50 protein-coding genes and 1 other RNA gene (2 of these 51 only partly in view) are annotated in these 55,585 nt (G+C 72.8%); 28 read left to right on the forward strand and 23 right to left on the reverse strand.

Annotation, left to right across the window (positions count from 1 at the left end; all coding sequences use genetic code 11):
- A protein-coding gene (locus tag ACF1G2_RS09100) for a hypothetical protein (RefSeq protein WP_391797655.1) crosses the window boundary here: on the forward strand, nucleotides 1-225 show its 3' portion. It extends 1,356 nt beyond the left edge of the window; 225 of the gene's 1,581 nt are visible here — the last part of the coding sequence; its start codon lies beyond the left edge, outside the window; it ends in the stop codon at nucleotides 223-225.
- Between the two features lie 28 nt (nucleotides 226-253).
- On the opposite strand, the gene ACF1G2_RS09105 is transcribed toward ACF1G2_RS09100, so the two are convergent.
- Entirely contained in the window at nucleotides 254-877 is a 624-nt protein-coding gene (locus tag ACF1G2_RS09105; RefSeq protein ID WP_391797656.1) for a class I SAM-dependent methyltransferase, read from the reverse strand.
- Between the two features lie 282 nt (nucleotides 878-1,159).
- Between ACF1G2_RS09105 and ACF1G2_RS09110 the strand changes: the two genes are divergently transcribed.
- The 4 genes from ACF1G2_RS09110 (at nucleotide 1,160) to ACF1G2_RS09125 (ending at nucleotide 10,146) form a co-directional block, all read left to right on the forward strand.
- Nucleotides 1,160-3,325: an acyl-CoA dehydrogenase gene (locus ACF1G2_RS09110; protein WP_391797657.1), complete on the forward strand. Its 2,166-nt coding sequence runs from the start codon at nucleotides 1,160-1,162 to the stop codon at nucleotides 3,323-3,325.
- A 12-nt stretch (nucleotides 3,326-3,337) separates the two neighbouring features.
- On the forward strand, nucleotides 3,338-4,555 hold the full coding sequence (locus ACF1G2_RS09115; RefSeq protein WP_391797658.1) for a lipid-transfer protein: 1,218 nt from the start codon (nucleotides 3,338-3,340) through the stop codon (nucleotides 4,553-4,555).
- A gap of 49 nt (nucleotides 4,556-4,604) precedes the next feature.
- Entirely contained in the window at nucleotides 4,605-6,050 is a 1,446-nt protein-coding gene (locus tag ACF1G2_RS09120) for a DHA2 family efflux MFS transporter permease subunit (RefSeq protein WP_391797659.1), read from the forward strand.
- Nucleotides 6,051-6,480: 430 nt separating this feature from the next.
- Nucleotides 6,481-10,146: a LamG-like jellyroll fold domain-containing protein gene (locus ACF1G2_RS09125; RefSeq protein ID WP_391798119.1), complete on the forward strand. Its 3,666-nt coding sequence runs from the start codon at nucleotides 6,481-6,483 to the stop codon at nucleotides 10,144-10,146.
- A gap of 87 nt (nucleotides 10,147-10,233) precedes the next feature.
- Here ACF1G2_RS09125 and ACF1G2_RS09130 read toward each other — a convergent pair whose 3' ends face one another.
- Both ACF1G2_RS09130 and ACF1G2_RS09135 read right to left on the reverse strand, forming a co-directional pair.
- A complete protein-coding gene (locus tag ACF1G2_RS09130) occupies nucleotides 10,234-10,866 on the reverse strand; it encodes a response regulator (protein WP_391798120.1) in 633 nt (210 codons plus the stop codon).
- Nucleotides 10,867-10,948: 82 nt separating this feature from the next.
- Entirely contained in the window at nucleotides 10,949-12,097 is a 1,149-nt protein-coding gene (locus ACF1G2_RS09135) for a histidine kinase (protein WP_391798121.1), read from the reverse strand.
- 453 nt (nucleotides 12,098-12,550) lie between these two features.
- On the opposite strand from ACF1G2_RS09135, the gene ACF1G2_RS09140 reads away from it, so the two are divergent.
- Genes ACF1G2_RS09140 through ACF1G2_RS09150 form a run of 3 tightly spaced genes read left to right on the forward strand, consistent with a single transcriptional unit; the run spans nucleotide 12,551 to nucleotide 15,452 of the window.
- Nucleotides 12,551-13,405, forward strand: a complete 855-nt coding sequence (locus tag ACF1G2_RS09140; protein WP_391797660.1) for a MaoC/PaaZ C-terminal domain-containing protein — start codon at nucleotides 12,551-12,553, stop codon at nucleotides 13,403-13,405.
- Between the two features lie 14 nt (nucleotides 13,406-13,419).
- A complete protein-coding gene (locus ACF1G2_RS09145) occupies nucleotides 13,420-14,496 on the forward strand; it encodes a Zn-dependent alcohol dehydrogenase (RefSeq protein ID WP_391797661.1) in 1,077 nt (358 codons plus the stop codon).
- A gap of 14 nt (nucleotides 14,497-14,510) precedes the next feature.
- Nucleotides 14,511-15,452 carry a 3-oxoacyl-ACP reductase gene (locus ACF1G2_RS09150; protein WP_391797662.1) on the forward strand — a complete coding sequence of 314 codons (942 nt, stop codon included), beginning with the start codon at nucleotides 14,511-14,513 and terminating at the stop codon, nucleotides 15,450-15,452.
- A gap of 220 nt (nucleotides 15,453-15,672) precedes the next feature.
- Here the strand turns inward: ACF1G2_RS09150 and ACF1G2_RS09155 are convergent, their stop codons facing one another.
- Nucleotides 15,673-15,810 carry a hypothetical protein gene (locus ACF1G2_RS09155; protein WP_391797663.1) on the reverse strand — a complete coding sequence of 46 codons (138 nt, stop codon included), beginning with the start codon at nucleotides 15,808-15,810 and terminating at the stop codon, nucleotides 15,673-15,675.
- 35 nt (nucleotides 15,811-15,845) lie between these two features.
- On the reverse strand, nucleotides 15,846-16,961 hold the full coding sequence (locus ACF1G2_RS09160) for a hypothetical protein (protein ID WP_391797664.1): 1,116 nt from the start codon (nucleotides 16,959-16,961) through the stop codon (nucleotides 15,846-15,848).
- A gap of 337 nt (nucleotides 16,962-17,298) precedes the next feature.
- Here ACF1G2_RS09160 and ACF1G2_RS09165 point away from each other — a divergent pair, with 337 nt between their 5' ends.
- From ACF1G2_RS09165 to ACF1G2_RS09185, 5 genes are all read left to right on the forward strand, one after another.
- Nucleotides 17,299-18,339 carry an ABC transporter substrate-binding protein gene (locus ACF1G2_RS09165; protein ID WP_391797665.1) on the forward strand — a complete coding sequence of 347 codons (1,041 nt, stop codon included), beginning with the start codon at nucleotides 17,299-17,301 and terminating at the stop codon, nucleotides 18,337-18,339.
- 246 nt (nucleotides 18,340-18,585) lie between these two features.
- The gene (locus tag ACF1G2_RS09170; protein ID WP_391797666.1) at nucleotides 18,586-19,404 is read left to right on the forward strand and encodes a Nif3-like dinuclear metal center hexameric protein; all 819 of its coding nucleotides are present in this window, start codon (nucleotides 18,586-18,588) and stop codon (nucleotides 19,402-19,404) included.
- Nucleotides 19,401-20,144 (forward strand): zinc ribbon domain-containing protein, encoded by a 744-nt coding sequence (locus ACF1G2_RS09175; protein ID WP_391798122.1) that lies wholly within the window; start codon nucleotides 19,401-19,403, stop codon nucleotides 20,142-20,144. The genes ACF1G2_RS09170 and ACF1G2_RS09175 overlap by 4 nt, the downstream gene beginning before the upstream one ends.
- Nucleotides 20,144-21,700, forward strand: coding sequence for a bifunctional RNase H/acid phosphatase (locus ACF1G2_RS09180; protein ID WP_391797667.1), 1,557 nt, complete (start codon nucleotides 20,144-20,146; stop codon nucleotides 21,698-21,700). Before ACF1G2_RS09175 ends, ACF1G2_RS09180 begins: the two co-directional genes overlap by 1 nt.
- A 74-nt stretch (nucleotides 21,701-21,774) precedes the next feature.
- Complete coding sequence (locus ACF1G2_RS09185) at nucleotides 21,775-22,611, forward strand: GNAT family N-acetyltransferase (protein ID WP_391797668.1); 837 nt, start codon at nucleotides 21,775-21,777, stop codon at nucleotides 22,609-22,611.
- Between the two features lie 21 nt (nucleotides 22,612-22,632).
- Here the strand turns inward: ACF1G2_RS09185 and eda are convergent, their stop codons facing one another.
- Together eda and yaaA are read right to left on the reverse strand one after the other, a co-directional pair.
- Nucleotides 22,633-23,265: a bifunctional 4-hydroxy-2-oxoglutarate aldolase/2-dehydro-3-deoxy-phosphogluconate aldolase gene (eda, locus tag ACF1G2_RS09190; protein WP_391797669.1), complete on the reverse strand. Its 633-nt coding sequence runs from the start codon at nucleotides 23,263-23,265 to the stop codon at nucleotides 22,633-22,635.
- A gap of 202 nt (nucleotides 23,266-23,467) precedes the next feature.
- Entirely contained in the window at nucleotides 23,468-24,241 is a 774-nt protein-coding gene (yaaA, locus tag ACF1G2_RS09195) for a peroxide stress protein YaaA (RefSeq protein WP_391797670.1), read from the reverse strand.
- 97 nt (nucleotides 24,242-24,338) lie between these two features.
- On the opposite strand from yaaA, the gene ACF1G2_RS09200 reads away from it, so the two are divergent.
- Nucleotides 24,339-25,781 carry an RNB domain-containing ribonuclease gene (locus ACF1G2_RS09200; RefSeq protein WP_391797671.1) on the forward strand — a complete coding sequence of 481 codons (1,443 nt, stop codon included), beginning with the start codon at nucleotides 24,339-24,341 and terminating at the stop codon, nucleotides 25,779-25,781.
- On the opposite strand, the gene ACF1G2_RS09205 is transcribed toward ACF1G2_RS09200, so the two are convergent.
- Complete coding sequence (locus ACF1G2_RS09205; RefSeq protein ID WP_391797672.1) at nucleotides 25,732-26,661, reverse strand: hypothetical protein; 930 nt, start codon at nucleotides 26,659-26,661, stop codon at nucleotides 25,732-25,734. The genes ACF1G2_RS09200 and ACF1G2_RS09205 overlap by 50 nt on opposite strands.
- Nucleotides 26,658-27,425, reverse strand: coding sequence for a MerR family transcriptional regulator (locus ACF1G2_RS09210; RefSeq protein WP_391797673.1), 768 nt, complete (start codon nucleotides 27,423-27,425; stop codon nucleotides 26,658-26,660). The genes ACF1G2_RS09205 and ACF1G2_RS09210 overlap by 4 nt, the downstream gene beginning before the upstream one ends.
- 77 nt (nucleotides 27,426-27,502) lie before the next feature.
- On the opposite strand from ACF1G2_RS09210, the gene rnpB reads away from it, so the two are divergent.
- Nucleotides 27,503-27,903: RNase P RNA component class A (gene rnpB, locus ACF1G2_RS09215), an RNA gene on the forward strand.
- 35 nt (nucleotides 27,904-27,938) lie between these two features.
- Here rnpB and ACF1G2_RS09220 read toward each other — a convergent pair.
- Nucleotides 27,939-28,253 carry a MazG-like family protein gene (locus tag ACF1G2_RS09220; protein WP_391797674.1) on the reverse strand — a complete coding sequence of 105 codons (315 nt, stop codon included), beginning with the start codon at nucleotides 28,251-28,253 and terminating at the stop codon, nucleotides 27,939-27,941.
- 187 nt (nucleotides 28,254-28,440) lie between these two features.
- Between ACF1G2_RS09220 and ACF1G2_RS09225 the strand changes: the two genes are divergently transcribed.
- Nucleotides 28,441-28,764, forward strand: coding sequence for a nuclear transport factor 2 family protein (locus tag ACF1G2_RS09225; RefSeq protein WP_391797675.1), 324 nt, complete (start codon nucleotides 28,441-28,443; stop codon nucleotides 28,762-28,764).
- Between the two features lie 32 nt (nucleotides 28,765-28,796).
- Here ACF1G2_RS09225 and ACF1G2_RS09230 read toward each other — a convergent pair whose 3' ends face one another.
- A complete protein-coding gene (locus ACF1G2_RS09230; RefSeq protein ID WP_391797676.1) occupies nucleotides 28,797-29,576 on the reverse strand; it encodes an SDR family oxidoreductase in 780 nt (259 codons plus the stop codon).
- A gap of 135 nt (nucleotides 29,577-29,711) precedes the next feature.
- Here ACF1G2_RS09230 and ACF1G2_RS09235 point away from each other — a divergent pair, with 135 nt between their 5' ends.
- Nucleotides 29,712-31,355 (forward strand): alkaline phosphatase D family protein, encoded by a 1,644-nt coding sequence (locus ACF1G2_RS09235; protein WP_391797677.1) that lies wholly within the window; start codon nucleotides 29,712-29,714, stop codon nucleotides 31,353-31,355.
- On the opposite strand, the gene ACF1G2_RS09240 is transcribed toward ACF1G2_RS09235, so the two are convergent.
- Nucleotides 31,342-32,343, reverse strand: coding sequence for a Gfo/Idh/MocA family protein (locus ACF1G2_RS09240; RefSeq protein WP_391797678.1), 1,002 nt, complete (start codon nucleotides 32,341-32,343; stop codon nucleotides 31,342-31,344). The genes ACF1G2_RS09235 and ACF1G2_RS09240 overlap by 14 nt on opposite strands.
- 77 nt (nucleotides 32,344-32,420) lie before the next feature.
- Here ACF1G2_RS09240 and ACF1G2_RS09245 point away from each other — a divergent pair, with 77 nt between their 5' ends.
- Nucleotides 32,421-33,695, forward strand: a complete 1,275-nt coding sequence (locus tag ACF1G2_RS09245; RefSeq protein ID WP_391797679.1) for a Bcr/CflA family multidrug efflux MFS transporter — start codon at nucleotides 32,421-32,423, stop codon at nucleotides 33,693-33,695.
- 9 nt (nucleotides 33,696-33,704) lie between these two features.
- Nucleotides 33,705-34,706, forward strand: a complete 1,002-nt coding sequence (locus tag ACF1G2_RS09250; protein WP_391797680.1) for a small ribosomal subunit Rsm22 family protein — start codon at nucleotides 33,705-33,707, stop codon at nucleotides 34,704-34,706.
- A 96-nt stretch (nucleotides 34,707-34,802) separates the two neighbouring features.
- On the opposite strand, the gene ddaH is transcribed toward ACF1G2_RS09250, so the two are convergent.
- On the reverse strand, nucleotides 34,803-35,636 hold the full coding sequence (ddaH, locus tag ACF1G2_RS09255; RefSeq protein WP_391797681.1) for a dimethylargininase: 834 nt from the start codon (nucleotides 35,634-35,636) through the stop codon (nucleotides 34,803-34,805).
- 164 nt (nucleotides 35,637-35,800) lie between these two features.
- On the opposite strand from ddaH, the gene ACF1G2_RS09260 reads away from it, so the two are divergent.
- Nucleotides 35,801-36,436 (forward strand): TetR/AcrR family transcriptional regulator, encoded by a 636-nt coding sequence (locus tag ACF1G2_RS09260; protein WP_391797682.1) that lies wholly within the window; start codon nucleotides 35,801-35,803, stop codon nucleotides 36,434-36,436.
- Nucleotides 36,437-36,536: 100 nt separating this feature from the next.
- Nucleotides 36,537-37,307 carry a bifunctional DNA primase/polymerase gene (locus tag ACF1G2_RS09265; RefSeq protein WP_391797683.1) on the forward strand — a complete coding sequence of 257 codons (771 nt, stop codon included), beginning with the start codon at nucleotides 36,537-36,539 and terminating at the stop codon, nucleotides 37,305-37,307.
- Nucleotides 37,308-37,440: 133 nt separating this feature from the next.
- Here ACF1G2_RS09265 and ACF1G2_RS09270 read toward each other — a convergent pair whose 3' ends face one another.
- Genes ACF1G2_RS09270 through efeO form a run of 4 tightly spaced genes read right to left on the reverse strand, consistent with a single transcriptional unit; the run spans nucleotide 37,441 to nucleotide 41,758 of the window.
- Nucleotides 37,441-38,379 carry a hypothetical protein gene (locus tag ACF1G2_RS09270; RefSeq protein ID WP_391797684.1) on the reverse strand — a complete coding sequence of 313 codons (939 nt, stop codon included), beginning with the start codon at nucleotides 38,377-38,379 and terminating at the stop codon, nucleotides 37,441-37,443.
- A gap of 49 nt (nucleotides 38,380-38,428) precedes the next feature.
- Entirely contained in the window at nucleotides 38,429-39,304 is an 876-nt protein-coding gene (gene efeU, locus ACF1G2_RS09275) for an iron uptake transporter permease EfeU (protein ID WP_391797685.1), read from the reverse strand.
- 16 nt (nucleotides 39,305-39,320) lie between these two features.
- The gene (efeB, locus tag ACF1G2_RS09280) at nucleotides 39,321-40,592 is read right to left on the reverse strand and encodes an iron uptake transporter deferrochelatase/peroxidase subunit (protein ID WP_391797686.1); all 1,272 of its coding nucleotides are present in this window, start codon (nucleotides 40,590-40,592) and stop codon (nucleotides 39,321-39,323) included.
- A gap of 11 nt (nucleotides 40,593-40,603) precedes the next feature.
- A complete protein-coding gene (efeO, locus tag ACF1G2_RS09285) occupies nucleotides 40,604-41,758 on the reverse strand; it encodes an iron uptake system protein EfeO (protein ID WP_391797687.1) in 1,155 nt (384 codons plus the stop codon).
- A gap of 180 nt (nucleotides 41,759-41,938) precedes the next feature.
- Between efeO and ACF1G2_RS09290 the strand changes: the two genes are divergently transcribed.
- The 3 genes from ACF1G2_RS09290 to ACF1G2_RS09300 all read left to right on the forward strand — a co-directional run bounded on the left by ACF1G2_RS09290 (nucleotide 41,939) and on the right by ACF1G2_RS09300 (nucleotide 43,779).
- Nucleotides 41,939-42,172: a hypothetical protein gene (locus tag ACF1G2_RS09290; RefSeq protein ID WP_391797688.1), complete on the forward strand. Its 234-nt coding sequence runs from the start codon at nucleotides 41,939-41,941 to the stop codon at nucleotides 42,170-42,172.
- Between the two features lie 85 nt (nucleotides 42,173-42,257).
- The gene (locus ACF1G2_RS09295) at nucleotides 42,258-43,121 is read left to right on the forward strand and encodes a hypothetical protein (RefSeq protein ID WP_391797689.1); all 864 of its coding nucleotides are present in this window, start codon (nucleotides 42,258-42,260) and stop codon (nucleotides 43,119-43,121) included.
- Nucleotides 43,099-43,779: a PhzF family phenazine biosynthesis protein gene (locus ACF1G2_RS09300; protein ID WP_391797690.1), complete on the forward strand. Its 681-nt coding sequence runs from the start codon at nucleotides 43,099-43,101 to the stop codon at nucleotides 43,777-43,779. Before ACF1G2_RS09295 ends, ACF1G2_RS09300 begins: the two co-directional genes overlap by 23 nt.
- A 19-nt stretch (nucleotides 43,780-43,798) precedes the next feature.
- Here the strand turns inward: ACF1G2_RS09300 and ACF1G2_RS09305 are convergent, their stop codons facing one another.
- Both ACF1G2_RS09305 and map read right to left on the reverse strand, forming a co-directional pair.
- Nucleotides 43,799-44,449, reverse strand: a complete 651-nt coding sequence (locus ACF1G2_RS09305; protein WP_391797691.1) for a heme oxygenase (biliverdin-producing) — start codon at nucleotides 44,447-44,449, stop codon at nucleotides 43,799-43,801.
- Nucleotides 44,450-44,562: 113 nt separating this feature from the next.
- Nucleotides 44,563-45,420: a type I methionyl aminopeptidase gene (gene map, locus ACF1G2_RS09310; protein ID WP_391797692.1), complete on the reverse strand. Its 858-nt coding sequence runs from the start codon at nucleotides 45,418-45,420 to the stop codon at nucleotides 44,563-44,565.
- Between the two features lie 58 nt (nucleotides 45,421-45,478).
- On the opposite strand from map, the gene ACF1G2_RS09315 reads away from it, so the two are divergent.
- Nucleotides 45,479-45,709, forward strand: coding sequence for a hypothetical protein (locus tag ACF1G2_RS09315; RefSeq protein WP_391797693.1), 231 nt, complete (start codon nucleotides 45,479-45,481; stop codon nucleotides 45,707-45,709).
- A 76-nt stretch (nucleotides 45,710-45,785) separates the two neighbouring features.
- Here the strand turns inward: ACF1G2_RS09315 and ACF1G2_RS09320 are convergent, their stop codons facing one another.
- Nucleotides 45,786-47,147 (reverse strand): MFS transporter, encoded by a 1,362-nt coding sequence (locus ACF1G2_RS09320; protein ID WP_391797694.1) that lies wholly within the window; start codon nucleotides 47,145-47,147, stop codon nucleotides 45,786-45,788.
- Between the two features lie 122 nt (nucleotides 47,148-47,269).
- A complete protein-coding gene (locus tag ACF1G2_RS09325; RefSeq protein ID WP_391797695.1) occupies nucleotides 47,270-47,872 on the reverse strand; it encodes a hypothetical protein in 603 nt (200 codons plus the stop codon).
- A 119-nt stretch (nucleotides 47,873-47,991) separates the two neighbouring features.
- Between ACF1G2_RS09325 and npdG the strand changes: the two genes are divergently transcribed.
- Both npdG and ACF1G2_RS09335 read left to right on the forward strand, forming a co-directional pair.
- Complete coding sequence (gene npdG / locus ACF1G2_RS09330; protein ID WP_391797696.1) at nucleotides 47,992-48,690, forward strand: NADPH-dependent F420 reductase; 699 nt, start codon at nucleotides 47,992-47,994, stop codon at nucleotides 48,688-48,690.
- Nucleotides 48,691-48,714: 24 nt separating this feature from the next.
- Nucleotides 48,715-48,957, forward strand: coding sequence for a hypothetical protein (locus tag ACF1G2_RS09335; protein ID WP_352188285.1), 243 nt, complete (start codon nucleotides 48,715-48,717; stop codon nucleotides 48,955-48,957).
- Nucleotides 48,958-48,991: 34 nt separating this feature from the next.
- On the opposite strand, the gene ACF1G2_RS09340 is transcribed toward ACF1G2_RS09335, so the two are convergent.
- The gene (locus tag ACF1G2_RS09340; protein WP_391797697.1) at nucleotides 48,992-51,739 is read right to left on the reverse strand and encodes a patatin-like protein; all 2,748 of its coding nucleotides are present in this window, start codon (nucleotides 51,737-51,739) and stop codon (nucleotides 48,992-48,994) included.
- 94 nt (nucleotides 51,740-51,833) lie between these two features.
- Complete coding sequence (locus tag ACF1G2_RS09345) at nucleotides 51,834-52,628, reverse strand: site-2 protease family protein (protein WP_391797698.1); 795 nt, start codon at nucleotides 52,626-52,628, stop codon at nucleotides 51,834-51,836.
- Nucleotides 52,629-52,728: 100 nt separating this feature from the next.
- Here ACF1G2_RS09345 and ACF1G2_RS09350 point away from each other — a divergent pair, with 100 nt between their 5' ends.
- Nucleotides 52,729-55,585, forward strand: partial view of a BTAD domain-containing putative transcriptional regulator gene (locus ACF1G2_RS09350; RefSeq protein WP_391797699.1) — the 5' portion only. Its footprint extends 758 nt past the window's final position; the window shows 2,857 of its 3,615 coding nt (coding positions 1-2,857); the start codon lies at nucleotides 52,729-52,731; the stop codon falls past the right edge of the window.

Below are 55,585 nucleotides of genomic sequence, written 5' to 3' on the forward strand. Positions count from 1 at the left end.
AGCAGCCTGCGTCTTGGCGCGCCTAAGCCCAAGGTGTGCAGCGGTCCGTCCTCGAAGTACCCGAAGGCGACGCTCGCGCTGCCCGCGGGCTCGTACCACTTCCTGCAGAAGAGGTCGGGGACGGCGGGCTCGCTCTCGGCGGCGGACAAGTCGAGCACGGCGAAGATCGAGCCGGGGTACAGCTACACGAACTGCCTGTACGTCACTTCGGGGTTCGGGTTCTGACGGCCGGCCCCGCGGGCCCAGGCCGGCCCTAGCGGCGCCGCAGTACGCGCATCGAGTCGGTGACCGAGATCTCCTCGAAGTCGCCGGACTCCAGGGCTCGGAGGTAGATGCGGTACGGGGCCTGGCCGCCGTCCTGCGGGTTCGGGAAGACGTCGTGGATGACGAGCAGACCACCGGCGGCGACCTTGGGCGCCCAGCCCTCGTAGTCGTTGGTGGCGTGCTCGTCCGTGTGTCCGCCGTCGATGAAGACGAGTGCCAGCTCCCCCGCCCAGACCTTCGCGACCAGCGGCGATCGGCCGACCACGGCGATCACGTGGTCCTCCAGGCCCGCCTTGCGCAGGGTCCGGCGGAAGGTGGGCAGAGTGTCCATCAGGCCCACCTCGGGGTCCACGACCGTCGGGTCGTGGTACTCCCACCCCGGCTGCTGTTCCTCGCTGCCCCGGTGGTGGTCCACGGTCACCGCGACGGTCCCGGCCTCCCGGGCCACGTCGGCCAGCAGGATCGTGGAGCGCCCGCAGTAGGTCCCGACCTCCAGGAGCGGCAGCCCGAGCTTGGCGGCCTCGGTGGCGGCGGCGTGCAGCGCGAGCCCCTCGTCGACGGGCATGAAGCCCTTGGCGGCCTCGAAGGCGGCGAGGATCTCGGGCGCGGGCATGGGTCCTCCTACTGGCGGGTACGCAGGTGCGAGCGCCCATCGTGCCCTACGCGCCGCACACGGACCACACCGTCCCGGCTCCGGGCACCTCACCCGCCCCCTCCTCGCGGGGCCGCCGCCCGCCCCCTCCTCGCAGAGCCGCCGCCGCGCGGCCTGTCGATGACATCCGATGCCGCCGGCATGGTCATCCGGCTCGCGGGGCGGCTCGATGTCTCCGGTGCACTCCGGATCCGGTCTCTTTCTGACCTTCCGTCAGATTGGAACGTGTTCTAGTCTGCGCGCATGGGCATCGGAATCACGCAGGAACAGCGGGAGTTGGCCCGGGCCGTGCGCGGGTGGTTCGGTCGGGCCGTGCCGTCCGAGGACGTGCGGAAGCTTCTCGACGCGCCCGCCGGGAGTGCCGTCGGGCGGCCCGTCTACTGGGACGCGCTCGCCGAGCAGGGGCTCCTCGGGATTCATCTGGGTGAGGCTTACGGGGGTGGGGGCGGCGGGCTCGTCGATCTGGCCGTCGTGCTGGAGGAGGCCGCGCGGGCGCTGCTGCCGGGGCCGTACCTTCCCACCGTGCTCGCCGGTGAGGTCCTGCGCCGCGCGGGCGCGACCGGGCTCGTCGCCGGGCTCGCGAGCGGCGCCCGGGTCGGCGCCGTCGCCCTCGGGGCCGGTGGGCTGACGGCCGTCGAGACCGAGGGCGGGCTGCTCCTCGACGGCGCAGCCCCGCCCGTCCTGGGCGGCGCCCAGGCCGACCTGCTGATCCTGGCCGCGAGCACCGCGCGCGGTGTCGTCTGGACCGCCGTGGACGCCGGCACCCTCTCCGTCCGCCCGCACGAGAGCGCCGACCCCACCCGGCCGACCGCCCGGGTCACGGCCGACGGGACGCACGTGCCCGCCCACCGGATCCTCGACCTCGACCCCACCCTCGTACCGGACCTCGCCGCCGTGCTGTACGCCGCCGACGCCTGCGGGAACGCCGCCCGGGCGCTGGAGGCGGCGAGCGAGTACGCGAAGACGCGCGAGCAGTTCGGGCGTCCCATCGGACAGTTCCAAGGGGTCAAGCACCTCTGCGCAGACATGCTCGTACGGGTCGAGCAGGCCCGCGCGCTCACCTGGGACGCGGCCCGGTCCACCGAGGACGAGGCGCGCTCCCTGACCGCCGCGCTCGCCGCCGCCACGGCCCTCGACGCCTCCTACAGCTGCGCCAAGGACTCCATTCAGATCCTCGGCGGCATCGGCTTCACCTGGGAGCACGACGCGCACCTCTCGCTGCGCCGCGCCCTCGTCGCCCGACAGCTCCTCGGCGCGGGCGACACCCATCGCGCGCACGCCCTGCGGCTCGCGGCGGACGGCGTGCGGCGCGAGCTGAGGCTCGAACTGCCGCCGGAGGCCGACGCGTACCGCGCCGCCGCGCGCGAGGCGATCGCACCCGCCACCGGGCTCGACCCGGGGGCCGCCCGCCGCGCCCTCGCCGCCACCGGATACGCCGCCCCGCACCTTCCCGCACCGTACGGTCTCGGGGCCGGACCGCTCCAACAGCTCGCGGTGCAGCGCGAGCTGGACGCGACCGGAATCGTACTCGGCGGGCTCGGGATCGCCACCTGGGTCGTCCCCTCCCTCCTCGCGTACGGGACGGCCGAGCAGCAGGAGCGCCACCTCGGCGCCACCCTCCGCGGCGAACTGCTCTGGTGCCAGCTCTTCTCCGAGCCCGGCGCCGGATCCGACCTCGCGTCCCTGCGCACCCGGGCGGAACGCACCGAGGACGGCCGCTGGCGGATCAACGGACAGAAGGTGTGGACGAGCGCGGCCCAGTGGGCCGACCACGGCATCCTGCTCGCCCGTACCGACCCCGACGCCCCCAAGCACAAGGGGCTCACGTACTTCCTCGTCGACATGAAGAACACGCCCGGGATCGACATCCGCCCGCTCAAGGAGATCACCGGCGACTCGCTCTTCAACGAGGTGTTCTTCGACGACGTGCTCCTGCCGGCCGACTCCGTCGTCGGCGAGGTGAACGACGGCTGGCGGGTCGCGCGCAACACCCTCGGCAACGAACGCGTCCACATGGCCGACCAGGTCGCCTTCGACTCGGGGCTCGAAGCGCTGATCGAGCGGGCAGCCGGCGCCGACAGCTCGGTACGCGTACGGATCGGGGCCCTGGCGGCCGAGGCGCACGCGCTCGCCTGCATCGGCCTGCGGACCACGATGCTCCAGGTCTCCGGCCTGGAACCGGGCGCCGGGGCGGCCAGCGTCCGCAAGCTCGTCCAGACCGTCCACCAGCAGAAGCTCGCCGAGCTGACGCTCGAACTGCTCGGCCCCGAGGGCGCGGTACGGGAAGGGCCGGGGGAGCGGGCGGTCCACGGGCTGCTGATGTCCCGCTGCCTCACCATCGCGGGCGGCACCACACAGGTCCAGCTCAATGTCGTCGCCGAGCGCCTGCTCGGCCTGCCGAGAGACTGAGGGGCAACGAAGATGGGGAAGGCGTACATCGTCGGCGTCGGGATGACGAAGTTCGAGAAGCCCGAGACGCGCGACTGGCAGTACTGGGACATGGCGCGCGAGGCGGGGACGGCGGCGCTCGCCGACGCCGGAGTCTCCTACGACCAGGTCGAGCAGGTCCCCGTCGGCTACTGCTTCCAGGCCTCGACGGCCGGGCAGCGCGCCGCGTACGAACTCGGCCTGACCGGCGTGCCCGTCTACAACGTCAACAACAACTGCGCGACGGCCTCGACGGCCCTGATGATGGCCCGGCAGTTCGTCGCGGGCGGGGCGAGCGACTGCGTCCTCGCGCTCGGCTTCGAGAAGATGGCGCGCGGGGCGCTCGGGGGAGGCTCCGACGGAGGGGCCCGCGGCGGAGCCGCTGATGTCGGGGGCAAGACGTCGCCGGTGGCGCGGCACTACGGGATCATGGCCGCCGGCCACGGCTTCGAGATGAGCCCGCCGACCGCGCAGATCTTCGGCAACGCTGCCCGCGAGCACATGGAGCGCTACGGGACGACTGAGGCCCAGCTCGCGGCCGTCGGCGCCAAGAACCACCGGCACTCTGCGAACAACCCCAACGCCCAGTTCCAGGACGTCTACTCGGTCGACGAGATCCTCGCCGCCAAGACGATCCACCGGCCCCTCACCAAGCTGCAGTGTTCGCCCACCTCCGACGGTTCGGCGGCGGCGGTCGTGGTCTCGGAGCGGTTCGTCGTCGAGCACGGGCTGCACGACAAGGCCGTCGAGATCGTGGCCCAGTCGATGACCACGGACACGGAGGAGTCCTTCGCCTCCGGCTCCTGCATCGACGCGGTCGGCCGGCCGATGTCGCGCGCCGCGGCGCGGCAGGTCTACGAGACGTCGGGCCTCGGCATCGAGGACGTCGACGTGGTCGAACTGCACGACTGCTTCTCCGTCAACGAGCTGCTCACCTACGAGGCGCTCGGCATGTGCGAGGAGGGCGCCTCGGGCAAGCTCGTCGAGTCGGGCGCGACGACGTATGGCGGGCGATGGGTCGTGAACCCGTCCGGCGGACTCATCTCGAAGGGGCATCCGCTGGGTGCCACCGGCCTCGCCCAGGCCGCCGAACTGGTCTGGCAGCTCCGCGGCGAGGCGGGCCCGCGCCAGGTCGAGGGGGCCCGCGTCGGCCTCGCCCACAACATCGGGCTCGGCGGCGCGGCGGTCGTCACCCTGCTCCGGAGGTCGTAGGACTCATTCCCCATGTACGGGGTGCAGAGCGTCTGCGACCATCACACGCATGGTCCACACCGAGTCAGCCACGTCCGGCGGCACAGAGTCCACCCCGATACGCCCCACCCCGCGCGCCTGGCTCGTCGTGCTCGCCGCGTGCGCGGGGCAGTTCCTCGTGGTCCTCGACGTGTCGGTGGTGAACGTCGCGCTGCCCTCGATGCGGACCGATCTCGGCCTCTCGGCCACCGGCCTGCAGTGGGTGCTCAACGCCTACTCCATCGCGTTCGCCGGGTTCATGCTGCTCGGCGGGCGGGCGGCCGATCTCTTCGGCCGTAAGCGGATGTTCCTGCTCGGGCTCGGCCTCTTCACCGCGGCCTCCGTCGCGGGCGGGCTCGCCCAGGAGGGCTGGCAGCTGGTGGCCGCGCGCGCCGTGCAGGGCCTCGGAGCCGCCGTCCTCGCGCCTGCGACGCTCACCATCGTGACCGCTGCCGTCCCCGCCGGTCCCGCCCGGACCCGGGCGATCGGCACCTGGACGGCGGTCGGCGCCGCAGGAGGCGCGGCGGGCGGCTTCGTCGGCGGAGTGCTCGTGGACCTCCTCTCCTGGCGCTGGGTGCTCCTCATCAACGTCCCCGTCGGGGTCCTCGTCCTGATCGGCGCCGCGCTGTGGCTGAGCGAGAGCCGCACCGGAGCCCGCCGGCGGCTCGATCTGCCGGGCGCCGTCCTCGTCACCGGCGGCCTCGCCTCCGTGGCGTACGGCATCGTGCAGACGGAGGAGGTGGGCTGGGGCGCCCCGGCCACCCTCGTCCCGCTGTTCGGGGGCCTCGCACTCCTCGCGGTCTTCGTCGCCGTCGAGGCGCGGACGGCGGCCCCGCTGATGCCGCTGAAGCTCTTCCGCTCGAGGGCGGTCTCGGCCGCCAACGTGTCCATGATGCTCGCGGGTTCTACCTCCTTCGCCATGTGGTTCTTCATGACGGTGTACGCCCAGAACGTCCTCGGCTACACCCCGCTCCAGGCCGGTCTGGCCCTGATCCCCAGCTCGGTCAGCGTCATCGTGGGCTCCAAGCTGGCGCCCCGCCTGATGCCCACGACGGGTGCCCGCAACCTCGCGGTCATCGGCGCCCTGGTCGCCGCGGCCGGCTTCGGCTGGCAGTCGACGATGACCGCCGACGGCACCTTCCTGACGACCATCCTGGGCCCCGGCATCCTGATGATGGCCGGCATCGGCCTGCTCACCACCCCGCTCGCCACCCTCGCCACCTCCGGCGCCGCGCCCGCCGACGCCGGACTCGTCTCCGGCCTGGTCAACACCTCCCGCACGATGGGTGGCGCCCTGGGCCTGGCCGTCCTCTCCACGGTGGCCACCGCCCGGACGGCAGGTGCCACGAGCCCCGCCGCCCTGACGGAGGGTTACGCCCTGGCGTTCCGCACGGCGACGGGCGTCCTGCTCGCGGCGGCGGTCCTGATGCTGCTCTGGCTGCCGAGCAGCGGGAGGACACGCCCCGCGGAGGGGTGATCTTGCCCACAAGGCGATCCGGCCGGTCGGCGGTCACGCTTGGTGCCCCATTCGGATTGCCAGGATCCACTTGAGGATGTGCTCCGGGGTGCGGTGCGGTGAACGTGGGACTCACGACTGGCATATTCGGGAAGTCTGTCGGAGACGAGAGTCCTCCGCCTCCGAGGGCGTCGGACCGTCGACCCTCACGCTCCGTGACATCGGGGCCGTCCGCCGAGCGTCGCAGCCCTTCGGCATGTGCGTGTTTCGCTGCTCATGGGGGTTCTGGGTCGATCACCGTGCCGACCAGCACTCTTGACTGCGCGAAGCGCGATGCCGTTGGGTGACCCACCTGCTGAGTTCTTTTGCGTAACTAGGGGTGGGGATGGTGAAGAGGCAGTGGGCGCGTCAGCGTGCCCGCAGCTCGACGATTGCCTTGTCGGCACTCGTCATGGCGCTGGGTCTTCCAGCGCCGGCAGTACAGGCGAACGGGTCGTCGGCACAGGCGCCGACGGCCCGGAACACCAAGCTCGACGAAGGCCACCGCGCACTCGCGGAAGCCAAGGAGTCGGGCAAGCGCGTGGAGGTCCAGGGAGAACGCACCGAGCGGGGCACGGTGTTCGCGAACCCCGACGGCTCCACCTTCACGCTCGAACAGTCCACGGTCCCGGTCCGGGTCGCCAAGCCCGGTGGAGGCTGGCAGACGCCGGACCCGACGCTCGTCCGCCGCTCCGACGGCTCGATCGGTCCCAAGGCAGCCTCGGCCGTCATGACCTTCTCGGGCGGGGGCTCCGTGCGCCCGCTCGTCACCATCGAGGAGCAGGGGCGCTCGCTCGAGCTCGGCTGGCAGCAGGGGAAGCTGCCCGCACCCGTCATCGACGGAAGCACCGCCCTCTACCGTGAGGTGCTTCCGGACGTCGACCTGAAGGTCACCGCCACCGTCGAGAGCTTCCAGCACGTCCTGGTGGTCAAGACGCCGAAGGCGGCAGCCAACCCCAAGCTGAAGGAACTCACCTTCGGCCTCAAGGCCAAGGGCCTGGACGTCCGCAAGGGCGCCGCCGGCAACCTCAGCGCCGTCGACGGGACCGGGAAGACGATCTTCCGGGCACCGCCGGCGCAGATGTGGAACTCGGCGGGTTCGTCCGTCGAGACACCGGCGACGCCGAAGCGTTCCGCCGGGACCGCGGCGAAGCGGGGGCCCGAGTCGCCCGTGTCGCCGTCCTCGGCCGACGCCACGCAGCCGGGCACACCGGCCGACCCGTCCGAGACGGGGCCGTCCGGCAAGGGCCTGGCCCCCGGTCAGGGCGACAAGGTCAAGCGGATGCAGGTCAAGCTGGCCAAGGGCACCCTGTCCGTCGTACCGGACGCCGCCATGCTCGCCACGACCGACACCTCGGCGTACCCCCTCTTCATCGACCCGACGGTGACGTGGGGCGAGTCGGAGCGGACACTGCTGCGCAACGACGGCTACGAGTCGTACGGCTGGAGCAACGGCGACAAGGACCAGGGCCAGGGTGTCGGCAAGTGCGGCAGCTGGAACGGCTACTACTGCGGCCCCGGCTATGTGCAGCGCCTCTACTTCGAGTTCGCGCCCGACCAGCTCAAGGGCAAGCGCGTCCTCGACGCGACCTTCGCGGTGACCGAGCCGTGGGCGTTCCAGTGCGAGGACCGGCTGGTCGACGTCGTCCGCACCGACAACATCTCCTCCGCCACGACCTGGGCCTCCCGGCCCAAGGAGCTGGACTGGATGGTCGACCGGTGGGTCTCGGCCGGCCGCGGCTCGCTCTGCGACCCCGACTCCCCCGACGCGCCCATCGAGTTCAACGACAACCCGGAAGAGCCCAACGAGAACCTCACGCCGACCGTACGCGACTTCGCGGCGGGCAAGTTCTCGCGGCTCACGCTGGAAGTGCGCGCGAACGACGAGTCGGACACCTCGGCCTGGAAGCGGTTCAAGAACGACGCCGTGCTCCGGGTCGACTACGTCGCCCTTCCGGCGTCACCGACCGGCGTCGGAATCGTCGGCGGATCCGGCACGGTCTGCAGCGCCAACGCCGCCGACCCGACGATCGTCTCCGACCCGACCCCGACGCTGACCTCGACGCCCCAGACCGCCGCCGGCGGTGAGTCGGGCGCCAAGCTGAAGGCGTGGTTCCGTGTCGAGAAGCAGGCCGCGGACGGCACCTGGACACAGTCCGGAGTCCCCATTCCCAGCGGCGCCAACTTCGTCGGTGACAACGTCAAGGTCACGCACTCCTGGGGCACCACTCTCACCGAAGGCCCGCTCCACCGGTACACCACGCTGACCCAGGTGTTCTACGACAGCGGTTCCCACGCGGGTTCCTCGGCCTACATGCCGTACTGCTACTTCAAGGTCGACGCGACCGCTCCCAAGGCCCCCACGGTGGCCTTCAACGGTCCGTACCTCGAGTGCCTGCCCAACAACTGCACGGCCGCCGGGGCTCCCGGCGTGGCCGGTGACTTCACCTTCGGCCCCGCCGCCGGCGACACCAACAAGCAGTACGAGTACCGGCTGGCCCCCACCACCACGTGGACGACACTCGCCGCCGGGGTCCTGAAGGCGACCGTCAAGCCGCCGTCCTCGGGGACGTACGTCCTGGAGGTGCGGGCCAAGGACAGCCTGGGCCGCGCCGGCTCCACCAAGGCGGTCTCGTTCAAGGTCGCGACCGGCGCAGACCCCGTCGGCCGCTGGAACTTCGCCGAGAGCTCCGGCGCGGCCGTGGACAGCGCCCCGACGGGCGGAGTCTCCAATGCCACGCTGACCGGCGGGGTGACCAGGGACGACCGCGGCCGCCGCGGCCTGATCACCCACGACGACCAGGGCGTGCCCCTGGCGACCCCGGTGACGGACAAGGGACTCGGCTTCGACGGCACCAACGGTTACGCCGCCACCGGCGGCCCCGTCGTCGGCACCGGGTCGTCGTACACCGTCTCCACCTGGGTCCGTCTGGAGGACGGCACTCGCACCAACACGGCCCTGAGCCAGGACGGAAGCATGACGCCCGCCTGGTACAGCGCCTTCTACCTCGGCTACCGGTCGGACTCGAAGAAGTGGGAGCTGCGCACCTCGCCGAAGGACGCGACGGACGGCGACATCAGCAACCAGATCGTTCAGTCCAAGCGCCCGGCGGTGCTAGGCGTCTGGACGCATCTGGCCGCCGTCTACGACAACGACGCCAAGGTGATCAAGCTCTACGTCAACGGTGAGCTCCAGGGCACGGACACCGTCGCCCAGTCGTGGGTGTCGACCGGCCGGCTCCAGGTCGGGCGCGTCTGGTGGCGCGGCGCGTACTACGACTACTGGAAGGGCTCGATCGACGAGGTCGCCGCATGGCAGCGCACCCTCAACGACTCCGAGATCGCCGAGGAGGCCCGGCTCACACTGCCCGGCGGCATGACGGGCGTGGAGCTGGTCGCCGACTGGTCCGCCACCGGCGCCTCCGGTACCTCCGTCGCCGACTCCACGTCGGGCTACGGCCGTGCGCTGACCCTGGCGGGCGGCGCGGCCGTCTCCGGCGAGGAGATCGTCCTCGACGGCGTGGACGACGCGGCGACCGCCGCGGGCCCGGTCGTCGACGACATGGGGTCGTTCACGGTGTCGACGCAGGTGGCGGTCGACCGCGACAAGGCGCTGGGGAAGGCCGACGGCTACGTCGGCCAGGTGGTCGGCCAGCGCACGGCGGACGGCTCCTCCTGGGGGCTCTGGTTCAAGAAGACCGGCAGCAAGACGGTCCTGAACGAGGACACCATGGAGGAGGAGACCGTCCCGGTCGGCTACTGGTTCTTCGGCCGGCTGAACACCGACGGCACCTTCTCGGCGGTGCAGTCGGACTCCGAGGCGGTCCTCGGGGCCACCGTCCGTCTGACGGGGATCTTCGACGCCCAGAGCGGTGAGATCGCGCTCCGAGTCGGCAGCTCGCAGAACGGCGACTGGAAGGCGTACACCGCCCAGGCCGGCACCGGCGAACTCGCCGTCGGCAAGGGCATGACCGGCGCGGCGTGGAAGCACTTCCTGCCGGCCAAGGTCGCCGACGTACGGATCTGGGTCGGCGCGATGAACAACGAGAACCAGATCGAGGCTCAGATCGGCTCCTGACCGGAACCGGCCTCGTCGGGCCGGGCACCCTCGCTTGCGCGGTGGTGCCCGGCCCGACCCATGTCATGGATCGTGCGCCTTCGGGTCCTACAGCCACCCCTGGCGGCGCGCCGCCCGGACCGCCTCCATACGGTTGCGGGTGCCCGTCTTGCCGATCGCCGAGGAGAGGTAGTTGCGGACGGTCGACTCCGAGAGGTGGAGTGCCGTCGCGATGTCCGCGATCGTCGCGCCGTCCACCGAGGCCGCCAAGGCGTCCCGTTCGCGTGCTGTCAGAGGGTTCGGGCCCGCGCTGAGGGCGGCCGCGGCGAGGGCCGGGTCGATGACCGTCTCGCCGCGGAGGACCTGGCGGATGGCGTTCGCCAGTTCCTCGACGGGACCGTCCTTCACCAGGAAGCCCGCCGCGCCCGCCTCCATCGCGCGACGGAGGTAGCCGGGGCGGCCGAAGGTCGTGAGGATGAGGACCCGGCAGTCGGGGACCTCGTCGCGCAGGTCCGCGGCGGCGTCGAGGCCCGAGCGCCCGGGCAGCTCGATGTCCAGGAGCGCGACCTCCGGCCGGCTCGTCAGCGCCGCGTCCACGATCTCGTCGCCCCGGCCCACCTGGGCGACGACCTCGAGGTCGGGCTCCATACCGAGCAGCAGCGCGAGCGCGCCCCGCATCATGCCCTGGTCCTCGGCGAGGAGGACTCTCACGGACTTCGCCGGGCGGTGGTCCTGCGGCATCTCGGTCACGGGGAACAGCGTAGATCGGGCGCCCCGTGGGGGCGCGTTCGGCGGGCGGCGGGCCGGTAGCCCGCATCGCACGTCAGCACGGCTGCACCGCTTCCCGCGACGTCTCCGACCCCACGGGGAGTTCGGCGCTGACGCGGAACCCACCGCGGGGGGCCGGTCCCGAGTCGAGGGTGCCGCCGGCGGTCGCAAGGCGCTCGCGCAGACCTCTCAGGCCGCTGCCCGTGGTGCCGGGTGAGGCGCCGTGGCCGTTGTCCGTGACGGTCAGACGGACCCGGTCGGGGGTGCCGCCGACGTCGATCGTGCAGCGGGTCGCGCCGCTGTGCCGCAGCGTGTTGGTGACCGACTCCCGTACGACCCAGCTCAGCAGCGCCTCCGTCGCGCTCTCCAGGGGCGGGCCCGACTGTCGGACCACGGGCTCTATGCCGGCCGACGACAGGGCGTCGCGGGCCCGGTCCAGCTCGGTGGCGAGGCTGCCCTCGCGATAGCCCGTGACGGCCTCCCGGATCTCCGTGAGGGCCTGGCGTCCCACGGACTCGATGTCGGCGACCTGCGCGAGCGCGGCGTCGATATCGCGCGGGGCGAGCCTGCGGGCCGCCTCCGACTTCACCACGATCACGGAGAGCGTGTGGCCGAGCAGGTCGTGCAGGTCCCGGGAGAACCGCAGCCGCTCCTTCTCGACGGCCGTCCTCGCCAGTTCCTGCCGTGTCGCGCGCAGTTCCCGGACCGTCTCCGACAGGGCGAGGATGGCGGCCGTCACCATCGCCGAGATGAACGTGCCGTAGGCCACGTTGATCGCGCCCCAGCCGTCCCGTATCCCCGCGACCACGGCCGCCGTCACGCAGAGCGGGAAGACCACCTGCGGCAGCCGTCGGCCGCGGGTGACCGATCCGGTGGCGAGGCCGAGCAGCGGGAAGTAAAGGAGGTACGGACCGCCGTAGGCGATGCCCAGCCCGAGGGTGACGGCCGCCATCGCGGCCAGCAGCCACCATGTGAGGGCGGATTCGCGCTTCCTGCGGTCGAAGGCCCGGAAGACGACCGAGATGTAGAGGAGGTTGAAGGCCAGCAGCCCCAGGCCGGTGATCAACGGGTTGGACGACTTGCCCTGGATCAGGTGGGACACCGCTCCCATGCCCATGAGCAGCCAGGGCACCATCGACAGTCTGTTGGGCGGACCCATCCCCTCGGGTCCCCACTCCCTCTTCCCCTTCCCCTTCCTGCACATGGTCCCCCTCCTCACGCCGTCCCGTCCGAGCGACGGTACGAGACCGCCGGTCAGGTCGATGCAGTCCACGGCGCGCACGTCGCCGTACGTCTTGGTCGTGGCCTCGAAGACCACCACGGGCTCCTTCGTCATGCCATCGAAACTACGGACCGCCACCCCTCCCGCGGCAGGAGTGAATGTACGGACCTCGCAGGGACAAATGTCCTGCCCCCGCCGAGGCGCGGCAGCGCGGAAGAACCACAACTGACATACCGTCAGGCATGCCCCTCCCAGGGGCTTCTCAACTCACCCCCGCTCGGCTATACATGAGGATCACCGACCTAGAACGCGTTCTAGAACGGGCGTGTACGGGACGGTCCCGCACGGCCTCGGTGCGGCCGACGGTGCGGACGGCCGCACCGAGGTCTTCCACTCGTCGAGGATTCTCACGGATCTCCAAGGAGCAGCATCCCCATGCCCATTGATGCCGCCAAGGCCGTCGCCGCCGAGCCCCGCAGCGCCGAGATCACCTGGGGCCACAAGGACGTCCAGCTCTACCACCTGGGACTGGGCGCCGGCACCCCGGCGACCGACCCCGACGAGCTCCGCTACACCCTCGAATCCAGGCTCCACGTCCTGCCCAGCTTCGCCACCGTCGCCGGCGCCGGCATGGGGGTCGTCGGCGGGCTCTCCGCGCCCGGCGTCGAGGTGGACCTCGCCGCCGTCCTCCACGGCGGGCAGGCGATCACCCTCCACCGGCCGCTCCCCGCACAGGGCAGGGCCGTCACCACCTCCCGGGTCGCCGCCGTCCATGACAAGGGCAAGGCGGCCGTCCTCGTACTGCGCTCCGAGGTCGCCGACGACGACGGACCGCTGTGGACCAGCGACGCACAGATCTTCGTACGGGGAGAGGGTGGCTGGGGCGGCGACCGCGGACCCTCCGAGCGCCTCGAACTCCCCGACCGCGACCCCGACAAGACCGTCGAGCGGCCCGTACGCGAGGACCAGGCGCTGCTCTACCGGCTCTCCGGCGACTGGAACCCCCTCCACGCCGACCCCGAGTTCGCCGAGCTCGCCGGCTTCGACCGGCCGATCCTCCACGGACTCTGCACGTACGGCATGACCCTCAAGGCGGTGGTGGACACGGTGCTCGGCGGCGATGTCGCCCGCGTCCGCTCGTACCGCACCCGATTCGCCGGGATCGTCTTCCCGGGCGAGACCCTGCGTATCCGGATGTGGACCGGGGACGGCCGCGTCCAGGTGTCGGTCACCGCCCTGGAGCGCGAGGACGCTCCCGTGCTCGCCGACACCCTCGTCGAACATTCGTGATTGGAGCCCGCACCATGCGCGCAGCCGTACTGCACGAGATCGGCCAGGACAAACTGGAGGTCCTCGACGACGTCGAGGCGGTGGGCTTCGGCCCCGGCAAGGTGAAGATACGGGTCAGGGCGACCGGACTGTGTCACTCCGACGTCTCCGCCATGAGCGGCGTGCTCCCGCAGCCCGCCCCCTTCATCCCCGGCCACGAGGGCGCGGGCGAGATCGTCGACGTCGGCGACGGCGTCACCGGGCTGAGCGAAGGGCAGCGGGTACTGCTCTGCTGGCTGCCCGCCTGTGGGGTGTGTCCCGCCTGCAAGCGCGGCCAGACCCAGCTCTGCCTGGCCGGGTTCATGAACGCCGGCACCCCCAACTTCCGAAGGCCCGGAGGGGAGGTCTTCGGCTTCGCGGGGACCGGCACGTTCACCGAGGAGGTCGTCGTCGACGCCGGCTGCGCCGTCCCGATCCCCGACGACGTGCCCTTCGACATCGCCGCCCTCATCGGCTGCGGCGTCACCACCGGGCTCGGCGCGGCCATCAACACGGCGAAGGTGGAGGCCGGTTCCTCGGTCGCGGTCATCGGCTGCGGCGGCGTCGGCATCTCCGCGATCCAGGGCGCCAAGCTCCAGGGAGCCGCCCAGATCGTCGCCGTCGACCCGGTCGAGTCCCGGCGCGAGGCCGCCCTGCGCTTCGGTGCCACGGAGGCGGTCGCCCCCGACGCGCTTGCCGACGCCAAGCAGCGCGTCACCGCGGGAGAGGGATTCGACTACGTCTTCGAGGTCGTCGGCAGGTCCGCGACCGCCCGGACCGCGTACGAGTCGACCCGGCGCGGCGGCACGCTCTGCGTCGTCGGCGCGGGCGCGCTCGACGACTTCCTGCAGCTCAACATGTTCGAGCTGTTCTTCGACGAGAAGCGCATCCTGCCGTCGATGTACGGGGGCGGTGACGTGCTGCGCTCGTACGAGCGGGCCATCGCGCTCTGGCGGGCCGGCCGGATCGACCTGGAGTCCCTGATCACCCACCGGGTGCCGCTCTCCGGGATCAACGAGGCGCTGGAGCAGATGCGCACGGGTGTCGCGCTGCGCACCTGCATCGAGATCTGAGAGGACGCGAACCGATGTCACTCCCTCTTGAGGGGCTGTCCGCGATCGTCACCGGCGCCGGCCGGGGCCTGGGCCGGGCCGAGGCGCTGGAGCTCGCCCGGCTGGGCGCTGCCGTCGTCGTCAACGACTACGGGAAGCCGGGGCGCGACGGCTCCGGCGAGGCGTCCGCCACCCCCGCCGAGGAGGTCGCGGCGGAGATTCGCGCGGCGGGCGGCCGGGCGGTCGCGCACCTGGGCGACGTCGCCGACTTCGAAGCGGCGCGGGGCCTGGTGGACCTGGCGGTGGGCGAGTTCGGGAAGCTGGACATCCTGGTCAACAACGCGGGCATCCTGCGGGACCGGATGGTCTTCTCGATGAGCGAGGACGAATGGGACTCGGTGATCCGGGTCCATCTGAAGGGCCACTTCAACACCACGCACTTCGCGGCGGTGCATTGGAGGGGGCGGGCGAAGGCGGGGGAGTCCGGTGTGTACGGCCGGATCGTCAACACCTCGTCGGAGGCGTTCCTCGCGGGCTCCGCCGGCCAGCCGAACTACGCGGCGGCCAAGGGCGGGATCGTGGGGCTCACCACCTCGACGGCGCTCGCGCTCGCGAAGTACGGCGTGACGGCGAACGCGATCTGCCCGCGGGCGCGGACCCGGATGACGGAGGACGTCTTCGCGGGCTTCGCGGAGCCGACGGAGGGCGAGCTGGACGCGCTGGCGCCGGAGCACGTCGCACCGGTCGTGGGCTATCTGGCATCCCCGGCCGCGGCGGCCGTCAACGGTCAACTGCTCGTCGTGCACGGCGGTATGGTCGCGATCGTGGAGCGCCCGAGGGTGGCGGCGAAGTTCGACACCGCGAAGGACGCGTTCACGTACGAGGAGCTGGACGGGCTGCTGTCCCCGCACTACGCGTCGCGCCCGGCGGGCGAGACGTTCGCGGCGGCGGAGGTGCTGGGACTGAAGCGGGGCTGAGGCGCGGGAGACGCGAACAGCCCCGGGGATTCCCCGGGGCTGTTCGGCGTGGTCGCGATGACCGCCCCGCGTGTACCGCCCGGCGATGACCGCCCCGCGTGTACCGCCCGGCCTGTACCGCTCCGTGACCACTGAGCCGAGTCGACCCTGCGGCGAACCTGCGCCGAGCCGACCTTGCGCCGAGCCGAACCTGCGCCGAGTCGACCCTGCGCAGCCTCGACTACTGCTCCGCGTCGCGGCGGTGGCGGCCGTGCGGGGAGGACGTCGAGTCCTCCGACGGCGACGCCTCGCCCCGGTGCTTTCCGGAGCCCTGCGGCTCCGTGCCGTCCGTACGCGCTTCCGACATGGTGGAACTCACCCCGTAATGATCGCTGTTGTCGTGCGGCCGAGAGTCTAACCAGCGGCCTTACGGTCTGCGAGGGGCGCCTGCTGGAGCGGGACCGGGCGGCATACGCGCGGCTCGACGCCGACCGTGACCTCGGCCGGCTCGGGGTCCGGCGGGACGTCGAGACCGACAAGACCGCAGGGCGTCTCCGAGGTCGTGTACGGAAGTCTCAGCACGCCCTGCGCGGTCCACACCCCCGACCCTGCCAGCCAGCCCACCGGAGCCGCAAGCTGGTGCATCCGGCGCCCCGCGGGGCGCCACATCCCGACCCAGCTCCCGGCCGCCGCGTCGATCCGCAGCGCGACCGCGCAGCTCTCCGGCAGCAGTACCTGCCCCGGCTGCACGGCGAACGGCGTCACCGCCGCGTCGTCGAGCCGCAGGCACTCGGGGAACCGGACCGGCAGCAGACTGCCGAGCACGCCCCAGCCGAGCCGCTCGTGACCGGGGGAGGGGGCATCGGAGCGGATGAGGAGCAGTCCGCTGTCCGGATCGGCCGTCAGCAGCCGGTCGTTGCTCTCCTCGGTGATCTGGAGCAGCGGCGTCACCTCGCCCCCGCGCTCCAGGTCGACCGCCACCGCCTTCACCGGTCCGTCGTCGAGGCTGCGGTCGAGGGCGAGCATCCGCCCCGTGCGGTCCAGCCAGACGCCGCCCGTACAGCGGCCCTTGACCTCAGCGACCTGCTCCGGCCCGAACGCCCCGCCCGCCACCAGCCAGATCGTGGTGGTGCCCGCGCCGACGCACATCGCGTACGCGCAGATGCCGTCCGGGGAAGGCGGCAGAAGGACCAGCTCGTCGGACTCGACCGCACCCAGGGGGAGTTGGCCCGTCCCGGGGCCCGTCGGGTACAGCAGGGAGAACGTGTGCCGGCGGCCGTCCACCCGGCGGCCGATCAACACCCGTCCGTCCGCGAGCGGAAGCAGCTGGGTGTGGGACTCCTCGGGCTGGTCGAGCGGCAGCGGTACGGCGTACGGCTCCGGCCCGTCCAGCGTCCAGCGCTCCGCGTACAGGGCGTCCCCCGTGCCGGCGAGCCGCGCCGCGTACGCCCCGTTCGCCGTGATCGTGAACCGCGCCGGCCGCACCGCGCCGTCGTCGTTCGTCGTCTCCTCGATGGCACAGGCTGTCATCGACTCGTCACCTCCGGCCACCGAAGCTAGTTTTCGCACTTCCTGCCGAACAACACGAGCCCGGTCACTTCACACATAAGGGTGGCCGTGAATCGATTCTGCTGAGGGCAGGGGGCCGGTTGTGCTGGAGAGGTGAGTGGTGCATAAGGTAAGGCGATCCTAAGTGGAGCCTGTGACTCCGGGTATGGGGCCTGCGTTACGCCGCTCCCGGACCGGGCGCGTGGGGGTCCCTGGCCCGGCCTGCGAGCCGGCCGCGGGACCGCTTCACGCGTCGCCCGCGCGCCGGTTCCATCGGGGGTCCGAGCCGCCGTCCCCGTACCCGTACAGGAGAAGCCCCATGTCCCTCCGCCGTCGCGGCACCGCCGCCGCCGTCGCACTCGCCGCCGCTCTCTCCCTCGCGGCCTGCGGAAACAGTGACGACACGTCGGGCGCCGCCTCCGGGAAGAAGGAGGGCGCCTCCAAGAAGGACGTCGCCACGGGCGGCAAGGACTTCGGCGACGCGGCCGCCAAGACCGCGGCCATGGGTACGGACGCCAAGGCCGGCCAGTTCCCGCGCACCCTCACCCACGCGCTCGGTACGACCGAGATCGCCGCGGCCCCGAAGAGGGTCGTCGTCCTCGACGTCGGCGAGCTCGACAACGTCGTCTCGCTCGGCATCAAGCCCGTCGGATACGCCCCTTCCGAGGGGGACGATGGCATCCCCACGTATCTGCAGAAGGACGCCGGAGCCCCCAAGTCCGTCGGCACCATCAACAACCTCAACCTCGAGGCGATCGCCAACCTGGAGCCCGACCTGATCCTCGGCAGCCAGCTGCGCGCCGCGGACAAGTACGACGAGCTGTCGAAGATCGCCCCCACCGTCTTCTCCATCCGCCCCGGCTTCACCTGGAAGGAGAACTACCTCCTGAACGCCGCGGCCCTGGACAGGACCGCCGACGCGAAGGCGAAGCTCGCCGCGTACGAGACGAAGGCGAAGCAGCTGGGCACGGACATCGGCCCGGACAAGCCGTCCGTCTCGATGGTCCGCTACCTCCCGGGCAAGATCCGCCTCTACGCCAAGGCGTCCTTCATCGGCACCGTCCTCGAGGACGCGGGCCTGCCCCGGCCCGCGAACCAGCGGATCGACGACCTCGCCGCCGAGATCAGCCCGGAGAAGATCGACCAGGCCGACGCCGACTGGATCTTCACCGGTGTCTACGGCGACCCGAAGGCCACCAAGCGCGACACCGCCCAGGCCAACCCGCTGTGGAAGAACCTCACCGCCGTCAAGGCGGGCCGCGCCAAGGACGTCCCGGACGAGACCTGGTACCTGGGCCTCGGCGTGACGGCGGCGAACAGCGTCCTCGACGACCTGCGCGCCGACCTCGTCACGAAGTAGCGACGCGCACTCGCGCATGAGCGAACGCTCGAACGCGCGACGACGCGCATGAGCGATCACGCGATCACGCGATCACGCGATCACGCGACGATGCGAACGCGCGACGATGCGAACGCGCGACGATGCGAACGCGCGGCGATGCGAACGCGCGACGACGGCCGAAGGCGCGACGGCGGGGCGCGGTGGCCCGTCGGGGTTGTCCACAGGCAGGACGGCGCGGCACGCAGGCCAGGTAGCCTTGCCTCCGTGCCCCGTCTGTCTGAAGTCATCGCCGCGCTCGACGCTCTCTGGCCGCCCGAGCGGGCGGAGCAGTGGGACGCCGTCGGCACGGTCTGCGGCGACCCCGACGCCGAGGTCACCCGCGTCCTCTTCGCGGTCGACCCCGTCCAGGAGATCGCCGACGAGGCGATCGCGCTCGGCGCCGACCTGATCGTCACCCACCACCCCCTCTATCTGCGGGGTACGACGACGGTCGCGGCCTCGCACTTCAAGGGCCGCGTCGTGCACACGCTGATCAAGCACGACATCGCCCTGCACGTGGCGCACACCAACGCCGACACCGCCGACCCCGGAGTCTCGGACGCCCTCGCCGGCGCCCTCGACCTTCGGATCACCGGCCCCCTGGTCCCCGAGAACAACCTCGGCCGGATCTGCGAGCTGGACCACCCCGAGACGCTGGCCGAGTTCGCGGCCCGCGCCGCCAAGCGGCTGCCCGCCACCGCGCAGGGCATCCGGGTCGCCGGAGACCCGGGGATGACCGTCCGCCGGGTCGCGGTCAGCGGCGGTTCGGGCGACAGCCTCTTCGACGCCGTACGGGCTGCGGGCGTGGATGCCTTCCTCACCGCCGACCTGCGCCACCACCCGGTGTCCGAGGCCACCCAGCACGCGCCGATCGGCCTGGTCGACGCCGCCCACTGGGCTACCGAATGGCCCTGGTGCGAGCAGGCCGCCGCGCAGCTCGACGAGATTTCCGACCGCCACGGCTGGGACCTGCGTGTCCACGTCTCGAAGACGGTCACCGACCCCTGGTCCTCCCATCACACCTCCCCTGGAGCCCCCAACTGAACGCCGCGCCCGCCGACCAGATCCGACTCCTCGACGTCCAGGCCCTGGACGTCCGTCTCCAGCAGCTCGCCCACAAGCGCCGGTCGCTGCCCGAGCACGCCGAGATCGAGTCGCTGAACAAGGACCTGACGCAGCTGCGCGACCTGCTCGTCGCCGCGCAGACCGAGGAGAGCGACTGCGCCCGCGAGCAGACCAAGGCCGAGCAGGACGTCGACCAGGTCCGCCAGCGCGCCGCGCGGGACCAGCAGCGCCTGGACTCCGGAGCCGTCTCCTCCCCGAAGGACCTGGAGAACCTCCAGCGAGAGATCACCTCGCTCGCCAAGCGCCAGGGCGACCTGGAGGACATCGTCCTCGAGGTCATGGAGCGCCGTGAGTCGGCGGCCGAGCGGGTCGCCGAGCTGACCGAGCGCGCCTCCGCGGTCCAGGCCAAGGCCGACGACGCGACCGCGCGCCGCGACGCCGCGCAGGGCGAGCTGGACGGCGAGGCGGCGTCGGTCGGCAAGGAGCGCGAGCTCGTGGCCGGTTCCGTCCCGGCCGACCTGCTGAAGCTCTACGAGAAGCTGCGCGAGCAGCAGGGCGGTGTCGGCGCGGCGCGGCTGTACCAGCGCAAGTGCGAGGGCTGCCACATCGAGCTGAACATCACCGAGCTGAACGAGGTCCGGGCGGCCGCCGCGGACACGGTCGTCCGGTGCGAGAACTGCCGTCGGATCCTGGTTCGCACCTCGGAGTCCGGCCTGTAATGACGGCCGTCAGGGAAGTCGTCGTCGAGGCCGACGGGGGCTCCCGGGGGAACCCGGGGCCCGCCGGATACGGCGCGGTCGTCCTGGACCCGGCGACCGGCGAGACGCTCGCGGAGCGCGCCGAGTACATCGGGGTCGCCACGAACAACGTCGCCGAATACAAGGGCCTGGTGGCCGGGCTGAAGGCGGCGCGTGAGCTGTTCCCCGACGCCGCGGTGCACGTCCGGATGGACTCCAAGCTGGTCGTCGAGCAGATGTCCGGCCGCTGGAAGATCAAGCACCCGGACATGAAGCCGCTCGCGGCGGAGGCGTCCCGGGTCTTCCCCGCGCACCAGGTCCGTTACGAGTGGATCCCGCGCGAGAAGAACAAGCACGCGGACCGGCTCGCGAACGAGGCGATGGACGCGGGCAAGCGCGGCCGGCAGTGGGAGCCTTCGGCGTCCTCGGCGGCCCTGGACGCCTCCGCCGCGCGCAGCGCGTCGGAGGCGCCCGCGGGTCCTCCCGGCGACGCGGCGGCGGGCGCGGCCCGCGCGAGGGCGGCACTGGCAGGCACAGGCACGTCCCACGGCGCGGGCGCCCCGTCCGGCGCGCGTGCGGGTTCCGGCTCTGGTGCGGGCGCGTCGTCCGGCGGCCGTACGGGTTCCGCGTCCGGCGCGGGCGGGCCGTCCGGCGCGCGCTCGGGTTCCGGCTCCGGTACGGGTACGTCCTCCGGCGCTCGTACGGGCTCCGCCGGTGCGGGTGCCCCGGCCGGTGACGGTCTGTTCGCCGCCGACGAGGCGGTCGCGGCGCAGGCCCGCGCCTCCCTCGCGGCTGCCGCCACGGCCGAGCGCGAGTCCGCGGCGAGCGGCGACTTCGAGGCCGAGGCCGGCGTCCGCGGCCACGAGCCCGCACCGGCCGCACCCGCCGCGCCCGGGTGGGGGGCTCCCGACATGGGAGCGCCGGCCACGTTCGTCCTGCTCCGGCACGGCGAGACCGCGCTCACGCCCGAGAAGCGGTTCTCCGGGAGCGGGGGGTCCGACCCCGAGCTGTCCGCCGCCGGGCTGCGTCAGGCCGACGCCGTCGCCGCCGCGCTCGCCGCGCGCGGCACGATCCAGGACATCGTCAGCTCGCCGCTCAGGCGCTGCCGGCAGACCGCCGAGGCCGTGGCCGCCCGCCTCGGACTCGACGTACGGATCGAGGACGGGCTGCGCGAGACCGACTTCGGTGCCTGGGAGGGACTGACCTTCGCCGAGGTGCGGGAGCGGTACGCCGACGACCTGGACGCCTGGCTCGCCTCGCCCAAGGCCGCCCCGACCGGCGGCGGTGAGAGCTTCGCGACCGTCGCGCGCCGCGTCTCGGCGACCCGGGACCGGCTGACCGCCGCGTACGCGGGACGGACCGTCCTCCTCGTCACGCACGTCACGCCCGTGAAGACGCTGGTGCGCCTCGCCCTCGGCGCCCCGCCGGAGTCGCTGTTCCGGATGGAGCTCTCGGCGGCCTCGCTGTCCGCCGTGGCGTACTACGCGGACGGCAACGCCTCCGTACGGCTCCTGAACGACACCTCGCACCTGAGGTGACCTGAACGGACCTGAGGGTGCGGGGCCACGGAATTCCGTGCCCCCGCACCCGCGTCCGTAGCAGCATCGTCGCCATGACATGGCACATCACCGAGGACGCCGCCGCCTTCCGGTCCGAGGCCGCCGGCTACTTCGCCGCCGACCCCGCGCGCTCCACCATGCTGCTGACCATCAGCGAGGGCGCTCTCAGGCGGCCCCTCGCGTTCACGCGGTACGGCTGGTGGACCGAGCCGGAAGGCAGCCGGGTCACGGGTGCCTTCCTCCTCACGCGGCGCGACGAGCCGGCGCTCGGCCCGATGCCGGAGACGGCCGCCCGGGCTCTGGCGCACGTCCTCCCGGACGTGACCGAGGTGAGGGCCGTGCGCGGCGAGGAGGAGACGGCCGAGGCGTTCGCCGGGGAGCTGTGCCGGGGGTCCGGCCGGTCCTGGACGACCACGCGCCGGATGAGGCTCCACCGGCTCGGCGGGCTCACGCCGCCGGATCCCGCGCCGCCGGGCCGGGCGCGGAGGGCGGGCGTCGCGGACATCCCGCTCGCCGCGGAGTGGATGAGGCACTACGCCCGTGACATCGGCGAGGACGGCGACGTCGACTACACCCCGAACATCGAGGCCCGGGTCGCCGAGGGCAGGCTCCACCTCTGGGAGACCGAGGACGCCGGGCCGGTGTCGATGGCGGGCGTCACGCCGGTCGTCGCGGGCCAGGCCCGGATCTCATCCGTGTTCACGCTCGCCGAGCGGCGTGGTCGGGGATACGCCGCCGCCGTCACCACCGCGGTCAGCCGGACGGCACTGGACGAGGGCGCCGAGCAGGTGCTGCTCTTCACCGACGTCGCCAACCCCACGAGCAACGCGCTGTACCGACGGCTCGGGTACCGCCCCGTGATCGACCACGTGGGTCTGACGCTCTCCTGACGCCGCGCTCCTGGCGCCCCGTCAGCGAGCGCGCAGCCCCGCCGCCTCGCGCGCCAGGGACTCCACGCGCGCCCAGTCGCGGGCCGCGAGGGCGTCGGCCGGCAGCATCCACGTACCGCCGACACACCCCACGTTGGGAAGCGACAGGTACGACGCGGCCGAGCTCAGGGAGATGCCGCCGGTCGGGCAGAACCGGGCCTGGGGGAGCGGCCCGGAGAGCGACTTCAGATACGGGACGCCGCCCGCGGCCTCCGCAGGGAAGAACTTCATCTCGCGCACCCCGCGCTCGAGGAGCGCCACGACCTCCGAGGTGGTGGACACCCCCGGCAGGAACGGCACACCCGAGGCCCGCATGGCGTCCAGCAGGCTCTCGGTCCAGCCGGGGCTCACCAGGAAGCGGGCCCCGGCGCCGACCGCGTCCGCGACGCCCGCGGGGGAGATGACGGTGCCCGCGCCGACGACGGCGTCCGGCACCTCGGCGGCGATCGCGCGCACGGCGTCGAGGGCCGCGCGGGTCCGCAGGGTCACCTCGATCGCGGGCAGACCCCCCGCGACCAGGGCGCGGGCCAGGGGTACGGCGTCGGCGGCGTCCTCGATCACCACCACCGGGACGACGGGGGCGAGGCCGAGGACGGAGGGCAGCGCGGAGGTCATGAGCGTCATCCTGCCCGCGAGCGCCAATCTGCGCAACGAGCGTTGCGCACTGCGCAACGCGCGCGAGGTCAGACCCATCCGCCGTGCCCGGCCCGCCTGCCGGGCGCCCGCCTGCCCGGCCCGTGTGCCCGGCGCCCGCCTGCCCGGCCCGCCTGCCCGGCCCGTGTGCCCGGCCCGTGTGCCCGGCCCTCGGCACCGACCCCTAGTGGATCTCGTCCACCAGCACGTCCAGCACGCCCGCCTGCTTCCCCTCCCCCTCCTCCACCACGTACGCCAGATCCCGCAGCGCCTCCACCAGCTCCACCGGGTCCTTCGGGGCCGCGCCGGCCTCCAGCAGGCTGCGCACGATCCGCCCCTTGGTCGCCTTGTTGAAGTGGCTGACCACCTTCCGCGTCGGCGCGTGCAGCACCCGCACCGTCGCCGTCCGCGCCGCCACCTCGCCCTTGGGCCGCCACGCCGACGTGTACGCCGAGGACCGCAGGTCCAGGACGAGGCCGTCCCCCGCCGCCTCCGGCATCACGGTCGCCATCGCGCCCCGCCAGTGCGTGCCCAGCGCTCCGAGCCCCGGCAGCTTCACACCCATCGAGCAGCGGTACGACGGAATCCGGTCGTCCACCCGCACCGCACCCCACAGCCCCGAGAACACCAGGAGCGACGCCCGAGCGCGCTTCCGGGCCGCCGCGTCCAGGGTGGCCAGGCCCAGGGCGTCGTACAGCACCCCCGTGTAGATCTCGCCGGCCGGCCGGGCGCCCGCCGTCCGCAGCTCGACGTTCTTGGCGATCTCGCCGCGCAGCCCCTCGCTCAGCCCGAGCACCTCGCGCGCCTTCTCCTCGTCGGCGGCGCACAGCTCGACCAGTTCGTCGAGGACCGCCGCCCGTGCCCCGGCCAGGCCCGGCAGCGACAGGGACTCCGGCTTGAGCGGCGCCCCGCGCCCCGACGCGGCCTTACCCTCCGACGGCGGCAACAGCACGAGCACGGTGGTTCTCCTTCGTACGTTCAGGGGCTGGGGGTGCGGCCCCAGAGCGTTCAGCCTACAAAGTGCCGGGCCCCGCCCCCCGCCATACGCTCGGTCCATGCCCCGCCGCCACATCCACGTGACCTGCGCCGCCGAGGCTCCGCTGCGGGCCGCGCTGCGCGCACTGCGTACCGAGCCGGCGATCCCCGACGCCTTCCCGCCGGACGTCCTCGCCGAGGCGGAGGCGGTGGCCAAGGCGCCCCGTCTCCCCGGCCACGACGCCACCGACATCCCCTTCTTCACGATCGACCCGCCGACCTCCACCGACCTCGACCAGGCCATGCACCTGGCCCGGCGCGCCGACGGCGGTTACCGCGTGCACTACGCGATCGCCGACGTGGCCGCGTTCGTCGCCCCCGGTTCCGCGCTCGACGCCGAGGCCCACCGCCGGGTCCTCACCCTCTACTTCCCCGACGGCAAGATCCCCCTCCACCCTGCCGTCCTCTCCGAGGGCGCCGCGAGCCTGCTGCCCGGCGAGCCCCGCCCCGCGCTGCTGTGGCGGATCGACCTCGACGCCGAGGGCCGCCGGGTCGCCACCGACGTGCGCCGCGCCCTCGTCCGCAGCCACGCCAAGCTCGACTACGCCGCCGTGCAGGCGCAGATCGACGCGGGCACGGCCGAGGAACCGCTCGCCCTGCTCAAGGACGTCGGCTCTCTCCGCGAGGCCCTCGAAGCGGAACGCGGCGGGATCTCCCTCAACGTGCCGGAGCAGGAGGTCGTGGAGCGGGACCACACGTACACCCTGGCCTACCGCGCCCCGCTGCCCGCCGAGCGCTGGAACGCCCAGGTCTCGCTGCTGACCGGCATGGCCGCCGCCGACCTGATGACCGCCGCCGGCACCGGGATCCTGCGGACGCTCCCCACAGCGCCCGTCGGCGAGGTCGCCCGGCTGCGCCGCTCCGCGCACGCCCTGGGCGTCGACTGGCCGCACCACGTCTCGTACGCGGACGTCGTCCGTCACACCGACCCCGCCGACCCCCGCCAGGCAGCCTTCCTGCAGGAGTGCACGACCCTCCTCCGCGGCGCGGGCTACAGCGTCTTCACCGACGGCTCCGTCCCGACGCCCGCCGTCCACGCCGCCGTGGCCGACGAGTACACCCACTGCACCGCGCCGCTGCGCCGGGTGGTCGACCGGTACGCGGGCGAGCTGTGCCTCGCGGCTGTTGCGGGCGAGGAGCCGCCGGAATGGGTACGGGCCGCGCTCCCCTCGCTCCCCGACGAGATGGCGACCGGCTCACGTCGGGCCAACACCATCGAGCGCGAGGCCGTCGACATCGTCGAGGCGGCGCTGCTCGCCGGGCGGATCGGCGAGATCTTCGACGCGTACGTGATCGATGTGAAGGAGCGCGAACCCGCCGTCGGGACCGTCCACCTCGACGACCCCGCCGTCGTCGCCCGGATCGAGGGCGGCGCCGCGCGGCTGCCGCTCGGGGAGTGGCTGCGGGTCCGGCTCACGCAGGCGGACCCGCTGTCGGCGATGGTGCGGTTCGCCCCGGCGTGAGCGTCTGCGCGGTGACCGCCGGTCGGGCGACCGGCTGCGCGGCGACCGGAGCTGTCGCGCCGGCCTGCGCCGTGCCGGCCTGCGCCGGGACGGCCTGGGTGAGGGCCCGGTAGAAGGCGCGGGCGTCGTCCGCGTGGCAGCGCACGATCCGCACGGCCCGGGGGCCGCCGAGGAACCGGGGCGCGTCGACCGGCTCGGTCAGCTCGATGGTGACGGAGGTCTGCGAGGCGACGGTGAGGTTCAGCTCCCCTTCCGTCTTCTCGTGGGTGAACCGCAGCTCGTGCCGGACGGCGGCGATCAGGCCGAGCGGGATGTGAAGGTCGATGTGGGCGGCCTGCCGGAGGCGGAGCGCGTCGGAGGTGAGGACGTGCGGCCGGGCCACGGAGGCCGCGTGGATCCCGAGGACGAACAGGATCCCCGAGTACACGTCCAGGACCAGCACGATCGCGTGGGCGACGGGCCAGTCGGCGAGCAGGTAGGACATCCCCACGGTCTCGACGAGACAGACGAACGCGAAGCCGTACATCAGGGCGGCCTGGTCGCGGGCGTGCGGGAACACCTGGTCCCCGGGGCGGACCCCGTCGCGGCGCCGGGCCACCCACAGGCCGAGGCTCGCCAGCAGCCGCAGTTCGTGCCCGATGAGCCGGAGCACGGGTACGGGTACCAGTTCGCGGAAGGACTGCCGCGTGGAGAGCCCCCGACGCCGGAGGCCCAGGTACGCGACGAGGCCGGCGAGGGCGAGCAGAACGGTGAGGGCCTCGGCGGCGGCGAGGACGGGCACCGGTATCCGTACTCCGGCGACGAGACAGACCGCGAGGACGAGCTCGGCGGGCAGCGCGGTGTACGCGACGCCGCGCAGGAGCCGGACCAGGGCGGTCACGGGGCCCGCTCCGCGACCAGCCGGAGGGCGTGGAGGACGGCGGCGGACTGGGCCGGCGAGAAGTCGCCGAAGAAGGTCTCGGCGAGCTGCCCCGGCGGTACGTCGCCCTGCGCGCCGAGCTGAGCGGCGATGGAGTCCGGCAGCAGGTCGGCGAGGGCCCGTCCCGTCTCGGCCACGCGCGGGTCGTCCCGGTCCGCGTCCGCGAGGGCGTCGAGGCGGGCGTACACGTCGTGGGCGCGGGCGACGGCTTCCGGGTCCGTGGTCATGGCGCGCATCGTGGCGAGGAGCCGCGTCCGCTCCTCGGCAGGTGCGACGGTGTCGAGGAGGGCGAGGATCTCACGGTCCATGACGGCCATGGGGGACTCCGGGACCTCGCCCAGGCCCGCGAACAGCTCGGCCAGTTCGGGCGAGACGGGGCCCTCGGCGGTCAGCCGTCCGGCCCGAGCCTCCCCGAGCAGTTCGGCCAGGCGTTCGCGCCGCTGCCGGATCACGGTCTCCTGCCGCGCGAGGTCGGCGTCCAGCTCGCCGAGCACCTCCACGAGCTCCCGCCCCTCGTCGTCGGCGAGCACGTCCCGCACCTCGTCGAGCCCGAGGCCGAGCTCGGTCAGGCGCCGGATCCGGGCGAGCAGAACGGCGTCCCGGATGCCGTACTCGCGGTAGCCGTTGGCCAGCCGTACGGGCTCGGGCAGCAGCCCGAGGTGGTGGTAGTGCCGCACCGCCCGCGGGGTGACCCCGACGAGCGCGGCGATCTCGCCGATTCGCATGGGGCCAGTAGAAACCCTGACGCTGCGACAAGGTCAAGCGGGCGCCGGGCGACGGGTAGCATGGTCGGCACGGCAGACGAGCCGGGCGGGCGGCCGCGTGGGGATCCTCGGATCCTCCCGAGGAACGTCCGGGCTCCACAGGGCAGGGTGGTGGCTAACGGCCACCCGGGGTGACCCGCGGGACAGTGCCACAGAAAACAGACCGCCGGGGACCTCGGTCCTCGGTAAGGGTGAAACGGTGGTGTAAGAGACCACCAGCGCCTGAGGTGACTCAGGCGGCTAGGTAAACCCCACCCGGAGCAAGGTCAAGAGGGGTCGTCCCCGGACGACTCTGCGCGAACGATCGAGGGCTGCCCGCCCGAGTTCGCGGGTAGACCGCACGAGGCCGGCGGCAACGCCGGCCCTAGATGGATGGCCGTCACCCCGACGACCGCGAGGTCCCGGGGTACAGAACCCGGCGTACAGCCCAGCTCGTCTGCCCCTCAGGGCTCGAACCCTGACCGGGCCGCGCCGTCACTCCGTCAGGGAGCGCTCCGCCACCCGCCTCAGGTGGCCCGCGAAGACCTCGGCGGCGTCGGGGGTCAGCGTCCGCAGCGCCACCATCGCCGTGATGATCACGTCGCACAGCTCGGACTCGACGTCCTGCCAGGTGTGCGAGGCGCCCTTGCGCGGGTTCTGCCCCGTGGCGCCGATGACGGCCTCCGCGACCTCCCCGACCTCCTCCGAGAGCTTCAGGACGCGCAGCAGCACGTCCTGCTCCGGAGGGAGCGTGTGGTGTGCGGAGATCCAGGAGGTGAGGCGGTCGACGGTGTTCCACGGCTCGGTCATGGTCCGGAAGCCTGCCACGGCGCCGCGGTCGCCACGCCGACGGTCCGGGCGCGGGACGGTCCGGGCTCGCCCCACGACCGAGTCCGCGGCCCTGCTCGGCCAGGTGGCCGAGTCCGTCCGCTGAGCCGCGCCACACACGCGGCCCGGGTCCGTGGGGATCGGGGTGGGGCGGTGTACGGGTAGGGCCATGACGATTCCCGTGGACAGACTCACCGATCCCGCCGTGCGCGCCTTCGTCGCGGCCCTCAACGCCAACGACCGTGACGCGTTCTTCGCGGTCCTCACACCCGGCGCCACCATGTCCGACGACGGCTCCGACCGGGACGTCGAGGAGTGGACCGACAAGGAGATCTTCTCCTCGCGCGGCCACATGGAGATCGAGTCCGAGAAGGACGGCGGGCACGCCCTCGTCGCCCGCTACCGCAACGACACCTGGGGCGAGATGCGGACCGCCTGGAGGTTCCAGGTGCAGGACGGAAAGGTCACCCGCTTCGAGACCGGCCAGGCGTAGCCCCCTAGGGGGCGGGGGCCCTCCGAGGCCCCCTACCCCCGGCCGATGTACGGCATGGCCGTCGCCATCACCGTCGCGAACTGCACGTTCGCCTCCAGCGGCAGGGCCGCCATGTGCACCACCGTGGCCGCCACGTCCGCCGCGGCCATCACCGGCTCCGCCGCCAGCTCGCCGTTCGCCTGCAGGATCCCCGACTGCATCCGCGCCGTCATCTCCGTCGCCGCGTTGCCGATGTCGATCTGACCGCACGCGATCCGGTACGGGCGGCCGTCCAGCGAGAGCGACTTCGTCAGGCCCGTCATCGCGTGCTTGGTCGCCGTGTACGCGATCGAGTGCGGGCGCGGGACGTGCGCCGAGATCGAGCCGTTGTTGATGATGCGGCCGCCCTGCGGGGACTGCTCCTTCATCACCCGGAACGCCGCCTGGGCGCACAGGAACGAACCGGTCAGGTTCACGTCCACGACCGAGCGCCAGGTCTCGTAGGACAGGTCCTCGACCGGGGTCCCGCCGCCGGCGAACGTCCCCGCGTTGTTGAAGAGCAGGTCGACCCGGCCGAACCGGTCCCGTACCGACTCGAAGAGCCGCGTCACCTCCTCCGGTGACGTCACGTCCGTCGGGACGACGTACGCCGCGCCGGCCGCCGCCAGGGCGCCCGGCGTCTCCGCCGAAGCGCCCGCCGTCTCCTCCAGGGGTTCGCGCCGGCGGCCCGCGAGCGCCACCGACCAGCCCGCCCCGGCCAGGGCCAGGGCCACACCCCGGCCGATGCCCGATCCCGCTCCCGTCACCACAGCGATGCGCGACTCAGTGCTCATGGGCGCGCAGCGTACGTGAGATCGGTGCACAGGGAACTCATCTGTCCGACACGCGGATGTTCTGTACCCGACAACCCAGGGACGTCCCGCGCCACTCCAATGCCTGACGGACAACATCCTTCAGGGGAGGGGCGTATGACGTACGCACAGACACCCGAGCCGAACCACTCCGACGAACTCCGCTCCGCCGCCCGGCACTTCGGGCGCCGGGGCTTCCTCACCACCGCGGGCGCCGCCGCGGCGCTCGCCTTCGCGGTCCAGCTGCCCGCCGCCGGCACGGCGAGCGCCGCCGAGCTGAATCCGCGCCGCATCACCGAGGACCCGTTCACCCTGGGGGTGGCGTCCGGCGACCCGATGCCGGGCTCGGTCGTCCTCTGGACCCGGCTCGCGCCCCGCCCCTTCGACCCCGACAGCGGGTTGCCCCGGGAGCGCGTGACGGTCCACTGGGAGCTCGCCCACGACGAGCGCTTCGGCCGGACCGTCCGGCGCGGCCAGATCACCGCCCACCCCGAGTTCCAGCACAGCGTCCACGTCGAGATCGACCACCTCGACCCGGACCGGGTGTACTTCTACCGGTTCCGCGCCGGCGCCTGGACCAGCCCCGTCGGCCGTACCCGGACCGCGCCCGCCCCCGGCGCGCGCATAGCGGACCTCAAGCTCGCCGCCGTCTCCTGCCAGGCGTACCACGACGGCTACTTCACCGCCTACGGCCATCTCGCCCAGGAGGACCTCGACGTCGTCTTCCACCTCGGCGACTACCTCTACGAGTACGCCGTCAACGCCACCGGCGGCGCCCGCGCCTACACCGACCGGCGGCTGCCCGCCGTCTTCAACCGGGAGACCCTCACCCTGGAGGACTACCGGCTGCGGTACGCCCTCTACAAGTCCGACCCCGACCTGCGGGCGGCCCATGCCGCGCACCCCTTCGTGGTCACCTGGGACGACCACGAGACCGAGAACAACTACGCGGGCGACACCCCCGAGAACGACGTGCCGCCCGAGGAGTTCCTGCTCCGCAGGGCCGCCGCCTACCGCGCCTACTGGGAGAACCAGCCGCTCCGCAGGGTTCAGCGGCCCGAAGGCCCGGACATGCGGCTCTACCGCCGCCTCCGCTTCGGCCGGCTCGCCCAGTTCGACATCCTCGACACCCGCCAGTACCGTTCCGACCAGGCGTACGGCGACGGCTGGCGGGTCCCCGGGCCCGAGTCCGAGGACCCGAGCCGCACCATGACCGGCGCCACGCAGGAGCGCTGGCTGCTCGACGGCTGGCGCGATTCGCGCGCGCTGTGGAACGTCGTCCCGCAGCAGGTCGTCTTCGCCGAGCGGCGCGACGTGCCGACCGACGCCTTCAAGCTCTCCATGGACTCCTGGGACGGCTACCCGGCCTCCCGGCAGCGGATCCTGGACGGCGCGGCGGCGGCCGGCATCGAGAACCTGATGGTGCTCACCGGCGACGTCCACGTCGGCTACGGCCTCGACATCAAGGCCGACCACCGCGACCCGTCCTCGCGCACCCTCGGCACCGAGATCGTCGCCACCTCCATCGCCAGCGGCAAGGACGGCGCCGACCGCCCCGCCAACTACGGCAACCTCACCGCCGCCAACCCGCACCTGAAGTTCTACAACGGGCGGCGCGGCTATGTGACGGTCGCGCTCGGCCGGGAGAGCGCCCGCGCCGACTTCCGTACGGTCCCGGCCGTGACGACCCCCGGCGCCCCGGTCGGCACGGCCGGGTCCTTCGTCACCGAGGCGGGCAACCCCGGGCTCACACCGGCGTGACCGACAGCTCCCCGGGATAGCGGACGCCGATGCGGTCACGTACCGCGTCGAGCGTCCGCATCACGGCGAGGGAACCGTCCAGCGGTACGAGCGGGGACTCCGTCAGGCCCGCCCGCAGACAGCGCGCGACCTCGGCCGCCTCCGGCAGCAGCGACTCCCGGTCGCCGTCGAGGACGAACTCCTCCGGCTCCCGGCCGTGGCGCCGCAGCGTGAAGCGGTCGGGGAAGAAGAAGCCGGCCGGGACGTCGATCCGGCCCGCCGATCCGGTCACCGACGCGGCCATCGGGGTGTCCGCCACGAGCGAGCAGGACAACAGGGCCGAGGCTCCCGAGGACCAGCCGAGGAGCATCCCGGTGTTCAGGTCCACGCCCTCGGGCGAGAGCAGCGCGTGGGCCTGGACCGAGTCGGGCTCGCCGAGCAGCAGCTGGGCGAAGGAGACCGGATAGACCCCGAGGTCCAGGAGCGCGCCGCCGCCGAGGGCGGGGTCGCGCAGCCGGTGGTCGGCGGCGAACGGGCCCGCGAGCCCGAAGTCCGCCTGCACCGTCCTGACCTCGCCGACCGCGCCGTCCACGACCAGCTCCCGCATGCGCCGGACCAGCGGGTTGCAGTACATCCACATGGCCTCCATCAGGAAGAGACCTCGGTCCCGGGCGAGGGCGGCCAACTCCTCCGCCTCGCGCGCGTTCAGGGTGAGAGCCTTCTCGCAGAGGACCGGCTTTCCGGCCTCCAGGGCGAGCCCGGCGGCCTCCCGGTGCGCGTGGTGCGGGGTTGCCACGTACACCACGTCGACGTCCGGATCGGCGACGAGCCCGGCCCAGTCTCCGTACGCCTTCGGTATCCCGAACCGGTCGGCGAAGGCCCGCGCCGACGCCTCCGTGCGGGAGGCCACGGCCACCACCTCGGCGTCGTCCGCCGCGCGCAGGTCCCCGGCGAACTTCGCCGCGATCCCACCCGTCGCCAGCACGCCCCACCGCACGGTCTTCCCCATGCCCCACCCCACGAAAGTCTCGGCCCGTTCCGACGAGCTGAGAGCATAGGGAAAGTTTCAACGAAATGGAGCAGTCGATGCCGGAGAGCGGCCAGCCCACGAAGCGGGGATCCAAGGCGCACATATCCGCCGGTCCCGCAGTCCCCGCGCGGCGGGCGAGCCTGCTCGTCACGCTCGTCCTCGGCGGTCTGACCGCGCTCCCGCCGCTGTCCATGGACATGTACCTGCCGGCGCTGCCGGAGGTCACCGAGATGCTGCGCTCGCCCGCGGCGACCGTGCAGCTGACGCTGACCGCCTGCCTCGCGGGCATGGCGCTCGGTCAGCTCGTGGTCGGCCCGATGAGCGACCGGTGGGGCCGCCGCAGACCGCTGCTCATCGGCATGCTCGTGTACGTCGCGGCCACCGCGGTCTGCGCCTTCGCCCCCACCGTCGAACTGCTCATCGGCTTCCGGCTGCTCCAGGGCCTGGCGGGCGCGGCCGGCATCGTGATCGCCCGGGCCGTCGTCCGCGACCTGTACGACGGCGTCGCGATGGCCCGCTTCTTCTCGACCCTGATGCTGATCTCCGGCGTCGCCCCGATCATCGCCCCGCTCATCGGCGGCCAGATCCTGCGCATCACCGACTGGCGCGGTGTCTTCCACGTCCTCGCCGTCATCGGTGTGCTCCTGACCCTGGTGGTCTGGAAGTGGCTGGAGGAGACGCTGCCGCCCGAGCGGCGCCACGAGGGCGGTGTCGGGGAGGCGCTGCGCACCATGCGCGGACTGCTCGCCGACCGCGTCTTCACCGGCTACATGCTGGCCGGCGGGCTCGCCTTCGCCGCGCTCTTCGCGTACATCTCGGCCTCCCCGTTCGTCGTGCAGGAGATCTACGGCGCCTCGCCGCAGACCTTCAGCCTCCTCTTCGGCCTCAACTCCGTCGGTCTCGTCGCCGTCGGGCAGATCAACGGCAAGCTGCTCGTCGGCCGGGTCAGCCTCGACAAGGCGCTGGGCTGGGGTCTCTGCGTGATCCTGCTCGCCTCGGTGGCGCTGCTGCTCATGACGAGCGGGGTCTTCGGGGAGCCGGGGCTCGCGCCGGTGGCCGCCGGGCTCTTCGTCCTGATGTCGGCGATGGGCCTGGCGATGCCCAACACCAACGCGCAGGCGCTGATGCGCACCCCGAACGCGGCGGGCTCCGCCTCCGCCCTGCTGGGCACCTCCTCGTTCCTCATCGGGGCGGTCGCCTCGCCGCTCGTCGGCATCGCGGGCGAGGCCACGGCCGTGCCGATGGCCGTGGTGCAGCTGGTGTGCGCGGCCGGGGCGCTCGCCTGCTTCCTGGGGATGTGCCGGCCGTGGCGCCCCCGGGAGGCCGCCTAAAATGTGGAGGTGAACGCCTCCCCCTCCCTCCCCTCCGGCGACGAGCTGCGCGCCGCGCTCGCCGGACTGCTCGCCGGGCTGCCGCCGCGTCAGGCGACGCAGGCCGTCGACCGGCTGATCGCCAACTACCGGGGAACCACCCCGACCGACGCCCCCGTGCTGCGGGACCGCTCCGACGTCGCCGCCTACGCCGCGTACCGGATGCCGGCGACGTTCGAGGCGGTACGGGCGACGCTCGGCGCCCTGCGGGACGCGGTCCCCGACTGGGAGCCGGCCACGCACACCGACATCGGCGGCGGCACCGGAGCGGCGGGCTGGGCGGTCGCCGAGGCCTGGGACGGCGCCGCGCGCACGACCGTGCTCGACTGGGCAGAGCCCGCGCTCGCCCTCGGCGAGGAGCTGGCCGACGGGGTCTTCGACGCGGAGTGGCGGCGGGCCCGGATCAGCGGGGCGCTGCGCCTCGACGCCACGGACCTGGTGACCGTCAGCTATGTCCTGAAGGAGCTGACCGAGGCCGACCGCCGCGCGGTCGTGACCGAGGCGGCGCGGGTGGCGCAGGCGGTCGTGATCGTCGAGCCGGGCACCCCCGACGGCTACGAGCGGATCATCGCGGCGCGCTCCCTCCTCGTGGAGGCCGGCTTCACCGTGGCCGCGCCGTGCCCGCACAGCGGGACGTGCCCGATCGAGCCGGGCAGGGACTGGTGCCACTTCGCGGCCCGGGTGAGCAGGTCGTCGCTGCACCGGCAGGTGAAGGGCGGCTCGCTGCCGTACGAGGACGAGAAGTTCGCCTACGTGGCGGCGACCCGGTTCCCCGTCCTGCCCGCGGCGTCCCGGATCACCCGGAAGCCCCAGATCCGCAAGGGCCAGGTCCTGCTTGACCTCTGCGGTCCGGAGGAGACCGGCCTTGCGCGCGAGACGGTCACCAAGCGGCACGGTGCGCTCTACAAGGCGGCGCGCGACGCGGAGTGGGGCGACCCCTGGCCCCCGGAGCCCCCCGAGCCCTCGGAGTAGGGCCCGGGAGGCGGGGGCAGGGCCCGGGAGGCAGGGGCCCGGGCAGGGGCCGCCCCCCGGGCAGGGGCCGCCCCCGGGCAGGGGCCGCCCCCGGGCTCAGCCCTGGGCGGGGCGCAGCTCCTGGGTGCAGCACTTCACGCTGCCGCCGCCCTTGAGCAGTTCCGACAGGTCCATGCCGAGGGGCTCGAAGCCCCGGTCACGGAGGGGTTCGAAGAGCCCCACCGCCGCTTGCGGCAGCAGCACGTGGTGACCGTCGCTCACCGCGTTCAGGCCGAGCGTCGCCGCGTCCTCCTCCGTCGCGAGCAGGGCGTCGGGGTAGAGCCTGGCCAGCACCTCCCGGCTGCCGGGGGAGAAGGCGCCGGGGTAGTACATGATCTCGTCGCGCGCCGGGTCCAGGACGCAGAGCGCCGTGTCCAGGTGGTAGTACCGCGGGTCCACCAGCTCCAGGCCGATCACCGGGCGACCGAAGAACTCCTGCGCCTCCAGGTGCGAGAGCGGGGTGGAGCGGAAGCCCCGGCCGGCCAGGATCCAGGACGAGGTGACGGCGAAGTCGCCCTCGGCCTCGTTCACGTGCTCCGGCACGCGGACCTCCACGTAACCGTTTCCGCGGAACCAGTCCAGATGCGCCTTCTCCTCCTCCGTACGTTCCGGATGGGCGAACTTCGCGCCGAGCACGCGGCCGTCCACCACGGTTGCGCCGTTCGCCGTGAAGACCATGTCGGGCAGGCCCGGGACCGGGTCGAGCAGTTCCACGGTGTGGCCGAGCGCGCGGTACCTGGCCGTCAGGTCCTCCCACTGGGCGAGGGCGAGCGGCAGGTCGACCGGCTTGGTGGGGTCCATCCAGGGGTTGATGGAGTACGTCACCTCGAAGTGCGTGGGTGGGCACATCAGATAACGGCGGGGCGAGGCCTCGCGCGGGGTCTGGCGCAAAGAGAGCTCCTCACGGACGGAAGAACAGTCGTCGGACGGAGCCCATGGTCCGCCCTCGAACGGCTCCGCGCAGTGGACCGTTCGGGTGGTTCACCGAACGTTCGGTCCGGGTATCGGAAAGCGCAGGCGAGACGCGTCGTCTCGCCTGCTGTTAGATTGGTGCCATGCCCGACACGAAGAGCCCTGCCGCCAAGGGCCCCGACGCCACCCGTCGCAGCGAGCGCTCCCGCCGCGCCATCTACGAGGCCGCCCTCGCGCTCGTCTCCGAGACCGGCTACGCCAGGACGACCGTCGAGGGCATCGCCGCCCGCGCCGGGGTCGGCAAGCAGACCATCTACCGCTGGTGGCCCTCCAAGGCCGCCGTCCTCCTCGAGGCCTTCCTCGACCTCGCCGCCCAGGCCAACGAGGAACTGGGGGGCGACGCCGACAGTGAGATCCCCGACACCGGGGACCTCGCCGCCGACCTCAAATATGTGCTCCGCGCCACGGTCGACGAGCTGAACAACCCCACCTACGACGCCCCCTCCCGCGCCCTGGCCGCCGAGGGCGTCGTCAACCCCGAGCTCGGCGCCCAGTTCGTCGAGAAACTCCTCGAACCCCAGCTCCAGTACTACGTACGCCGCATCGAGGCCGCCCAGGCCGCCGGCGACATCGACCCCGACGTGGACCCGCGCATCGCCCTCGAACTCCTCGTCGGCCCCCTGAACCACCGCTGGCTGCACCGCACCCTGCCCCTCACCCACGCCTACGCCGACACCCTCGTCGACTACGCGCTGCGCGGGCTCGCGCCCAGGGCGTAACCCCGTTACGTACCCCGGTTGGGGACTCCGGTCACCTGGAGCACCGGAAGATGCGACGATGGGCAGAGCCGAACGGGCGAGGACAGGTGTGAGGGGATAGATGGGCGACGGTATCGGCCGCTACCGCGGCACGGAGAGCAGGCTTCCGCAGTGGCTGCGCAGGCGGCCCAAACGCACCGCGGCCGAGGACGAGAACCGCCGCGAGAACCTGCTCCTTGCCACCGCCGCCGCCGGACTGCCCCTCGCTCCCGCCGCGTACCCCGTCGGCTACCGCTGTTCCTGCGAGCGCATCGGCTGTCCCACCCCCGCCCGGCACCCCGTCTCCTTCGCCTGGCAGACCCAGTCCACGACCGACCGCGGCCAGATCGAGCGCTGGGCCCGGAACGAGCCCGAGGCGAACTTCGTCACGGCCACCGGCATGGTCCACGACGTCCTCGACGTCCCCCTGGAGGCCGGGCGGGCGGCCCTGGAGCGGCTCCTCGACCAGGGCGTGGAGGTCGGACCGGTCGCCGAGTCCGCCGACAGCGCGGGCGACGGCGGCCGGATGCTCTTCTTCACCGCCACCCGCGGCACCCCCGAGGACGAGGACGAGTGGTGGCCCTGCGAGCTGGACTGCCATCCGGAGACCATGGACGAGCACCCGGGGCTGCGCTGGCACTGTCGCGGCAGCTATGTGCTCGTACCGCCGGCCCGGCTCATCGGTGACGAGGAGGAGCGGCCCGGAGTCAGCTGGGTCCGCGGCCCCGAGCACCCGCTGCCGGACCCGCTGAACCTCCTGGAGACGCTGACCGACGCCTGCGCCCGGCACGCGGCCGAGCAGGGGGACCAGCACACCGGGCACGAGGTGGCCTGGCCGCTCGGCCGCCGCTGAACCGGAGCGGCCGTGCACCGGACGGGTCCTGCGGGCTCTCCGCGTGCTTCGAGCCCCGCCCCACGCACCACGCCGCGCGACGAGCCTCTCGCGCCCGGCGAAGCCCTTCGCGCCCGGCGAAGCCCTTCGCGCCCTACGAGCCCTTCGCGCCCGTGACGCCCTGGAGTCGGCCCGCGACCGTGACGCCGTCCGCGTCCGTGCCCGCCGGCTTCACCAGCACCGTCTGGCTCGACACCCACTCCTTGGTGACGGTGTTCTTGACCTCGCCCGTCATCAGCGCCTTCACATCCGGATCGACCTTGGGCCGGTAGCCCTTGGCCGCCGTCTGCTGCTCGAAGTACCGCGTCGCGAAGAAGACCAGCGCCCCGCCGTCCTCGGTCGCGAGGGCCAGCGGCGCGAAGTCCCCGGCGTCGGTGACCTGGTCGGCGTACTGCGTCGCGAGCCCCAAGCGCTTGGCGCCCTTCTCCCGCTCCTCACGCCAGAGCGTGGTGTGCGGACCGGCGGCGAACTGGCCCCGCTCCCCGCCGCCGAGGAACGAGACGTAGTCCCGCCCCAGATCCTTGGGCGCGACGGCGAGCCCCGCGGAGTCCGCGGGAACCGCGACCCCGAAGCCGCCCTCGGTCTTGAACGCGGGGATCTCGTCCGGGGTCAGGATCGCCAGATAGGCGACCTCCCACAGCTGGTCGGCGCCGTTGCGCACGAAGACCAGGAGCCAGCGGTTGTCGCCCCGGCCCTCGTCGGCGTCCCGGTTGGAGTCGGTGTCCGCGAGGAACCAGCGCGGCCAGCCCGCCTTCTTGGGGAGGACGTACGTCGCGTCCGTCAGCTCCAGGGGCTGATGCTGCGGGTTTCCCCCGGGCGCCGTGATCGAACGGGACTTCAGACCCGCCTGGTTGATCGCCCCCAGCGCCCCGGTGACCCGGTCCGCGTCGAGCTTCGGGTCGTGCGCCTTGTCGGCTTCGTTGTAAGCGTCGGTGAAGTCCTTGAGGGCCTGCTCGGCCTCGGCCTTCGTCGCCGCCGGGACCAGCTCCCGCTCGCCGTGCACCGTCACGCAGCCGCTCGCCGTCAGCGCCATTATGGACGCCGCCGCCACCGCCACGAACACCCGGGACGGTCGTCCCGGCTCAGCGAGTGCCTTCGACGGTCCCCTCAGCCTTCTCATCGGTCGCCTTCTGCTCCTTCACCGGCACGGACGGACCCGACCCTACCGGGGCCAGGAACAGTGCGAGCGTCGGGACCAGATAGAGCACCCACACCGTGACCTGAAGGACCGTCGGATTGGGCTGGAAGTTGAAGACGCCCTTGAGGAGCGTCCCGTACCAGCTGTCCGGCGGGATCGTCGCCGAGATGTCGAAGGCCTTGTCCGCGAGACCGCCGAGGAAACGCGCCTCCTGGAGGTCGTGCACGCCGTACGCGAGGACGCCCGCCGCCACCACGACCAGCATGCCGCCGGTCCAGGTGAAGAACCGCGCCAGGTCGATCCTCAGCGCGCCCCGGTAGAAGAGCCAGCCGAGCAGCACCGCCGTCGCGATGCCGAGCAGCACCCCGATCAGCGGCGCGGACGTGCCGTCCGAGGAGGCCCGTACCGACGCCCAGACGAAGAGCGCCGTCTCCAGACCCTCGCGGCCCACCGCCAGGAACGCGGTGGCGACCAGGGCGCCCGTGCCCATTCGGAGCGCCGTGTCGAGCCTTCCGTGCAGCTCCGCCTTCAGATGGCGGGCCGTGCGCCGCATCCAGAAGACCATCCAGGTGACGAGCACCACCGCGAGGATGGAGAGCGAGCCGCCCAGCAGCTCCTGCGCCTCGAACGTCAGCTCCCGGGAGCCGAATTCGAGGCCGGCGCCGAAGGCGAGCGCGATCCCGGCCGCCGCGCCGATGCCGATCCAGATCGGCTTCAGGGCGTCGCGGCGCCCGGTCTTCACCAGGTACGCGACGAGGATGCAGACGACCAGACTGGCTTCCAGGCCTTCGCGCAGGCCGATGAGGTAGTTGCCGAACACGTCGGTCCCTTCCCGTCTAGGAGAACAGCGCCCGGCCCCACCAGTCGTCCTTGTCGCGGACGCCCGGCGGGACGGCGAACAGCGCCGAACCCACGTGCTGGATGTACTCGTTGAGGACGTCCGCGCGGGCCAGCGAGGTCTGCACCGGCACGAAGCCGGTACGGACGTCCCGCTGGTACGCGAGGAAGAACAGGCCCGCCTCCAGGCGGCCCAGGCCGTCCGTGCCGTCGGTGAAGGAGTAGCCGCGGCGCAGGATGGTGGCCCCGTTGTTGCTGTCGGGGTGCGCGAGGCGGACGTGCGCCTCCGGCTTCATGGCCTTCAGGAACGGCTCGTCGTGCTCCCTGGCCTTGCCGACGGGCGCGCCCTCCTTCTTGTCGCGGCCGAAGATGTCCTCCTGCTCGGCCAGCGGGGTGCGGTCCCAGGTCTCGACGTTCATCCGGATCCGGCGGGCGACGAGGTAGGAGCCGCCCGTCATCCAGGAGGCCTGCCCCGGAGCGTCCTTCGCGGCGACCCAGACGTGCTTGTCGAGCCCGGCGGTGTCGGTGCCCGCGATGTTGCGGGTGCCGTCCTTGAAGCCGAAGAGGTTCCGCGGGGTCTGCGCGTCGGGGGTGGTGGAGGACGTCTTGCCGAAGCCGAGCTGCGACCAGCGGACCGCGACCCGGCCGAAGCCGATCCTGGCCAGGTTGCGGATCGCGTGCACGGCCACCTGCGGGTCGTCGGCGCAGGCCTGGACGCAGAGGTCGCCGCCGCTGCGGGCCGGGTCCAGGTTGTCGCCGGGGAACCTGGGCAGGTCGATCAGGGCGCCGGGCCGCCGGTCCTTCAGGCCGAAGCGGCCGTCGAAGAGGGAGGGCCCGAAGCCGATGGTGAGGGTGAGCCTGGACGGCTTGAGGCCGAGTGCCTCGCCGGTGTCGTCCGGCGGAGCCTCCGGCAGGCCGCCGTAGGCGCCCTCGCCGACCTCGTGACCGGCCGTCATCCGCTCGGCGGCGCGCGTCCACTCCTTCAGGAGCCGCACCAGCTCGGCGCGGTCGTCCGTCTTCACGTCGAAGGCGGCGAAGTGCAGCCGGTCCTGGACGGCCGTGGCGATCCCGGCCTGGTGGGCGCCGTGGAACGGCACGGCCGAACCGCCGTCGGCCACGGGGACGGAGGCGTCCCCGGTACGGGCGAGGGCGACGGCGCCGCCGGCCGCGGCGGCGCCGAGCGCGAGCCCGGCACCGCCCCAGCCGAGGACCGTGCGCCGCGAGGCCGGGGTGCGCCCCGCCTCCGTGTTCTTCTCCTGCGCGTCGGACATGTCGGCGTCCCTTACTTCACGACGGCGGCGGCGAGCTTGGAGAGCGGCTCGGCCAGCGCGTTGACGCCGTCCGACAGCTCCTTGCGCTCGGCCTTGCCGACCTTGTCGTACGAGGTGAAGACGTAGCTCGCCTTGTCCGCGCGGTACTTGTCCAGGAGCGTGTTCAGCGCCGCGAACTGCTTGTCGAGCTCGGCGACGAGCGCCGGGTCGTTCTTCGAGGCGACCGGCTTGAGCAGCTCGAAGGACTTCTGCGCGCCCTCGACGTTCGCCTTGAAGTCGACCAGGTCGGTGTGGGAGTAACGCTCCTCCTCGCCCGTGACCTTGCCGGTGGCGACCTCGTCCAGGAGCTCCTTGGCGCCGTTGGCCATCGAGGTCGGGGTGATGTCGGCCTTGCCGACCCGCTTCACCCAGTCCGCGAGGTCCTTGTCGAGGGTGTCGGCGAGCTGCTTCTCGCGGTCGCCGATCTTGTTGTCCTGCCAGAGGGCCTTCTCCAGGCGGTGCCAGCCGGTCCAGTCCTTCGCCGGGTCCTGGCCCTCTTCGAGACCGTCCTCGCGGACGTCGACCTTCGGGTCGATGTCGCCGAAGGACTCGGCGACGGGCTCGGTGCGCTCCCAGCCGATGCGCGAGTCGGCGTACGCCTTCTTCGCGGCCTCGACGTCACCCGCGCGCACGGCGTCGGTGAAGACCTTCACCTTCGGCAGGGTGCCGTCGGCCTGCGCCTGCACGTACTGGCGGTAGGCGGCGACGGCGGCGTCCATCTCGGGCGAGCGCTTGGCGGCGGCCGCGCCACCGGTGACGGTGACCTTCTGGCGGATGCCGTCGCCGGTCATACCCGGCTTGCAGGCGATCTCGTACTCACCGGCCTTGACCTCGGCGGTGATGGTGGCCTTGGTGCCGGGGCCGATGTTCTCGCGCTCGGTCACGATCCGGTCGTCCGGGTAGAGGACGTAGACCTCGGTGACCTTCGTGCCGCGGTTCTCGACGGCGAGCTTCACGTGCCCGGCGGGGAACTCCTTCGTGGAGACCTCGCAGGAGTCGTCCTTGGCGACGACCTGGACGGCGCCGTCGCCGCCCTTGGCGTCGCTCTTCTCGGCGCAGCCCGTGACGGCGGTCAGGGCCGCCACGGTGGCGGCGGCGGTGACGACGGAGAGACGGACGGCGCGCATACGGGCTCCAGGAAGGGACGGTGTCGAGGGAAAGGCGGGCCTAACTTAACCGAGGCTTACCTCACCCGATACGGGGCGTCCAGTGATTCGTCTCTCACGTTTCCGCCCCGCTCACGAAGGGATCACGGAGCGCCCAACGGCGCCCCATGGCAGGGTCAACCGCAGGTCAAGGAGATGGATTTGTCCGTTTCGATGTCTCCGGCGCCGGGAGCGGCCCCGCGCCGGGGAACGACGAGCGGTACCCCGGTCCTCGGGCGCGGGAGGACCTCCAGCGGCTGCCGGTACACCCGGCTCGGGAGACCCTCCTCGAAGGTCCCGGCCGGCACCCTCCTCGCCACCGCCGGAGCCACCGCCACCGCCCTCGCGGGCGCGGCCGTCGTCTTCGCCGTCCGCCGCCGCACGACGGAGTCCTGACCCTCCGGCAGCGCCACCCCCGGCCAGGGCCGCACCCCGACATCACGGGTGCGGCCCTGCCGCCTGCCCGGCTAGCGTGCGGGGCATGCGACTGTTCCGCGAGAGTCCCTCAGGGCCCGTGTACCGCGTCGAGGGCCGGCCCGAACCGGCCTCGCTGCGTTGGGAGATGACGGACGGCCGCAGGACGCTGCTGCGCCAGTCGGGGCGTCCCGTCCTGCTCGCCCGCGTCGACGAGGACCGGGGCGGGGTCACGCTCCACCGGCGCGACGGCTACCGCTCGCCCCTGCCGCCGGTACGGGCCGACGAGTCCCGCCTGCTGCCCGACTGGCAGCGCCGGTACGCCGAGTGGCTGGCCGCCTCCGACGCCGGCCCTCTGTACCCGGGGCGGTGGATGGTCCGCAGGAGTGCGGCGTTCCCGCCGTATGTCTGGGGTGAGGACTTCGTGACCGAGTGGCCGGGCGGCCACCTGGACTGGGGGCGGAACGGCTGGAACGGCGTCGTCCCCGCACGGAGGCTGTCCGCCCCGGACGCGCCTCGCGTCAAGGCGTACCGCAGGCAGGCCAGGGAGGGCACGCTCGCCCCCGTACTGCTCTGGTGGATCACGGCCCTCGACGGATGGCTGCTCCTGGACGGGCACGACCGCGCCGTCGCGGCCCTCGCCGAGGACCGTGCGCCGCACGCCGTCGTCCTGGCGGCGGCGGAGGACGACGCCACGCTGGCCGAACGCTACGCGGCGCTCCCCGCGTACGAGGAGGCGGTGCGCACGCGAGTGCTCCGGGGCCCGGACCCCGAGCGGCAGCGCGCGGCCTGGCTGCGCGGTCTCGCCGACCACGTCACGTCCATCCCGTTCGAAGAGGCCCGTACCCGTGCCTGGCCGATTCCCGGGGGAGCGGCGGAATGGGACGCGTGGATGCTTGAATTCCGCCATGAACACGACCGCGACGACTAGCGCCACCGACCTCGACGTCCTGCGCGTCTTCTGCGCCGGCGACGGCCGGTACGGCAACGCCCTGGGTGTCGTACGGGACGGGCGCACGCGTCCCGACGAGGCGTCCCGGCAGGCGCTCGCCAAGGAGCTCGGGTTCAGCGAGACCGTCTTCGTCGACGATCCCGAGCGGGGCGTCGTCGACATCTACACGCCCGGGACGCGGCTGCCGTTCGCCGGTCACCCGCTGGTCGGGACCGCCTGGCTGCTCGACCTGGAGGTCGTGCGCCCGCCCGTCGGCGAGGTGTGGGTGCGCGGGGACGGGGAGTTCACCTGGATCGAGGCGCGGGCCGAGTGGGCCCCGCCGCGCACCCTGCGCCGGTACGGCTCCGCCGCCGAGGTCGACGCCCTCGGCGTGCCCGAGCCGGGGGCCTGGATCTACGCCTGGGCCTGGGAGGACGAGGCCGCCGGGCGGGTCAGGGCGCGCGGGTTCCCCGGGCGGGGCGACGGCATCGACGAGGACGAGGCGACGGGCGCCGCGGCACTGCTGCTCACGGCCGAGCTCGGCCGCGCGCTGAACATCACGCAGGGCCGGGGGTCGCAGATCCTCACGGCCCCCGGTCCCGACGGAGTGATCGAGCTGGGCGGGCGGGTCCGCCTCGAACGGACCCTCACCCTCTGAGCCTCACCCGCTCAGGCGCTCACGCGCTGAGCGGGAACTCGACGCCCAGCTCGCGGAAGACCGCCCCGTTGAAGTCGAACGCGCGCTTGCACTCGTCGATGATCCGCTGCTTCTCCAGGTCGTCGGCGTTCACCCCGTCGAGCAGCTCCCGGTACCCGCGCTTGAACGCCGCCGGGTTCGCGATCTCCTCGAACACGTAGAAGCGGACGCCGTCGCCCTTGCGCGCGAAGCCCCACGTCCGCTCCGCCTTGTCGCGGATGATCTGGCCTCCGGAGAGGTCCCCGAGGTAGCGCGTGTAGTGGTGCGCCACGTAGCCGGCGGGCCATTCCCGCGCGCACTCCGCCACCCGCGCCGCGTACGCGGCCGTGGCGGGCAGCGGGGTGAGCCCCTCGCGCCAGTCCGGCCCCCGCAGATGGGCGAGGTCCTGCTCCAGCGCGGCCGTGCGGAAGAGCTCCGGCTGTATGAAGGGCCCGGCGACCGGGTCGTCCTTCAGCGCCTCGGCACCCTCCTCCAGCGCGCGGTACACGAACCACAGCTGCTCCGTGTACCGCGTGTAGGCGTCCACCGCGAGGCGCCCGCCGAGGAGGTCGCTCATGAAGGTCGACGTCTCGGCCTCGGTGTGCTGCTCGTGAGAGGCCGTGCGGATGAGCGTCGAGAAGGGCGTGTCCAAGGCGTGCCTCCGGGCCGATGGGGACGGGAACCTGCTGCGATCCTGCTGCTTAGGCTTACCTAAGTCAACTGGTTCCCGACGTCCTGTCGGTAAATGACTACCCCCGGAGCGGGTCAGGGCAACGTGAGAATCTCGGCCCCGGTCTCCGTCACGACGAGCGTGTGCTCGAACTGCGCCGTCCGCTTCCGGTCCTTGGTCACGACCGTCCAGCCGTCGTCCCACATGTCGTACTCGTGCGTGCCCAGCGTCAGCATCGGCTCGATGGTGAACGTCATACCGGGCTGGATGACCGTGGTGGCGTGCGGGGAGTCGTAATGCGGGATGATCAGCCCGGAATGGAAGGACGAGTTGATGCCGTGCCCGGTGAAGTCGCGCACCACGCCGTAGCCGAACCGCTTGGCGTAGGACTCGATGACCCGGCCGATGATGTTGATCTGCCGGCCCGGCTTGACCGCCTTGATGGCCCGGTTCAGGGACTCGCGGGTGCGCTCGACGAGCAGCCGGGACTCGTCGTCCACGTCCCCGCACAGATAGGTGGCGTTGTTGTCGCCGTGGACCCCGTTGATGTACGCCGTGACGTCCAGGTTCACGATGTCGCCGTCGTTCAGGACGGTCGAGTCGGGGATTCCGTGGCAGATGACCTCGTTGACCGAGGAGCAGAGCGACTTCGGGAAGCCGCGGTAGCCGAGGGTGGAGGGGTACGCTCCGTGATCGCACATGAACTCGTGGGCGACCCGGTCCAGCTCGTCCGTGGTGACACCCGGCGCGATGTGCTTGGCGGCCTCCTCCATCGCCTGCGCGGCGATGCGGCCGGCGATCCGCATCCGCTCGACGGTGTCGGAATCCTGCACCTCGGGCCCCGTGTACGGGGTGGGTGCGGGCTTCCCGACGTACTCGGGACGGCGGATGGCTCCCGGAACGGAGCGGTGGGGGGAGAGCTCCCCCGGTACGAGCAGCGACTGGCCAGACATGTCAGTGAGTCTAACGACCGCGTCTGGGGCAGCATGGCCTCAGAGGAAGGAGCCGACGATGGCCCTGTTCAAGAAGCGCACGGTGGGCAAACCGGGCGAGTGGTACTACTGCCTGGAGCACAAGAAGGTCGAGGAGGGCCCGGAGTGCCCGTCGAAGAACCGTTTCGGACCGTACGCCACCCGTGAGGAGGCGTCCCACGCGATGCAGACCGCGCGGGACCGCAACGAGGAGTGGGAGACGGACCCGAAGTGGCACGACGCCCCGAAGCAGGGCGAGACCCCGGACTAGGGCCTGACCCGAGAGGCGGGCCCTGGCGCCCTCGGACCGGGCCCCGGAACAGCATCGGCTCCGGCCGCATCCGCCGTCAGGCGGCCGGGGCCCCGGTCCCGGCCCCCCGCGCACCAGGTGCCCCCTCCGCCTCCTGTGCCCCGTGCGCCCCCTGCGCCTCGCGCGCCTCCCGTTCCGCCTGCGCGGTCCTGTGGCGCAGCGCGTCCTCGTCCGTCTCGGAGTCGTACCGGAGGAGCTTGGGCAGGGCCAGGCAGAGCAGCCCCACCGAGGCCACGCACGCCACACCGCCGGACCAGATCGCCGCGCGCGTCCCCGTCCAGCCCGCCATGGCACCCGCCCGGACCTGGCCCAGCTGCGGACCCACGCTGTAGGAGAGCACCTCGATGCCGGCGAGCCGGCCGCGCAGCTCCTCCGGGATCGTCTGGTTCCAGATCGTGGCGCGGCCCAGACCGCTCGCCATGTCGCCGGCGCCCGCGAAGGCCAGGCAGAGCAGCACCAGCCAGATGTTCGAGAACCAGCCCGCGGCGGCGATCGCCAGCCCCCAGGCGGTGGCCCCGCACACGACCAGCCACCCGTGCCGGCGGATCCGCGAGGTCCAGCCGCTGGTCAGGCCGAGGACGAGCGAACCGACCGAGCCCGCCGCGTACATCAGGCCCAGCGACCAGTCGGCGTCCAGCTCGTCCGCGAGGAACGGGAAGATCGTGTTCGGGAACGCGAAGAACATCGCCGCCAGATCGATCGCGTACGTCCCGAGGAGCACCGGCCGTGACCAGGCGTAGCGCGCGCCCTGCGCGATGCCGCGCAGCGAGGGCCTGTCGGCGTCGTGCGCGGGCGGCGCGGGGGAGAGCCGCAGACACAGCAGTACGGAGACGAGGAAACCGGCGATCGTCACGGAATAGGCCGGAGCGTGCCCCGCGTACGCCACGAGCAGACCCGCCAGGGCGGGGCCCGCGATCGTGCCCATCTGCCAGCGCAGCGAGTTGAGAGCCGCCGCGGCGGTCTGCATGTCGTGCGGCACGATCCGGGCCAGCAGCGAGTCCAGGGCCGGGCGCTGAAGTCCGGCGAGCGCGGAGACACCGGCGGCGACGACGTACAGCGGCCAGAGCATCGGCTCGGGCAGAGCCGAGTTCAGGAGCAGCAGCAGGGCGAGCAGCGCGAGCCCGGACTCGGTGGCGACGAGGACCTTGCGCCGGTCGACGGCGTCGGCGAGCGCGCCGCCGTAGAGTCCGAAGACGATCAGGGGGACCAGCTCGACCGCGCCCATCGCGCCGACGGCGAGCGGAGAGCCGGTCAGATCCTTGATCTGCAACGGCAGCGCGATCATCGCCACCGCGCTGGAGAAGAAGGCGACGAGCCCCTGGACCCAGAGGAGCCGGAAGTCGCGGGAGGAGCGCCAGGGCGCGAGATCGGGCAGTACAGCGGAGAGCTTCGAGGTCACGAGGTGCCATGCTCCGATCGCCGCGACGCGCCCGGCAACCGAATTACGGCGACCGGGGCCACGGGGACCCCGTACCACGGGGACCCCGTACCACGGGGACCCCGTACCACGGGGACCGTGGGCTACCAGCGTGCCGGGGGCGGAGACGTCAGATGGTCCGCCAGGAGCGAGAGGCGGTCCCGGAAGCGGCGCCGCCCGCGCGGGGAGGGCAGGCTGTTCTCGCCGGCCGCCGCGCTCACCAGGTGCTGGACCGTGTCGAGATCGACCTCCGCGCCCTCCCGCACCGTCAGCGTCTCGTGCGCCAGGCCCCGGACCTCCGGATCGCCGCCGTCGAGCGAGAGCACCGTCGCCCCCGCCCTGCGCGCGTCGTGGACCCGCTCCAGGAGACCCGCGGCGGGCCGCTCCGGCGCCACCATCAGAAGCGTCGCCCCGCGCCTGGCCGACTCGAGGCGGCCGAGGCCCACCGCGAGATGCGCCGGATCCCCCGGCCTCACCTGGTGCCGTACGAGCGTCGGCGTCAGCTCGGGCCGGCCCGACCAGGCCGCCTCGTCCACCAGATGCGCCGCCAGGTGCCAGGGCTCGTACCCCTCCGTCCCCACCAGCAGCAGCCCGCCCCCGTGCGGGACGACCGAGGAGCGGAGCGACCCCGCGAACCGGCGGGCGGCGGACGGCCACTCCGTCCCGGCGAGCACTTCCCGCAGCAACGCGACGCGTACGGCATCCATGGGGTCGCATCCTGCCGCAGCCGGGCCGCGCGGGGAGGGCGGTCGCCGAGGGTTCCACCCGTACGGGAAGTTGCACCCGGCGGGAAACGGATGGGCTGACCGGCCAGTAATGTCGAGCCATGACTACGACTGACAGCAAGCCCGCACCCAAGGACCCCTGGGACCTCCCCGACGTGTCCGGCCTCGTCGTCGGCGTCCTCGGCGGCACCGGCGACCAGGGCCGCGGCCTCGCCTACCGTCTCGCCAAGGCCGGCCAGAAGGTGATCATCGGCTCCCGCGCCGCCGAGCGCGCGCAGACCGCCGCCGACGAGCTGGGCCTCGGTGTCGAGGGCGCCGACAACGCCGAATGCGCCCGCCGCAGCGACATCGTGATCGTCGCCGTGCCGTGGGACGGGCACGCCAGGACACTGGAGTCGCTCCGCGACGACCTCGCGGGCAAGCTCGTCGTCGACTGCGTCAACCCGCTCGGCTTCGACAAGAAGGGCGCCTACGCCCTCAAGCCCGAGGAGGGCTCCGCCGCCGAGCAGGCCGCCGCCCTGCTCCCCGGGTCCCGGGTCACCGCGGCCTTCCACCACCTGTCCGCCGTCCTGCTCCAGGACCCCTCGATCGACGAGATCGACACGGACGTGATGGTCCTCGGCGAGGAGCGCGCCGACGTCGAGATCGTCCAGGCGCTCGCCGGCCGCATCCCCGGGATGCGCGGCGTCTTCGCGGGCCGGCTGCGCAACGCGCACCAGGTCGAGTCGCTCGTCGCCAACCTGATCTCGGTCAACCGCCGCTACAAGGCCCACGCGGGGCTCCGGGTCACCGACGTCTGACCACGTGCCCGGACGGACCGGGGCATGGGGGACACTGGACGGGCACCGTCAGCCGTACCCGGACAGGAGCCGACCCCCATGCCCCGCCTCGCTCTGTACGCCCTCGCCGTCTGCGCCCTCGCCGTGGCCGCGGCCGTCGTCTCCTTCGTCGCGGGCATGTGGCTGGGGATCGTCTGGGTCCTGCTCGCCGGCCTCTCGTCGAACATGGCCTGGTACTACATCCGCCGCGCGAAGGCCGACGCCGCCCGCGCCTCCGAGACGGCCTGACCTCCCGGGGAAAGCCCCTGACCTGGCCGGCTTCCTAGCCGGCTTCCCGGGCGCCTTCCTGGTGGCCCTCCTGGCCGGCCCGCTCCCGGGCCGCCTTCTTCACGCGCCGCCGTGCCCGCCGCCTCCGCGACCGTGCGGTCCACCAGCTCAGGGCCACGGTGACGAGGAACTCCAGCAGGAACAGCAGGGGCACGCCGAGACCGGCGACGACCAGCATGAGCCAGGCCCAGTCGTCGTGCCAGCGCCACTCGATCAGCCCCGCGATCGCCAGGGCGCCCGTGACCGCGACGCCGTACGTCACCAGGGCCGCCCACACCGTCCACTGCAGGGCCGCGGCGGGATTCCTGGTGACCCGCCCCCACCACAGCCAGCGTCCCGGCAGGCCGACGATCCGGGAGGGCCACGGCCAGTGCCACGGGGGCACCTTGCGGCCGAAACCCCGCCAGAACATGGTCCGGCCCGCGTCGGCCCACGCCCCCTGGATCGGCGAGCCCTTGCCCACCAGGATGCTGAGCACCGCTTCGAGCAGTCGTCCCGCGGTGTTCCGCCCCTGCGCGGTCTTGAGGTAGTCCGTGAACAGCTTCCTGTCGTCCGGTTCGGCGAGCTCGTCGAGGTTGCGGCTCATCCGCTCGGTGCCGATCTCGGCCTCGAGGATCGCCTCGTGCAGATCCAGCTCCAGGGAGCGCCGCTCCTGGTGGTTCGCGACGAACAGGCGCAGCAGGTGGTGGGTCCCGTCGAGCCGTCCCCAGGTGAAGTCGGACTCCCGCCATTTCGGGTCGACGAAGGCCCCGAAGTGGTCGAGGCGGACGCCGTACAGCTTGCGTTCGCCGAGGGGCGCGTACTTGTCCAGGGGGAAGACCGGACTGTGCTCGTCGGGTCCCAGCCGCAGGAACTCGAACTGGGGCGTGTGCTCCACCAGCTCCTCCGGCGAGGAGAAGGACTGCGCGACGACCTCCGCGACGAGGCACGCCTTGAGGACCGTCCGCTCGCGCTCCCTGTCCGGCTGCTCGGGCGCGCCCTTGCCAGGACCGGCCGTCGCACGCGCGTAGGCGCCGACGGCCGCCTCGACCTGTTCGCCGAGGACCCGTCCCAGACCGAGGTCCTTGTAGATCGTGTTCATCGTGGCGATCGGCCCCCGGTCGGCGGCCACCTTCCTGCGGGCGGGATCGCCGCCGGCCGTGTCGGCGTTGCGCAGCAGCCCGAACACGCGGTCGGTGACGGCATGCACGGCCCGGACGCAGATGCTGAGCTCCTCCAGGGCCCGGCCGAGGCAGCGCTCCTCACGCTCGCGTTCCTCGGCCTCCTCGACGGTCGGGGCGCAGGGCGGCGCGGTCCCGTTGCGCCGCGCCTCCTTCAACCGCCTCTCGATGTCGGCCGCGAGCGTCCACACCAGCCGCTCGACACCGTGGACACCCCACTCCCAGGGGGCTGCCACGGGGTTGCCCAGTGCGCCGGCGGACCGGGGCACCCACCCCGTGGGCGGAGCGCCGTTCTCCAGGATGGCCTCGGCGTTCTCCTGCGGGATGCCGACCAGGGAGCGGACACCCCGGCCCTCCTCCCGCAGTTGCCGGATCTTCCACACGGCAGCGGCGATGCGGCTGTGCCGGTACTCGGTGAAGAGCTGTTCGGCGACGGTGAGCATCGCCTCCCGCTGGGCCTCTCCCGTCTCGGGGTGGAACTGGCGCTCGAAGAGCTCCTGGTGGCGGCTGTGGGAGTGCCGGCCCATGTGCTCGCGCAGTTCGGTCGTACCGGTGCGGAAATCCGCCTCGCGCGGGTAGTTGATGGCCGTGCCGAGGACCGACGGCCATTCGGTGGCCTTGCACGGAGGCCGGTTCTCGACATGGCGCTGGGCGACGCCGGACGAGGGCACCACGAAGACCAGGACCCGCCGTACCGGCCCCTCCACCCGGCGGTCCGAGATGGCTTCGAGCACCGGCCCGAAGGGGGCGTTGTTGAGCAGGCCCCCGTCGACGATCCAGCTGGCCCGGTCCCGGCCGCGGCTGGGGATCTGGGGGTGGGGGCGGACCCGCTGCTCGAGCAGGGGCGACTCGTCGACGGGAGCGAACGCCAGCGGGAAGCCGGCCGAGGCGCGGGCCGCCAGGCTGAGCCGGGCCAGGACGTCGTCGTCGAGGAAGTCCCTGCGGACGTGCGGCTCGGTCTTCCAGATCTCGCACGGGGCGACGGCCTTGCGGAAGACGACCGCGTCAGGGTCGTGCTGGAACTTGTAGATCCTCCGGTGGTCCGCCACGTCGAAACGGCCGCCGAAGCCGTCCTGGAAGTCCTCGGGCACGCCGTCGAGCGCGGTCGCGGTGACGAAGAGCGTCACCGGTTCGGCGTCGCGCTCGCTGGAGCCCATGCCGTTCAGGATGTCGCCGATGGTGTCCTGGAAGAACCGGCCGTCCAGGACGCTGTTGTACGGCGGTTTCCTCAGCAGTTTGTCGTCCGTGAGCGCCGCGGCGTTCCGCCAGGTGTCACGGAGGTTCGGCAGGGCCGTCCCCCGCCCGATGGCGGCGGCCAGCAGGGAGCCGTTGAGGCCGCCTGCCGACGTGCCGGCGATGACGTCGACGAGGACGTGCGTGTTCGCCTCGTGGACGACGCGCTTCCACAGCTCGAAGACGGGGCGGTCGCGGGGATCGACGTACTCGGGAGGCAGACCCGAACGGACGGCGCGGGAGGCGCGCCGGAGCAGGTCGATCTCGTGCGTGACCCCGCCCATCCAGACGGCCAGGCTCACGCCGCCGTTGAGGACGAGGGCCAGACGTGTCTGCTCGAGAGCCGCCATGTCTGCAGTATGCATATACGTGCATATGCACCCGTCATGTCCGCGGCGTGTCCGTCGCCGGGTATCGCCCGGGCGGCGGAACGGACGGGGCCTCTCAGACCTCGCAGAGATCCGGCGTTCCCTGCCAGAAGCGGTAGAGGTTCGAGCCGCAGTAGCGGGAGAGCTCCGGCACGCCGAGCGCCCGCATCAGCGCGTCGATCGTGTCGAAGAACGCGCCGTTGACCGCCGGGACGAAGAGCAGTGCGATCACGACGAAGAAGCCGTAGGGCGCGTACGGCTCGATCTGCCGCTTGATCCTGTACGACAGCCAGGGCTCGACCACCCCGTAGCCGTCGAGGCCCGGCACCGGCAGGAAGTTCAGCAGCGCCGCCGTCACCTGGAGGAACGCCAGGAACGCGAGCGCGTACTGGAACGCGAGCGGGACGCCGTCCAGCGCGTCCAGCCAGAACGGCGCCGTACAGACGATCGCGAACAGGACGTTCGACAGCGGGCCCGCCGCCGAGATGAGGCTGTGCTTCCAGCGCCCCTTGATCCGGCCCTGCTCGATGAAGACCGCGCCGCCCGGCAGACCGATGCCACCCATGATCACGAAGAGCACCGGCAGGATGATGCTCAGCACCGCATGGGTGTAGGCGAGCGGGTTGAGGGTGAGGTACCCCTTCGCGCCGACCGTGATGTCCCCTCCGTGCAGCGCGGTCCGCGCGTGCGCGTACTCGTGCAGACAGAGCGAGACGATCCACGCCGAGGTCACGAAGAGGAAGATCGCCACCCCGGGGGAGGCGGCGAAGCCGGTCCACACGGCCCAGCCGGTGACCGCCATGACGGCGAGGATCGCCAGGAAGACCGGGCTGATCCTGCGCTCGTGCCTGCGGGTGGTGGCCGTGGTCATGGGTGGGACTCCCTGGGGCGATGGCGAGGTGTGTGCGGGGAACGTGCCGGGGCGGGGGTGAGTTCCTGGGACGATCCCCGGCTCACGGAGAATAGGGCCTGTGCGCTATTCCGTCCTCGGTCCGGCCCAGGTCCACACCGCCCACGGCACCCCCGTCGCGCTCGGCGGGGCCCGCCTGCGGGCGCTCCTGACCGCCCTGGTCCTGCGGGCGGGACGCACGGTGCCCGTCTCCGTCCTCGTCGACGAGGTGTGGGCCGGGGACCCGCCGGCCGACGCCGCCGCCGCGCTCCAGGCCCTGGTCGGGCGGTTGCGGCGGGCGCTCGGCCGGGACGCGGTGGAGTCGTCCCCCGGCGGCTACCGGCTGGTGGCCGGCCCCGACGACGTGGACGCGCAGCGCTTCGAACGGCTGGCGGGCGAGGGGGTACGGGCACTGGGCGCGGGCGACCCGGGGCGGGCGGCAGGGCTCCTCGACGAGGCGCTGGGACTGTGGCGGGGGCCCGCCTTCGCCGACCTGCCCGACCGCACGGCGGAGGCGGCCCGCTGGGAGACCCGCCGCCTCGACGTGCGCCGGGCCCGTTTCGAGGCGGCGCTCGCGCTCCGGGAGGGGGCGTCGGTGCTGCCCGAGCTGGTCGCTTTGTGCGAGGCGCACCCGCTGGACGAACCTCTCCAGGCCCTGCGCATCCGGGCGTTGCGCGACACGGGCCGCGCGGCGGAGGCCCTCGCTGCCTACGAGGCCGTCCGCCGCGAACTGGCGAACCGCCTGGGCACGACCCCCTCGCCGCCCCTGACCGCCCTCCACGCGGACCTGCTGTCCCCCGGGAAGGAGCGGGACCACGACGCCGCGGGACGGGACGGATCCGGAGCCGGCGGGCCCCTCGCGACCACAGCCCGGGCGTCCGGACCGGCCCGCGGCCCCGCAGGCCCCGCGGGACGCGGGGGCTTCGGCGCCCCGACGGGCACGGGGCAGGGCCCCGCCGGTGGTCCCGGCGGAACCCCGGATGCGTTTCCGGCGGGCGCCGGATACGGGGCGGGGGCGTCCGGTCGGGGCGCCGGGGTGACCGGAGCCGGGGTCGCGGCCTCCGCGGACGGGGCCTGGCGGCCGCAGGAAACGCTCTCGGGGGAGGCCCTCGCGGGTGGGGCGCCGTCCGTCGGGCCGGCGGCGCGCCCCGGCAACCTGCGGGCGCGGCTCACGAGTTTCGTCGGGCGCGAGCAGGACATCGCCCAGCTCCGGGACGACCTGCGCGGGAGCCGGCTCGTCACCCTCCTCGGCCCCGGCGGGGCCGGGAAGACCCGGCTCTCGCAGGAGGGCGCCGAGCGCGCCGCCGACGCCGGGGTCTGGCCCGACGGCGTCTGGCTCGCCGAACTCGCGCCCGTCACCGACCCCGAGGCCGTCGTCGAGGCCGTGCTCGGCGCCGTCGGAGCGCGCGAGACCGTGCTGCGCGGCGCGGGCGCGGAGGAGCTGCGCGGCACCGACACCCCGCTCGGCCGCCTCGTCGAGCACTGCGCCGCCCGCCGCCTGCTGCTCGTCCTGGACAACTGCGAACACGTCGTGGACGCGGCGGCCGCCCTCACCGAGTCCCTCCTCGCCCGCTGCCCCGGCGTGACCGTCCTCGCCACGAGCCGCGAACCGCTCGGCATCCCCGGCGAGTTCCTGCGCCCGGTGGAGCCGCTGCCCCCGGCGAGCGCGCTGCGCCTGCTCGGCGAGCGGGGCGCCGCCGCCCGCCCCGGCTTCGACCCGGGCGACGACCCCGAGGCGTGCGCCGAGATCTGCCGGCGCCTCGACGGCCTCCCGCTCGCGATCGAGCTCGCGGCGGCGCGGCTACGCCTGCTGACACCGCGCCAGATCGCCGACCGACTCGACGACCGCTTTCTTCTGCTCACCTCGGGGGCCCGCACCGTCCTGCCCCGCCAGCAGACCCTCCGCGCGGTGGTCGACTGGTCCTGGGACCTGCTCGACGCGCCCGAACGGGCCGTCCTGCGCCGCCTGTCCGCGTTCACGGGCGGCTGCGACCTGGAGGCGGCGGAGGCGGTCTGTACGGAACCCGTCCGCACAGCCGACGCACCGCGCGCCGAGACCCTCGACGTGCTCGGCTCGCTCGTCGACAAGTCGCTGGTCGTCGCCGCACCCGCCGACGACGGAACGATGCGCTACCGCCTCCTGGAGACCGTCGCCGAATACGCCGGCGAGCGTCTCGACGAAGCGGGAGAGCGCGCCGCGATCGAGCGGCGCCACCTCGTCCACTACCGCGAACTCGCCCGCGTCACCGACCCCGAGCTCCGAGGCGGCGGCCAGCGCCGCGCCATGACCTGGTTCCGTACCGAGTACGACAACCTGCGCACCGCGCTGCGCCGCGCCGTCGCCGTACGGGACGAGCACGAGGCGCTCGTGCTCGTCCACTGTCTCGTCTGGTACTGGCAGCTGCGCGATCTGCGCGCCGACGCCCTGCACTGGGCGGAGGAGGTGGCCGCCCTCGGACCCGACCCCTTCGCTCCGCCCGCAGCCCCCGCCGTACCGCTCCACGAGCCCTGCACCGCCGCGCCGCCCCCGCTGAGCGAGGAGCAGCTCCTGGAGGCCCGCAGAGGGGTGCGGCTGATCGAGCTGCTCAACATGGACTACGAGCGGGGCGGGTGGACCGGCCTGGAGGGCTCGGAGCGGCTGCGCCGCATCAACGCCGTCTACCGGCCCGGGCTTCCCCAGACCTGCCGGCTGCCCGGCTCCTTCGCCGTCTTCGCCGTCCTGCTCATCGGGGAGGGCGGCAGGATGCGGGAGGTCCTCGACGCCACGGTCGAGGCGTGCCGCACCTACGGCTACGACTGGGAGCTCGCCAACGCCCTCCAGACCCGCGCCAACCTGCTGGCCAACCGGTCCGACCTGGCGGCCGACGCGGCCGCCGACGCCGAGGAGAGCCTGAAGATCTTCGTCCGCCTCGACGACGCCTGGGGCGCGGCCGAAGCGC

Source organism: Streptomyces sp. NPDC013457, assembly GCF_043089925.1.
Classification (GTDB): Bacteria; Actinomycetota; Actinomycetes; order Streptomycetales; family Streptomycetaceae; genus Streptomyces.

Coding starts and splice junctions, on each gene's coding strand:
- ACF1G2_RS09105 (WP_391797656.1), bottom strand. CDS start 877: ATGCCCGCGCCCGAGATCCTCGCCGCCTTCGAGGCCGCCAAGGGCTTC.
- ACF1G2_RS09110 (WP_391797657.1), top strand. CDS start 1,160: ATGGGCATCGGAATCACGCAGGAACAGCGGGAGTTGGCCCGGGCCGTG.
- ACF1G2_RS09115 (WP_391797658.1), top strand. CDS start 3,338: ATGGGGAAGGCGTACATCGTCGGCGTCGGGATGACGAAGTTCGAGAAG.
- ACF1G2_RS09120 (WP_391797659.1), top strand. CDS start 4,605: ATGGTCCACACCGAGTCAGCCACGTCCGGCGGCACAGAGTCCACCCCG.
- ACF1G2_RS09125 (WP_391798119.1), top strand. CDS start 6,481: ATGGCGCTGGGTCTTCCAGCGCCGGCAGTACAGGCGAACGGGTCGTCG.
- ACF1G2_RS09130 (WP_391798120.1), bottom strand. CDS start 10,866: ATGCCGCAGGACCACCGCCCGGCGAAGTCCGTGAGAGTCCTCCTCGCC.
- ACF1G2_RS09135 (WP_391798121.1), bottom strand. CDS start 12,097: ATGTGCAGGAAGGGGAAGGGGAAGAGGGAGTGGGGACCCGAGGGGATG.
- ACF1G2_RS09140 (WP_391797660.1), top strand. CDS start 12,551: ATGCCCATTGATGCCGCCAAGGCCGTCGCCGCCGAGCCCCGCAGCGCC.
- ACF1G2_RS09145 (WP_391797661.1), top strand. CDS start 13,420: ATGCGCGCAGCCGTACTGCACGAGATCGGCCAGGACAAACTGGAGGTC.
- ACF1G2_RS09150 (WP_391797662.1), top strand. CDS start 14,511: ATGTCACTCCCTCTTGAGGGGCTGTCCGCGATCGTCACCGGCGCCGGC.
- ACF1G2_RS09160 (WP_391797664.1), bottom strand. CDS start 16,961: ATGACAGCCTGTGCCATCGAGGAGACGACGAACGACGACGGCGCGGTG.
- ACF1G2_RS09165 (WP_391797665.1), top strand. CDS start 17,299: ATGTCCCTCCGCCGTCGCGGCACCGCCGCCGCCGTCGCACTCGCCGCC.
- ACF1G2_RS09180 (WP_391797667.1), top strand. CDS start 20,144: ATGACGGCCGTCAGGGAAGTCGTCGTCGAGGCCGACGGGGGCTCCCGG.
- ACF1G2_RS09185 (WP_391797668.1), top strand. CDS start 21,775: ATGACATGGCACATCACCGAGGACGCCGCCGCCTTCCGGTCCGAGGCC.
- eda (WP_391797669.1), bottom strand. CDS start 23,265: ATGACCTCCGCGCTGCCCTCCGTCCTCGGCCTCGCCCCCGTCGTCCCG.
- ACF1G2_RS09200 (WP_391797671.1), top strand. CDS start 24,339: ATGCCCCGCCGCCACATCCACGTGACCTGCGCCGCCGAGGCTCCGCTG.
- ACF1G2_RS09210 (WP_391797673.1), bottom strand. CDS start 27,425: ATGCGAATCGGCGAGATCGCCGCGCTCGTCGGGGTCACCCCGCGGGCG.
- ACF1G2_RS09220 (WP_391797674.1), bottom strand. CDS start 28,253: ATGACCGAGCCGTGGAACACCGTCGACCGCCTCACCTCCTGGATCTCC.
- ACF1G2_RS09225 (WP_391797675.1), top strand. CDS start 28,441: ATGACGATTCCCGTGGACAGACTCACCGATCCCGCCGTGCGCGCCTTC.
- ACF1G2_RS09230 (WP_391797676.1), bottom strand. CDS start 29,576: ATGAGCACTGAGTCGCGCATCGCTGTGGTGACGGGAGCGGGATCGGGC.
- ACF1G2_RS09235 (WP_391797677.1), top strand. CDS start 29,712: ATGACGTACGCACAGACACCCGAGCCGAACCACTCCGACGAACTCCGC.
- ACF1G2_RS09240 (WP_391797678.1), bottom strand. CDS start 32,343: ATGGGGAAGACCGTGCGGTGGGGCGTGCTGGCGACGGGTGGGATCGCG.
- ACF1G2_RS09245 (WP_391797679.1), top strand. CDS start 32,421: ATGCCGGAGAGCGGCCAGCCCACGAAGCGGGGATCCAAGGCGCACATA.
- ACF1G2_RS09260 (WP_391797682.1), top strand. CDS start 35,801: ATGCCCGACACGAAGAGCCCTGCCGCCAAGGGCCCCGACGCCACCCGT.
- ACF1G2_RS09265 (WP_391797683.1), top strand. CDS start 36,537: ATGGGCGACGGTATCGGCCGCTACCGCGGCACGGAGAGCAGGCTTCCG.
- ACF1G2_RS09270 (WP_391797684.1), bottom strand. CDS start 38,379: ATGGCGCTGACGGCGAGCGGCTGCGTGACGGTGCACGGCGAGCGGGAG.
- efeB (WP_391797686.1), bottom strand. CDS start 40,592: ATGTCCGACGCGCAGGAGAAGAACACGGAGGCGGGGCGCACCCCGGCC.
- efeO (WP_391797687.1), bottom strand. CDS start 41,758: ATGCGCGCCGTCCGTCTCTCCGTCGTCACCGCCGCCGCCACCGTGGCG.
- ACF1G2_RS09295 (WP_391797689.1), top strand. CDS start 42,258: ATGCGACTGTTCCGCGAGAGTCCCTCAGGGCCCGTGTACCGCGTCGAG.
- ACF1G2_RS09300 (WP_391797690.1), top strand. CDS start 43,099: ATGAACACGACCGCGACGACTAGCGCCACCGACCTCGACGTCCTGCGC.
- map (WP_391797692.1), bottom strand. CDS start 45,420: ATGTCTGGCCAGTCGCTGCTCGTACCGGGGGAGCTCTCCCCCCACCGC.
- ACF1G2_RS09315 (WP_391797693.1), top strand. CDS start 45,479: ATGGCCCTGTTCAAGAAGCGCACGGTGGGCAAACCGGGCGAGTGGTAC.
- ACF1G2_RS09325 (WP_391797695.1), bottom strand. CDS start 47,872: ATGGATGCCGTACGCGTCGCGTTGCTGCGGGAAGTGCTCGCCGGGACG.
- npdG (WP_391797696.1), top strand. CDS start 47,992: ATGACTACGACTGACAGCAAGCCCGCACCCAAGGACCCCTGGGACCTC.
- ACF1G2_RS09335 (WP_352188285.1), top strand. CDS start 48,715: ATGGGGGACACTGGACGGGCACCGTCAGCCGTACCCGGACAGGAGCCG.
- ACF1G2_RS09340 (WP_391797697.1), bottom strand. CDS start 51,739: ATGGCGGCTCTCGAGCAGACACGTCTGGCCCTCGTCCTCAACGGCGGC.
- ACF1G2_RS09345 (WP_391797698.1), bottom strand. CDS start 52,628: ATGACCACGGCCACCACCCGCAGGCACGAGCGCAGGATCAGCCCGGTC.